At 70.9% G+C, this 45,661-nt stretch carries 39 protein-coding genes, 1 tRNA gene and 2 pseudogenes; 20 read left to right on the forward strand and 22 right to left on the reverse strand.

The window, feature by feature from the left end; all coding sequences use genetic code 11:
- Both ON36_RS35750 and leuA read right to left on the reverse strand, forming a co-directional pair.
- Positions 1-206: pseudogene (locus ON36_RS35750) on the reverse strand (hypothetical protein); the annotation flags it as partial.
- A gap of 197 nt (positions 207-403) precedes the next feature.
- Complete coding sequence (gene leuA, locus ON36_RS01455) at positions 404-2,203, reverse strand: 2-isopropylmalate synthase (protein ID WP_043646867.1); 1,800 nt, start codon at positions 2,201-2,203, stop codon at positions 404-406.
- 357 nt (positions 2,204-2,560) lie between these two features.
- Here leuA and ON36_RS01460 point away from each other — a divergent pair, with 357 nt between their 5' ends.
- The 3 genes from ON36_RS01460 to ON36_RS01470 all read left to right on the forward strand — a co-directional run bounded on the left by ON36_RS01460 (position 2,561) and on the right by ON36_RS01470 (position 5,988).
- Complete coding sequence (locus tag ON36_RS01460; RefSeq protein WP_043646868.1) at positions 2,561-3,328, forward strand: sulfite exporter TauE/SafE family protein; 768 nt, start codon at positions 2,561-2,563, stop codon at positions 3,326-3,328.
- 132 nt (positions 3,329-3,460) lie between these two features.
- Positions 3,461-5,080, forward strand: a complete 1,620-nt coding sequence (locus ON36_RS01465) for a GMC oxidoreductase (RefSeq protein ID WP_043646869.1) — start codon at positions 3,461-3,463, stop codon at positions 5,078-5,080.
- A gap of 68 nt (positions 5,081-5,148) precedes the next feature.
- Positions 5,149-5,988: an ion transporter gene (locus ON36_RS01470; RefSeq protein ID WP_052313532.1), complete on the forward strand. Its 840-nt coding sequence runs from the start codon at positions 5,149-5,151 to the stop codon at positions 5,986-5,988.
- A gap of 1 nt (position 5,989) precedes the next feature.
- Here ON36_RS01470 and ON36_RS01475 read toward each other — a convergent pair whose 3' ends face one another.
- From ON36_RS01475 to ON36_RS01485, 3 genes are all read right to left on the reverse strand, one after another.
- Positions 5,990-7,198 (reverse strand): low temperature requirement protein A, encoded by a 1,209-nt coding sequence (locus ON36_RS01475; protein ID WP_043646870.1) that lies wholly within the window; start codon positions 7,196-7,198, stop codon positions 5,990-5,992.
- Between the two features lie 47 nt (positions 7,199-7,245).
- Positions 7,246-7,704, reverse strand: a complete 459-nt coding sequence (locus ON36_RS01480; RefSeq protein ID WP_043646871.1) for an SRPBCC family protein — start codon at positions 7,702-7,704, stop codon at positions 7,246-7,248.
- A 141-nt stretch (positions 7,705-7,845) separates the two neighbouring features.
- Entirely contained in the window at positions 7,846-8,421 is a 576-nt protein-coding gene (locus tag ON36_RS01485; protein ID WP_043646872.1) for a TetR/AcrR family transcriptional regulator, read from the reverse strand.
- Positions 8,422-8,498: 77 nt separating this feature from the next.
- Here ON36_RS01485 and ON36_RS01490 point away from each other — a divergent pair, with 77 nt between their 5' ends.
- From ON36_RS01490 to ON36_RS01500, 3 genes are all read left to right on the forward strand, one after another.
- Positions 8,499-9,071: a dihydrofolate reductase family protein gene (locus tag ON36_RS01490; RefSeq protein WP_043646873.1), complete on the forward strand. Its 573-nt coding sequence runs from the start codon at positions 8,499-8,501 to the stop codon at positions 9,069-9,071.
- 137 nt (positions 9,072-9,208) lie between these two features.
- Complete coding sequence (locus ON36_RS01495; RefSeq protein ID WP_043646874.1) at positions 9,209-10,474, forward strand: aspartate kinase; 1,266 nt, start codon at positions 9,209-9,211, stop codon at positions 10,472-10,474.
- Between the two features lie 4 nt (positions 10,475-10,478).
- The gene (locus tag ON36_RS01500) at positions 10,479-11,513 is read left to right on the forward strand and encodes an aspartate-semialdehyde dehydrogenase (protein WP_043646875.1); all 1,035 of its coding nucleotides are present in this window, start codon (positions 10,479-10,481) and stop codon (positions 11,511-11,513) included.
- A gap of 57 nt (positions 11,514-11,570) precedes the next feature.
- Here the strand turns inward: ON36_RS01500 and ON36_RS01505 are convergent, their stop codons facing one another.
- A complete protein-coding gene (locus ON36_RS01505) occupies positions 11,571-12,863 on the reverse strand; it encodes a serine hydrolase domain-containing protein (RefSeq protein ID WP_245557820.1) in 1,293 nt (430 codons plus the stop codon).
- Positions 12,864-13,030: 167 nt separating this feature from the next.
- On the reverse strand, positions 13,031-14,296 hold the full coding sequence (locus tag ON36_RS01510) for an APC family permease (protein WP_052313533.1): 1,266 nt from the start codon (positions 14,294-14,296) through the stop codon (positions 13,031-13,033).
- 356 nt (positions 14,297-14,652) lie between these two features.
- Between ON36_RS01510 and ON36_RS01515 the strand changes: the two genes are divergently transcribed.
- Both ON36_RS01515 and ON36_RS01520 read left to right on the forward strand, forming a co-directional pair.
- A complete protein-coding gene (locus tag ON36_RS01515) occupies positions 14,653-15,894 on the forward strand; it encodes an AAA family ATPase (RefSeq protein ID WP_043646940.1) in 1,242 nt (413 codons plus the stop codon).
- 7 nt (positions 15,895-15,901) lie between these two features.
- Positions 15,902-17,209, forward strand: coding sequence for a tetratricopeptide repeat protein (locus tag ON36_RS01520; protein WP_043646879.1), 1,308 nt, complete (start codon positions 15,902-15,904; stop codon positions 17,207-17,209).
- Between the two features lie 393 nt (positions 17,210-17,602).
- On the opposite strand, the gene atzF is transcribed toward ON36_RS01520, so the two are convergent.
- From atzF to ON36_RS01545, 5 genes are all read right to left on the reverse strand, one after another.
- Positions 17,603-19,327, reverse strand: coding sequence for an allophanate hydrolase (gene atzF / locus ON36_RS01525; protein ID WP_043646880.1), 1,725 nt, complete (start codon positions 19,325-19,327; stop codon positions 17,603-17,605).
- Between the two features lie 2 nt (positions 19,328-19,329).
- Positions 19,330-22,932, reverse strand: a complete 3,603-nt coding sequence (uca, locus tag ON36_RS01530; protein ID WP_043646885.1) for an urea carboxylase — start codon at positions 22,930-22,932, stop codon at positions 19,330-19,332.
- 18 nt (positions 22,933-22,950) lie between these two features.
- On the reverse strand, positions 22,951-23,655 hold the full coding sequence (locus ON36_RS01535) for a GntR family transcriptional regulator (protein ID WP_043646889.1): 705 nt from the start codon (positions 23,653-23,655) through the stop codon (positions 22,951-22,953).
- Positions 23,656-24,146: 491 nt separating this feature from the next.
- Positions 24,147-24,220 (reverse strand) — tRNA-Pro (locus ON36_RS01540).
- A 43-nt stretch (positions 24,221-24,263) separates the two neighbouring features.
- On the reverse strand, positions 24,264-25,223 hold the full coding sequence (locus tag ON36_RS01545) for a metallophosphoesterase (protein WP_043646892.1): 960 nt from the start codon (positions 25,221-25,223) through the stop codon (positions 24,264-24,266).
- Positions 25,224-25,348: 125 nt separating this feature from the next.
- Between ON36_RS01545 and ON36_RS01550 the strand changes: the two genes are divergently transcribed.
- The gene (locus ON36_RS01550; protein ID WP_043646893.1) at positions 25,349-25,813 is read left to right on the forward strand and encodes a GatB/YqeY domain-containing protein; all 465 of its coding nucleotides are present in this window, start codon (positions 25,349-25,351) and stop codon (positions 25,811-25,813) included.
- Between the two features lie 55 nt (positions 25,814-25,868).
- Here ON36_RS01550 and ON36_RS01555 read toward each other — a convergent pair whose 3' ends face one another.
- A complete protein-coding gene (locus ON36_RS01555) occupies positions 25,869-28,241 on the reverse strand; it encodes a penicillin-binding protein (protein WP_043646896.1) in 2,373 nt (790 codons plus the stop codon).
- A gap of 372 nt (positions 28,242-28,613) precedes the next feature.
- On the opposite strand from ON36_RS01555, the gene ON36_RS01560 reads away from it, so the two are divergent.
- The gene (locus tag ON36_RS01560; RefSeq protein ID WP_043646898.1) at positions 28,614-28,937 is read left to right on the forward strand and encodes a WhiB family transcriptional regulator; all 324 of its coding nucleotides are present in this window, start codon (positions 28,614-28,616) and stop codon (positions 28,935-28,937) included.
- A gap of 114 nt (positions 28,938-29,051) precedes the next feature.
- Here the strand turns inward: ON36_RS01560 and bagB are convergent, their stop codons facing one another.
- Positions 29,052-30,185, reverse strand: a complete 1,134-nt coding sequence (bagB, locus tag ON36_RS01565; RefSeq protein WP_043646901.1) for an ATPase BagB — start codon at positions 30,183-30,185, stop codon at positions 29,052-29,054.
- Positions 30,182-31,219, reverse strand: a complete 1,038-nt coding sequence (gene bagA / locus ON36_RS01570) for an ATPase BagA (protein ID WP_052313534.1) — start codon at positions 31,217-31,219, stop codon at positions 30,182-30,184. Before bagA ends, bagB begins: the two co-directional genes overlap by 4 nt.
- Before the next feature lie 91 nt (positions 31,220-31,310).
- Here bagA and sp36 point away from each other — a divergent pair, with 91 nt between their 5' ends.
- The 3 genes from sp36 to ON36_RS01580 are packed head-to-tail and all read left to right on the forward strand — an operon-like array spanning position 31,311 to position 32,744.
- Positions 31,311-31,472 carry a Sp36 family protein gene (gene sp36 / locus ON36_RS34090; RefSeq protein WP_085999550.1) on the forward strand — a complete coding sequence of 54 codons (162 nt, stop codon included), beginning with the start codon at positions 31,311-31,313 and terminating at the stop codon, positions 31,470-31,472.
- 3 nt (positions 31,473-31,475) lie between these two features.
- Complete coding sequence (locus ON36_RS01575; RefSeq protein ID WP_043646907.1) at positions 31,476-31,937, forward strand: RidA family protein; 462 nt, start codon at positions 31,476-31,478, stop codon at positions 31,935-31,937.
- Positions 31,938-31,946: 9 nt separating this feature from the next.
- Positions 31,947-32,744, forward strand: a complete 798-nt coding sequence (locus ON36_RS01580) for an MBL fold metallo-hydrolase (protein ID WP_043646911.1) — start codon at positions 31,947-31,949, stop codon at positions 32,742-32,744.
- 133 nt (positions 32,745-32,877) lie between these two features.
- Here the strand turns inward: ON36_RS01580 and ON36_RS01585 are convergent, their stop codons facing one another.
- A complete protein-coding gene (locus ON36_RS01585) occupies positions 32,878-33,552 on the reverse strand; it encodes a Crp/Fnr family transcriptional regulator (RefSeq protein ID WP_019044571.1) in 675 nt (224 codons plus the stop codon).
- 118 nt (positions 33,553-33,670) lie between these two features.
- A complete protein-coding gene (locus ON36_RS01590) occupies positions 33,671-33,898 on the reverse strand; it encodes a hypothetical protein (protein ID WP_083884836.1) in 228 nt (75 codons plus the stop codon).
- A 121-nt stretch (positions 33,899-34,019) separates the two neighbouring features.
- Here ON36_RS01590 and nth point away from each other — a divergent pair, with 121 nt between their 5' ends.
- The 4 genes from nth to ON36_RS01610 are packed head-to-tail and all read left to right on the forward strand — an operon-like array spanning position 34,020 to position 37,444.
- Positions 34,020-34,826 carry an endonuclease III gene (gene nth, locus ON36_RS01595; protein ID WP_083884837.1) on the forward strand — a complete coding sequence of 269 codons (807 nt, stop codon included), beginning with the start codon at positions 34,020-34,022 and terminating at the stop codon, positions 34,824-34,826.
- Complete coding sequence (locus ON36_RS01600; RefSeq protein ID WP_052313535.1) at positions 34,823-35,491, forward strand: TlpA family protein disulfide reductase; 669 nt, start codon at positions 34,823-34,825, stop codon at positions 35,489-35,491. Before nth ends, ON36_RS01600 begins: the two co-directional genes overlap by 4 nt.
- Positions 35,492-35,525: 34 nt before the next feature.
- Positions 35,526-36,254, forward strand: a complete 729-nt coding sequence (locus ON36_RS01605) for an NUDIX hydrolase (RefSeq protein ID WP_052313536.1) — start codon at positions 35,526-35,528, stop codon at positions 36,252-36,254.
- Complete coding sequence (locus ON36_RS01610) at positions 36,251-37,444, forward strand: MarP family serine protease (RefSeq protein ID WP_043646920.1); 1,194 nt, start codon at positions 36,251-36,253, stop codon at positions 37,442-37,444. The genes ON36_RS01605 and ON36_RS01610 overlap by 4 nt, the downstream gene beginning before the upstream one ends.
- A 21-nt stretch (positions 37,445-37,465) precedes the next feature.
- Here ON36_RS01610 and ON36_RS01615 read toward each other — a convergent pair whose 3' ends face one another.
- From ON36_RS01615 to acs, 4 genes are all read right to left on the reverse strand, one after another.
- Positions 37,466-38,428, reverse strand: a complete 963-nt coding sequence (locus ON36_RS01615) for an alpha/beta fold hydrolase (protein ID WP_043646923.1) — start codon at positions 38,426-38,428, stop codon at positions 37,466-37,468.
- 78 nt (positions 38,429-38,506) lie between these two features.
- Entirely contained in the window at positions 38,507-39,001 is a 495-nt protein-coding gene (locus tag ON36_RS01620; RefSeq protein ID WP_043646925.1) for a phage holin family protein, read from the reverse strand.
- A complete protein-coding gene (nhaA, locus tag ON36_RS01625; RefSeq protein ID WP_043646927.1) occupies positions 38,998-40,257 on the reverse strand; it encodes a Na+/H+ antiporter NhaA in 1,260 nt (419 codons plus the stop codon). Before nhaA ends, ON36_RS01620 begins: the two co-directional genes overlap by 4 nt.
- A gap of 172 nt (positions 40,258-40,429) precedes the next feature.
- A complete protein-coding gene (gene acs / locus ON36_RS01630; RefSeq protein WP_043646929.1) occupies positions 40,430-42,382 on the reverse strand; it encodes an acetate--CoA ligase in 1,953 nt (650 codons plus the stop codon).
- A 201-nt stretch (positions 42,383-42,583) separates the two neighbouring features.
- Here acs and ON36_RS01635 point away from each other — a divergent pair, with 201 nt between their 5' ends.
- Together ON36_RS01635 and ON36_RS01640 are read left to right on the forward strand one after the other, a co-directional pair.
- Positions 42,584-42,763: a hypothetical protein gene (locus ON36_RS01635; RefSeq protein WP_043646930.1), complete on the forward strand. Its 180-nt coding sequence runs from the start codon at positions 42,584-42,586 to the stop codon at positions 42,761-42,763.
- 45 nt (positions 42,764-42,808) lie between these two features.
- Positions 42,809-43,555, forward strand: a complete 747-nt coding sequence (locus ON36_RS01640; RefSeq protein WP_043646931.1) for a hypothetical protein — start codon at positions 42,809-42,811, stop codon at positions 43,553-43,555.
- Positions 43,556-43,970: 415 nt separating this feature from the next.
- Here the strand turns inward: ON36_RS01640 and ON36_RS01645 are convergent, their stop codons facing one another.
- A complete protein-coding gene (locus ON36_RS01645) occupies positions 43,971-44,750 on the reverse strand; it encodes an HAD-IB family hydrolase (RefSeq protein WP_052313537.1) in 780 nt (259 codons plus the stop codon).
- Between the two features lie 409 nt (positions 44,751-45,159).
- On the opposite strand from ON36_RS01645, the pseudogene ON36_RS01650 reads away from it, so the two are divergent.
- Positions 45,160-45,661, forward strand: a pseudogene (locus tag ON36_RS01650) (septum site-determining protein Ssd); the annotation flags it as partial.

Here is a 45,661-nt window from a genome sequence, read left to right on the forward strand (position 1 = left end):
CCCGGCGGCGGCGGGGGCAGGTCCGGCAGACCGGCCTGCGGCTCGGCGGCGGCCTCGGGCTGCGCCGGCTCGGCCGGGGCGCCGTCGGCGGAGGCGTCCTCCTCGGCCGTCTGGACAGCGGCGGCCCTGGACGGAACGTCGGCCGTGTCAGCCGACGGACTCTGCAGCCAGGGCGGAGAGGTCGGATTGTGGTCGTTGTTGGTCACAGTTCCCCCACTTGCTCGATCGCCCGAGCAGGAATGTCGGCGCTGAATGTGCACCAAAACGCTAGCACGGGGTAAACGCCCCCGCCGGGGCGGTCGGTACCGGCGCAGCGTAGCTACCCGCCGGTAGAACGGCCCCGGAAAGCGCGAAAGCCGGGCTCCTGGAACGGAACCCGGCCTCCTCGCGAGACGTGCTACCGCTACTGCCGCGCGGCCCGGTTCACCGCCGAGACGACCGCCCGCAGCGACGCGGTGGTGATGGAGGTGGCGATGCCGACGCCCCAGACGACCTTGTCGCCGATCGCGGCCTCGACATAGGCCGCCGCCTGCGCGTCGTCACCGGCCGACATCGCGTGCTCGGAGTAGTCCAGCACCCGGACGTCGAAGCCGACACCGGCGATGGCGTCGACGAAGGCGGCCAGCGGGCCGTTGCCCGACCCGGTCACCTCCTGCTCGACCCCGTCGACCTTCACCGTGGCCACGATCGTGTCCACGCCGCCGTCGGTCTCCGAGGCGGTGACCTTCTGGCGCATGCGCTCCAGCGGCAGGATCGGGTTCAGGTACTCGGTCGCGAAGACGTCCCACATCTCCTTGGGCGTCACCTCGCCGCCCTCGCCGTCGGTGATGGCCTGGATGGCCTGGGAGAACTCGATCTGCAGGCGGCGCGGCAGGGCCAGGCCGTGATCGGTCTTCATGATGTAGGCGACGCCGCCCTTGCCGGACTGCGAGTTCACCCGGATGACGGCCTCGTAGGTACGGCCGACGTCCTTCGGGTCGATCGGCAGGTACGGCACCTCCCACACGATGTCGGACACGTCGGCGTCCTGCGCGTCCGCCACGGCCTTCATCGCGTCCAGGCCCTTGTTGATGGCGTCCTGGTGGCTGCCGGAGAACGCCGTGTAGACCAGGTCGCCGCCGTAGGGGTGGCGCTCGTGCACCGACAGCTGGTTGCAGTACTCCACCGTGCGGCGGATCTCGTCGATGTCGGAGAAGTTGATCTGCGGGTCGATGCCACGGGAGAACATGTTCATGCCCAGGGTCACCAGGCAGACGTTGCCCGTGCGCTCGCCGTTGCCGAACAGGCAGCCCTCGATACGGTCCGCGCCGGCCTGGTAGCCCAGCTCGGCGGCCGCGACGGCGGTGCCCCGGTCGTTGTGCGGGTGCAGCGACAGCACGATGGAGTCGCGGCGGGCCAGGTTGCGGTGCATCCACTCGATCGAGTCGGCGTACACGTTCGGCGTGGCCATCTCGACGGTCGCGGGCAGGTTGATGATCAGGGGCTTCTCGGGCGTCGGCGCGATGATCGCCGACACCGCGTCACAGACCTCGCGGGCGTAGTCCAGCTCGGTGCCGGTGTAGGACTCCGGGCTGTACTCGTAGCGCCAGGCGGTGTCCGGGTAGCGCTTCTCGATCTCCAGGCACAGCGTCGCGGCGTCGGTGGCGATCTTCTTCACCGCGTCGCGCTCGGCGCGGAAGACCACCCGGCGCTGCAGGATCGAGGTCGAGTTGTAGAAGTGGACGATCACGTTCGGCGCGCCCGCGCACGCCTCGAAGGTGCGCTCGATCAGTTCGGCGCGGCACTGCGTCAGCACCTGGATGGTGACGTCGTCGGGGATGGCGCCGTCCTCGATGATCTCGCGGACGAAGTCGAAGTCGGTCTGGCTGGCGGCCGGGAAGCCGACCTCGATCTCCTTGTAACCCATGCGCACCAGCAGGTCGAACATGCGGCGCTTGCGGGCGGGGCTCATCGGGTCGATCAGGGCCTGGTTGCCGTCGCGCAGGTCGACGGCGCACCACGCCGGGGCCCGGTCGATGATCTTGTCCGGCCAGGTGCGGTCGGGCAGGGTGATCGGCTCGACCTCTTCGGCGTAGGGCCGGTACCGGAACGCCGGCATCGAGGAGTTCTTCTGGCGGTTCCACGCGGGCTGGTCGGCGGGGGCGGGCTTGCCGGGCGCCGAGATGGTGCGCGAGGCGGATACGAATGCGTCAGCCGAGGACATGCAATTTCTCCGTGGTGTGGGGTGGAATCCCGGATAGGGAGGGGGTCGACCGGCGCGTTGGAACCCCGCGACGGGAGCCGGTCCGATCAGACCCCGTCGCGGCGGCCGAGAAGAAGTGCCCGCTGCATGATGCCCTTCAGCTTACCGCGCGAGCTGCGGTCCTGGTGAGCGGGTCCGCGGAAATCCGCCGGGAGCCGGACCCCGAGGAGGGCGGCGAGCGTGCGAGCGTCGCGGCAGGCCCGCCGGAGACCGGCCGGGACCCTGCGGCGCGGCCGCGGGTATCGTCCGGGCTCCGGCGGGGCCACCCCCGGCCGCTACTCGAGCGCGTCAGCGCTCCGGCAAGCACAGGACGCATTCATGACTTGGTTGCAGCAACTGGCCATCCTGGCGGCGGGCGTCGCCGCGGGCGGCATCAACACCATCGTCGGGTCGGGCACGCTGATCACCTTCCCGGCGCTGCTCGCCTTCGGACTGCCGCCGGTCACGGCCAACGTCTCCAACACCATCGGCCTGGTGCCCGGCTCGGTCAGCGGCGTGATCGGCTACCGCAGGGAACTGGCCGGTCAGCGGGCCCGCCTGCTCCAGCTCGGCACCGCCTCGCTGCTCGGCGGCATCACCGGCGCCGTCCTGCTGCTGACCATGCCGCCGAGCGCCTTCAAGGCGATCGTGCCGGTGCTGATCATCGCCGCGCTCATCCTGGTCGTCGTGCAGCCGCGGCTGGCCGCGTGGGTGAAGAAGCGCCGGGAGGGCGACGACGCCGCGGGCCCCGTGCACGGCGGACCGGTGCTGCTGGTCGCCGTGTTCGGCACCGGCATCTACGGCGGCTACTTCGGCGCCGCGCAGGGCGTGCTGCTCCTCGGCCTGCTCGGGGTGTTCGTGCATGAGGACATCCAGCGGCTCAACGCCGTCAAGAACGTGCTCGCCCTCATCGTCAACGCCGTCTCGGCGGCCATCTTCATCGTGATCGCCGAGGTGAACTGGCAGGCGGTCGGGCTCATCGCCGCCGGCTCGATCATCGGCGGCCAGCTCGGCGCCCGGCTCGGCAGGCGGATGCCGCCGAACGTGCTGCGCGCGGTCATCGTCGTCGTCGGCACGATCGCGGTGATCAGGCTCCTGACGGCCTGACGCCGCGCCGCTGAACTGGACGTATGTCCGTGCGGCTTGTGATCCCCGACAAAAGCCGCTCCGACCCCGCGAAATGTTGGTTTCGGCAAGGTACTCTGCGCTCGGCCATTGCGTGATGAGGGAGGTGGCCAGGTGCACAGACGCGCCTTCTTCAAGGCGGCGGGGCTGGCGGCGTTCGCCGGCGCCGTGGGGACGACGCTGCAGCCACCCGTGCGCGCGCTGGCCAATCCGGCCGGGGAGGCGCTGTTCCGTGGCTGGGTTCCCGAGATCTTCGCGCCGATCCCGGACGCGCCGCAGCACTCGCCCGCGATCGTCATCGGATCCGGTTTCGGCGCCGCGGTCACCGCGCTGCGCCTGGCCGAGGCCGGTATCGCCAACACCGTGCTCGAGCGCGGCTCGCTCTGGCCGAACGACCCATGGCGGGAGATCTTCACCGGCGACGACCTGCCCGACGGCCGCGGCTTCTGGCACCGCACCAGCTTCACCGGCGTCACCAAGGTGCCCATGTCGTTCAACGCCTTCGGCGGCGTCCTCGACGTCACCGAGTTCGGCGGCATCGACGTCTGGCGCGCCGCGGCGGTCGGCGGCGGCTCGGTGATCTTCACCGGCGCGATGATCGCGCCGGAACGGGCGCTGTTCGACCACGTCTTCGGCGGTGTCGTCGACTACGGCGAGCTCGACCGGGTCTACTACCCGCGGGTGCGCCAGATGCTGCGCCTCGACCCCATGCCCGCCGACATCTACAACTCGGCGCCCTTCGCCCACTCCCGCGCCTGGGACGAGCAGGTCCGCGCGGCCGGTTACCAGCCCGTCGCCAACGACTCCATCTTCACCTGGGACGTGCTGCGCGCCGAGCTGGCGGGCACCAGCCGCGCCTCGGCCACCGCCGCGCGCAGCAACCTCGGCAACTCCAACGGCGCCAAGTTCGACCTGAACCAGAACTACCTGCGCTACGCGAGGGACACCGGCCGCACCCAGGTCTTCGCCGGGCACCGCGTCGACGCCATCGCCGCGGAGCGCGACGGCCGGTACGCGGTCACGGTCAGCAAGCTCGCGCCGACCGGTCAGGTGCTGTCCACCCGGACGCTGACCTGCGACAAGCTCTTCCTCGGCGCCGGTTCGGTCGGCACCTCCGAACTGCTGGTCCGCGCCAGGGCCACCGGCGCGCTGCCCAACCTCAACGAGCACGTCGGCGAGGGCTGGGGCACCAACGGCGACGTCGTGCTGGCCCGCGGCGCCAGTTCGCTGGCCGGTCTCGGCGGCCAGGGCGTGCCGAGCGCGAGCCGCATCGCCGACTCCTCGACCGTGCCGCTGACCCTGGAGAACTGGTACATCCCCGGGATCCCGTTCGAGACCGGCGCCCTCGCCTCGCTCGGCATGGTCCTCGACCCGACCCGGGCGAGCTTCGGTTACGACGCCGCGCGCAACACGGTCGGCCTGACCTGGCCCTCGGCCACCCAGGACGCCGTGGTCGCGGCCGCCCGCGCGGTGGATCACCGCATCGCCGAACGGGCAGGCGCGCTCGCCGAGTACGGCATGCTCGGCTACGACGCCAACGCCGCGTTCACCGCGCACCCGCTGGGCGGCGCGGTGCTCGGCAAGGCCACCGACGCCTACGGCGGGGTGCACGGACATCCCGGCCTCTACGTGATGGACGGCGCGGCGATCCCCGGCAGCACCGGCACGGTCAACCCGTCGCTGACCATCACCGCCCTGGCCGAACGCAACATCGAGCACATCCTGCGCGGCTGAACAACCCGGTCCGCGGCGGTTCACCGGTTACGCTCGGCGACAGCGGGTCCGGTGAAGGGAGAAACCAGGTGACCGACGCGGCGGCGGGCTTCCAACGGGCCGAATCGGTGCCGGACGTCCGGTCCAAGACGCCGTCACTGCGGCTCGACATCGTCATGCTGCTGCTGGCCATCGTGTCGGTCGTGCTGGTCGTCTGGATCACCTTCTTCCCGGTGTCGCAGTCGACCTATCACGCGATCGTCGTGGTGGACGCGGTGATCTGCGCGATCTTCGCCGTCGAGTTCCTGTGGCGCTGGCGCCGGGCCGGCTGGCCGTGGACGTTCCCGCTGCTCAACTGGTACGAGATCCTCGGCATGATCCCCGTGGCCAGCCCGTGGTTCCGCAGTTTCCGGCTGCTGCGCATCGTCGTCATCCTGCTGCGGCTCGGCCGCGTGGCCGACCGGGCCCTGGGTGAACGGGTCACCGCGACGGTGGTGAGCCGCTCGGTGAACACCATCGTCGACATCATCAAGCGGCCGATGACCATCGCCATCCTCGACGAGGTCTCCAAGGTGCTGCGCACCGGGCACTACACCCGCAACATCGCCGCGGCGCTGGAGGAGAACCACGCCGAGATCGACCAGATGATCGTCGACCTGATCAAGAACGATCCGCAGACCGGCAAGGTCCGCTACATCCCGTTCCACAACGAGATCGTGCGTCTCATCGCCGACACGGTCTACCGCATGCTCCAGCAGTTGCTGGCCGATCCGCGCACCGACGAGCTGGTCGCGGACATGCTGCGCGAGAACATCGACCAGATCGGCGAGGCCGTCCGGCACAAGGTCGAGGTCGCGCCGTCATTGAAGGGCCACACGCCGCACGAGCACCGCGTGGCCCATCACCTGACGAAACTCCCGCCGCGCTGAGTCAGTGCGCGCCGTGCCGGATCTCGTCGCGCGGGCGGGCGAGGCGCACGGTCTCCCACAGGATCAGCGCGGCCAGCACGGCGGTCAGCAGGATCAGCGAGACCAGGGCGGGTAGCGCGGCGGCGAGCGGCGTCAGCGCGATCAGGGCGACGATGGCGACGACCCGGGCGCCGGAGACGCTGCCGGTGGCGTAGTACTTCGCGACGACCACGCCGAACAGGAACAGCGCCGGGCCGCCGAACAGGGCGAACAGCGGGATGCCGTAGAGCGCGTCGGAGAGCGTGTGGTGGGAGGCGTCGCCGACGTAGTACAGCACCTTCTTCAACCCGAGCGAGAGCGCGATGACGCCGACGATCATCGGGAAGTGCCCGTAGGTGTAACTGAATTGGGCGATCCTGATCTGTCGCGCGCCGGTCGCGGCCTTGAACGCGTGCTCGACCGACAGCGCCGCGACATCGAAGTAGGCCCACCACAGCAGGCCCGACACGGCCAGCCCGAGCAGCGAGCCGACGGTGATCGGCCAGGAGATGGGCAGCCCCGCGACGCCGATGCCGATGGACACGATGGACTCGCCCAGCGCCACGATGACGATCAGCCCGTACCGTTCGGCGAAGTGGCCCGCCGAGTTGATCCGCCAGTCGGTGCCCGCGATCGAGGTCCACAGCATGTCGCCGCCGATCGCGGCGATCCACAACAGGATCTGCGTGGTGCCGTGCGTGGTCGCCGCGACGACCAGCAGCGCGGTGCCCACCGTGATCGACACCGAGGCCCAGCGCAGGGTCTGCCTGCGCAGTTGCGGGTCGTCGACGCTGATGATCCAGAACATCGCCAGATGCACCAGGCGCACGACCAGGTACGCGATCGCGAAGACGAGCGGCCCGAACCAGCCGCCCGGCAGGTCGTGGAACGCCTCGGGGATGGTCAGGGCGGCGATGAACGCGCCACCCATGGCGGCGAACATGCCGATGCGCAGGATGCCCTCGTCGGCGCGGGCGACGTTGCCCAGCCAGGAGTAGGCGATCCACAACCACCACATCAGGGCGATCACCAGGCCCGCCCGCAGCATGTTCTTCGCCGAGGTCTCCTCGGCGGCGAGGTCGGTGACCATGGTGAACGCGAAGACCAGGACCAGGTCGAAGAACAGTTCGAGCTGGGTCACCGTCGCGCCCTCGGAGGCCAGCTGGAAGCGGGCCCGGCGTGTTCCGATCATGCGCTCATCGTCGCATCCCGGCGCGGACGCCGCCGGGAGCGAGCGGATCAGAGCTCCTGCGCGTGCGGGGTGCTTGTGGTGCGGACGACGTAGTCGGCGAGTTCGGCCGCGGCCTCCTCGTGGATGCGGCGCAGCGTGCGGTTGAACAGCATGCCCGGAATGGGCAGCGGGAGCGACAGCTCGACGTGGTAGTGGACCTCGGTGCCGTCGGCACCGGGGAGCAGCTCGAACGACCCGCCGCCCTTGGAGCCGCGGCTGCTGTCGACGACCTCCCAGCCGACGTAGTTCTCCTCCCAGACGTACTCGAGGACCTGCTGGTCGGAGTTGCCCATGAAGTGGGCGGTCACGAACACCCGGCGCGGCCTGCCCGCGTCGTCACGTGCGCCGACCCGGGCGTCGCTGTAGGACGCGGACCATTCGGGGAGCAGATCGACCGCCAAGAGCACTTCCATGACCTGATCGGCCTCGGCGTCCACCATGAAACGGATGTCGGTTTTCGAGCGCACTTTTGTCTTACCTCCGAACCACCGCTCATCTTCGCGCCCGATTGTGCACAGCCGTAGGAGTGATCGTCAACACGCCTCGAATCTGAACAAATGACTGGTTTAGAGGTCGGTTCACTTGCTCGCGGCTTGCTATGAGCCGGATTACCTTGTGCCGATCGCGCGTTCGACCGCGACGTCGATCAGCGCCGCGCTCCGTTCGGCGGTGAAGATGTCGGGCAGGGTGAGGTGCTCGGTGATGAGCCAGTTGAGGGCGAGATAGAGGAGCAGCACCGTGTCCTCGTCGCCCGGCATGCCGCCGTCGAGGTGGTTGCGGATGTTGTCCTCGATGTCGGCCCTGACCCGGTCGGTGAGCACCCGGCGCAGCTCCGGCCGCCGCGTCGCCTCCAGCCGCAGTTCGAGCAGGGCCAGGTAGCCGGTCCGGAACGACTCGATCCGTCCGACGATCTCGTGCATGAGCGTCCGGACCGTCTCCGCCGAGCGCGGTCCCGTGGCCAGCACCTCCATCGTCGCGGCGGGTGGGGTGAGCAGCTCGTAGAAGCGGCTGCCGACCTGGGTAAGCAGGTCGTCGCGGTTGGCGAAGTAGTTCGAGGCCGTTCCGGCGGGCACCGCCGCCTCCTTGTCCACCGCCCGGAACGTGAGCCCGCGGGCCCCGTCGCGGGCGAGGACCTCGATCGCGCCGTCGAGCAGGGCGTTCCGGCGTTCGGGATTCGTGCGCATCGCTTGACACCACTCCATCTGTAGTACTACGGTTCAAATCACTACAGACAGAGTACTACGGCTTAGGCGGTATGAATATGCGAAACCTCGTCTACTACATCGGTGTCTCCCTCGACGGCTACATCGCGGGCCCCCGCGGCGAGGTCGACTTCTATCCGACCCCCGCCGACTACGTGGCGTGGATGTCGGAGGAGTTCGCCGACGCCATGCCGACCCACATCCGGGCCCATGTCGGCGTCGACCCCGACCTGCCCGCCCAGCGCTGGGACACGGTCCTGATGGGCCGCGGCACCTACATCCTTCCCGGCGAGCACGTCGAGAGCCCGTTCTCGCACATGAAGCAGTACGTCGTCTCGTCCTCCCTCGACCAGGCCGACCACCCCGCCGTCGAGGTCTTCGCCGGCGACCCGGTCGAGCTGGTCCGCGAGCTCAAGCGGCAGGACGGCAAGGACATCTGGCTCTGCGGCGGCGGAAACCTGGCCGGCCAGCTCATCGGCGAGATCGACACGATGATCCTCAAGAGCTACCCGGTCATCGCGGGGGCCGGTGTGCCGGTGTTCGGCGGCGTCTTCCAACCGACACAGTTCACTCCCGTGCGGCGCAAGGAATTCGACAGCGGTACGCAGGTCACCTGGTTCGAGCGGGCCTGATTCCGGTGGTTATCCACAGGTGACGAGCCTGTGTGTTTTTCCACAGGCGGGGTAGGTGGCGGGGAATCCGGCGGACCGCGGCCGGTACGCTTGGTCGCTGATAGCAGCTCGATTCCCGATCGTGAAGGACCATTGCCGTGGCTCTCGTTGTTCAGAAGTACGGAGGATCCTCGGTGGCCACCGCCGACCGGATCCGGCGCGTCGCTGAACGGATCGTGGAGACGAAGAAGCAGGGCCACGACGTGGTCGTGGTCTGCTCCGCCATGGGTGACACCACCGACGAGCTGCTCGATCTCGCCGAGCAGGTGGCCCCCGCGCCGCCCGCCCGCGAGATGGACATGCTCCTCACCTCCGGTGAGCGCATCTCCAACGCGCTCGTCGCCATGGCCATCCACTCCCTGGGCGCGGAAGCCCGTTCGTTCACCGGTTCCCAGGCCGGCGTGATCACCACCGGCGCGCACGGCAATGCCAAGATCATCGACGTCACCCCCGGCCGCCTGCGCGAAGCGCTCGACGAGGGCACCATCGTGCTCGTCGCCGGCTTTCAGGGCGTCAGCCAGGACAGCAAGGACGTCACCACCCTCGGCCGCGGCGGTTCCGACACGACCGCGGTCGCCCTGGCCGCCGCGCTGAAGGCCGACGTCTGCGAGATCTACACCGACGTCGACGGCATCTTCAGCGCCGACCCGCGCATCGTCGCCGACGCGCAGAAGCTCGACCAGATCTCCTACGAGGAGATGCTGGAGATGGCCGCGTGCGGGTCGAAGGTGCTGATGCTGCGGTGCGTGGAGTACGCGCGCCGCTACAACGTGCCCGTTCATGTGCGGTCGTCGTACACCGACAAGATCGGCACCACCGTTTTCGGATCGATGGAGGACATTCCCGTGGAGCAGGCGATTCTGACCGGCGTCGCGCACGACCGCAGCGAGGCCAAGGTGACCGTCGTCGGTCTGCCGGACGAGCCGGGCTACGCCGCCAAGGTGTTCCGCGCGGTCGCCGACGCCGAGATCAACATCGACATGGTGCTGCAGAACATCTCCAAGATCGACACCGGCAAGACCGACATCACCTTCACCCTGCCGAAGACCGACGGCGCCCGCGCGGTCGAGATGCTGAGCAAGCGGCAGGACGAGATCGGCTTCGCCCAGGTCCTCTACGACGACCACATCGGCAAGGTGTCCCTGGTCGGCGCCGGCATGAAGTCGCACCCCGGCGTCACCGCCACCTTCTGTGAGGCGTTGGCCGACGCGGGCGTCAACATCGATCTGATCTCCACCTCCGAGATCCGGATCTCGGTGCTGGTCAAGGACACCGAACTGGACGAGGCGGTGCGGGTGCTGCACCAGGCGTTCGATCTCGGCGGCGACGAGGTCGCCGTCGTCCACGCGGGAACGGGGCGATAAGACCATGGGTGTTCGTGTAGGAGTCGTCGGCGCGACCGGTCAGGTCGGCGCCGTCATGCGCAAGCTGCTCGAGGAGCGCGACTTCCCGGCCGACGAGGTGCGCTTCTTCGCCTCGGCGCGCTCGGCGGGCAAGACCCTGCCGTGGCGCGGCGGCGAGATCGTCGTGGAGGACACCGAGACCGCCGACCCGGCCGGCCTCGACATCGCGCTGTTCTCCGCGGGCGCGACCATGTCGCGCGTGCAGGCGCCGCGCTTCGCCGCCGCCGGTGTCACCGTGATCGACAACTCCTCGGCCTGGCGCAAGGATCCCGATGTGCCGCTGGTCGTCTCCGAGGTCAACCCGGAGGCGACCCGCCACCTGCCCAAGGGCATCATCGCGAACCCGAACTGCACGACCATGGCCGCGATGCCGGTGCTCAAGCCGCTGCACGACGTGGCGGGCCTGCAGCGCCTGATCGTCTCCAGCTACCAGGCCGTCTCGGGTTCGGGCCTGGCCGGTGTGGAGGAACTGGCCTCGCAGATCCGCGCGGTCGCGCCGGAGGCGGAGAAGCTGGTCCACGACGGTTCCGCGGTCACCTTCCCCGCGCCGAACAAGTACGTCGCCCCGATCGCGTTCGATGTCATCCCGCTCGCGGGCGGCCTGGTCGACGACGGCAGCGGCGAGACCGACGAGGATCAGAAGCTCCGCAACGAGAGCCGCAAGATCCTCGGCCTGCCCGACCTGCTGGTCTCCGGCACCTGCGTGCGGGTCCCGGTGTTCACCGGGCACTCGCTGTCGGTGAACGCGGAATTCGCCGAGCCGCTGTCGGTGAAGCAGGCGCAGGAACTGCTCGCCAAGGCGCCCGGCGTGAAGCTGGTCGACGTGCCGACCCCGCTGGCCGCCGCCGGCCAGGACGACTCGCTCGTCGGCCGGATCCGCCAGGACCCGGGCGTGCCCAGCGGCCGCGGGCTCGCGCTCTTCATCTCGGGTGACAACCTGCGGAAGGGCGCCGCGCTCAACACGATTCAGATCGCCGAGGTCCTGCTCGCCAACGGCTGAGCCGCGCACGCGAACGACGAGGGCCGGGTCGACCGACCCGGCCCTCGTCGTGTGTCGTCAGCGGATGCGCGGCGTGCGGGCGTCGTGGCCCACGCAGGCCAGCACGGCGCAGCCCGGCGGCAGATCGGCGAAGGGCGGCCGCAGCGGGATGTTCAGGCAGCTGAAGACATCGCAGTCCGGGTAGGCGCCGGGCCCGATCCCGAAGACCGCGAGCAGGATGTTGGCGTCGACCAGCTGCTTCGGATCGAATTCCAGCGTCGGCTCCACGTACGGCTCGGCGACCGGGACCGCCGTGTCGGTGAACGCGGTGAACAGCCGCCGGAAGAACTCGTGGGAGAGCTCCTCCGGGTGGGCCAGGATTCCGCTGGGCCCGTAGGCGGTGACGTTGCCGAACGCGCCGGTCCACACGACCATCAAGTCGAGGCTGGGCACGAAGAAGACGTTCTGCAGGCCGAGGCCGGACATGAAATAGGTGTCGGCGGGCATGAACTGCGGCGATTCCGCGCATCCGGCGCCGACCCAGAACAGGTAGCCGTAGCAGCTGTTGCGTTCCGAGGGCTGGCGCGCCTTCGCGAGGTAGCCGGCCGAGACGATCCGCTTGCCCGCCCACGCGCCCTGGTTGTGGACGAGCAGGCCGATCTTGGCCAGGTCCTCGGGCGGGATCATGAGGTGGGCGTAGCCGTAGGTGTGCCCGGCCCGGTCGCGCGCCCAGTAGTAGTCCTCGCGGGGGATGCCGAGCGGGTCGAACAGCTCGCGCTGGGCGAACTGCTGCAGCGGCTCGCCGATGGCGAGCTCGATGACGTAGGACAGCAGGTCGACATTGCGCTGGCTGTAGCTGAATTCGGTGCCGGGCGGGTTGACCAGCTCGACCGCGAGCGCCTGGACCGCGCTGTTCGGGTCGACCGGGATGACCGCGGTGATGCCCTCGCTCAGCGCCCCGACCTTCATGCCGGAGCTCTCCGTCAGCAGGTTCTCCACGGTGATCGCCCGGTGCTGGGCGTCGCCGAGTCCGGCGGGGAGGTAGCGGTCGATCGGGGCGCTGATGTCGAGCCGCCCCCGGTCGGACGCGATCCCGGCGAGCAGCGACACCACCGACTTGGTGACGCTCCAGACGTTCCACGCGGACTTGCCGGTCTCCGCGTTGCGCGCCCCCTCGCCGACCAGGCAGTTGTGCCGGAACACCTGCACATTGAGCCGGTTGCGGTCGTTGGCGAACTGGAGCGCGTCGGCCAGTTTCGCCCCGTCGAGCCCGACGTCCTCGGGCCTGGCCCTGGCGAGTTCACGGCCGGAGGTGACCTGGCAGGAGACCGGTCCGGCGGGGGCCGCGTGCGTGGGTGGCGCGAACAGCACGGACGCGAGGACGGCGAGTGACGACGAACATGCGAAAACACCCCTCATCAGCCCCATGAGGGGGAGGGTAGACGCCTTCGGCGTTCGTAGCCTGTATAGCGCGGCCGTGTCCGGAGATGCCCGGTGTGTCTACCGACCGGTAGCTTGCTTCGGACGGAAACAGCAGGTCATGGGTCCGATGTACCGCCCGGTCGGGTTCCGTCACCGCTCGCGCCGCCGCCGCACCCGTACCAGGCGGCGCCCAGCCCCAGCACCACCAGCCCGCCGAGGACCGACCCGAGGGGGAGCGAGCAGGCGACGACCGCGCACCCCACCGCGCCCAGGATCGGGATCCAGCGCGCGGGCGCGCCCTCCGCGCGGGTGAGCGTCCCCGCCGACACGTTCGCCACCAGGTAGTACACCAGCACCGCGAACGACGAGAAGCCGATCGCCCCGCGCAGGTCGACCGTCGCCGCCACCACCGCGACCACCGCGCCGACGGCGAGTTCGGCCCGATGCGGCACCTGGAAGCGTGGATGTATCGCGGCGAGCGCGCCGGGCAGATGCCGGTCGCGTGCCATCGCGAGCGTGGTCCGCGAGACCCCGAGGACCAGGGCGAGCAGCGAGCCCGCCGCCGCCAGCACCGCGCCGACCCGCACCACCGGGGCGAGCCAGGCCGCGCCCGCGGCCTCGACGACCCGCACCAGCGGATCCGGCGCGCCCGCCAGGCCGCCCGCGCCCAGCGTCAGCAGCGCGGCGGCGGCGACCAGGGCGTACACGACGAGGGCGATGCCGAGCGCGAGCAGGATGGCCCGCGGGATCGTCCGTTCGGGCGCGCGCACCTCCTCGCCGAGCGTGGCGATCCGCGCGTAGCCCGCGAACGCGAAGAACAGCAGCCCGGCGCCCTGGAGGACCCCGTACACCCCGACCGGGGCGCCGAGTCCGGTCGCCCCCGCGTGCGAGCCCGCGAACCCGGCGACGACCACCGCGCCGAGGACGGCCAGCACGACCACGACGATCACCCGGGTCGCCAGCGCCGACTTCTGCACGCCGACATAGTTGATCGCGGTCACCGCGACCACGGCCACGACCGCCACCTCGTGCGCGTGCGCGGGCCAGGCGTAGCTCCCGACGGTCAGCGCCATCGCCGCGCACGAGGCACTCTTCCCGACGACGAATCCCCAGCCCGCGAGGTACCCCCAGAACGCGCCGAGCCGTTCGCGCCCGTAGACATACGTGCCGCCGGACACCGGGTAGCGGGCCGCGAGCCGGGCGGAGGACACCGCGTTGCAGTAGGCGACCACGGCCGCCACCGCCAGCGCGACCGGCAGCCACGGCCCGGCGGCTCCCGCGGCGGGCGCGAGCGCCGCGAACACGCCCGCCCCGATCATCGAGCCGAGTCCGATCACCACCGAGTCCCGCAGCCCGAGCCGCCGCGCCAGCTCCGTTCCCATCCCCTCATCCTCGGGCACCCGCCGCGATACCGCGACCGGGCCCGGACACGCGAAACGCCGCCCGGTGATGAGGGAACCCGGCGGCGTTTCACGTACAGGTGCCGACGCCCCACAAGCGCCTCTCGGCGAGTGGTCGCTCGTAGCGACAAAGGGTGCGGCCCGGGGCTGTTCGGGCGCCGACAGTGGGTTCAACGGAGGGGCCGGTGCGGATGTTCCTTGTGGAAAAGTGACGCTCGTTACGTTCCCGGTCGGCCTGGGCGACGGCGAGCGGATGTCGGTAGCCCTGCGTAAACTCCCTCTGTTCGGCCGAACGAGATACGAGGGGGAAGGCCGTGAACGATCCGGTGCTCACCGAGATGCTGGGTGCGCTCGAACGGAGTCCGGAGGTGCTCGCGCTGCGGGTGCGGGTGATCGAGCTGCTCGCCGAGCGCGGGCGCCACGCCGACGCGCTCGCCCACTGCGCCACCGCGCTGGCCCAGGACCCGCAGCAGCCGCGGGTGCACGAGCTGCTCCAGCAGTGCACGTCCGCGCTGACCGGCGGCGGGGTGCCGGTCCGGCCCGTCCCGGAACCTACCGCCGCCGCGCCGGAGGCCGCACCCGCGCCGCCGCGTGCGCCGACCGGGTTCGACTGGGCCGCCGCGGAGGAGCAGGTCGGTGACATCGTCGAGCCCGCCTTCGTCGGCGAGGAGCCCGCCGCGTTCGCGCTGGAGTCCGATGTCGGCAGGCTGACCCGCCCGCACGTCACGCTGGCCGACGTCGGCGGCATGACCGAGGTCAAACGCCAGCTCGACCTGACCCTGCTCGGCCCGATGCGGAATCCGGAGCTGGCCAAGGCCTTCGGCACCTCCGCGCGCGGCGGCCTGCTGCTGTACGGGCCGCCCGGCTGCGGCAAGACCTTCCTCGCCTCGGCCGTCGCCGGGGAACTCGGGGCGAGCTTCTTCCCGATCGAGCTGTCCGACATCCTCGACATCTATCTCGGCTCAGGCGAACGCAATCTGCACGAGGTCTTCGAGATGGCCCGCCGCAACGCCCCGTGCGTATTGTTCCTCGACGAGGTGGATGCGCTCGGGCACAAACGCAGCCAGATGTCGGGCTCGTCCGGGATGCGCAATGTGGTCAATCAGTTGCTGTCGGAGATGGATTCCGCCGTTCACAGCAACGACGGCGTCTACATCCTCGGCGCGACCAACCATCCCTGGGACCTGGACGTGGCGTTGCGCCGCCCCGGCCGGTTCGACCGCATGATCCTGGTGTCGCTGCCCGACGCGCAGGCGCGCGCCGAGATCCTGCGGCACCACCTGCGCGACCGGCCCGTGGCAGGCATCGATCTGCCGAAACTGGTGCGCCGCACCGAGGAATTCTCCGGCGCCGACCTCGCGCACGTCTGCACGACGGCGACGCAGCTGGCGATGGCCGATTCGCTGTCGTCGGGGACGGTCCGGCCGATCGGGATGGCTGACCTCGAGCAGGCGCTCGGGCGGATTCGGCCGAGCGCCGGGCCCTGGTTCGAATCCGCTCGCAATGTCGTCGAATTCGCCAATGCCGACGGCCAATACGACGAGCTCGCGGCCTATATGCGCCGAAGGAAGACGCGCTGAGGGTCCCGTGAGCGACAAGTTCGACCGGGCCGTCACACTCCTGGAGCTCGGCCGGGTGGACGAGGCCCGCGCGACCCTCGCCGAGGTGCTCGCGGCGGACCCGGAACACCTCGGCGCCGCCCGCCGGATGGCCGACCTGGCCCTCACCGAGAAGGAGTACGCGGTCGCCGTCGACTGGTCGGGTCGGGCACTGCGCGCCGACCCCGAGGACGACTGGTCGCTGCGCATCCGCGCCCTGGCACTGCTCGGCCTCGGTCAGCACCCGGCCGCCCTGAACACCGCGCTGGCGGCGGTCCGCAGCGACCCCGACCGGGCCGACAACCACCGGGTGCTCGCGCACGTGCACTGGGTTCTCGGCCGTACGGATCTGGCGCTGGCCTGTCTGGGTGAGGCGTTGGCGCTGGAACCGGACGACGCTCTCGTGCACGCCTCCTACGGCAACATCCTGGCGTCCTCGGATCGCTCCGCCGCGAGGGCGGCGTTCCGTGAGGCGCTGCGCCTGGAACCGGACAACGCGCGCTGGGCGCTGTCGGCGGCGGCGCTCGAGGCGGACCGCCGGCGTATCGGCCCCGGCCTGGACGGCATGATCGCCGCGGCGGCGATGGATCCCGAGCTGGGCCCGGCGGCGCGGGGGGAAGCGGCGAGGCTGCTGGCCCGGTCGCTGTACCGGTCCGTCGCGCTGATGTGGCTGATCCTCGTGCTCGCCGGGATCGTCACCCTCGTCGGCGGGTCGGCTGATGGCGCCGAGCCGGCGGCGAGGCCGAGCGCGCGGCCGACGCCCACGCTGGTACGGCTGGGCGAACCGGCGCCGACCAGTGCGCGTGCCCCGCGCGCGCCCCACACCGTCTGGGTGCCGGGTCCCGACGGCGTCCGCACGTCGTTCGTGCTGCCCCTCGACATCTACGACAGCCCGTTCACGGTGCCGCGGACTCCTGCGCCCGCGCCGACGACCCGTGCGGCACCGACCACCCGAGCGATCTCGGAGACCGCCGCTTCGCCCGCGTCCCCGCGCCGGACACCCGCCGCGGTTCTCCTGACGGTTCGTGTGCTGGTGGTCGGTGGTGTGACCGCGATCCTCGCCGTCCTGGCGGTGCGGTATCTGGGTGGTTCCCGGAGCAGGCGCGCGTTGGTGCGCAGCGCGTACGCCGAGTACGCGGCGGTGCGAACGAGCGCCTGGGTGTTCGCCGCGATCGTGCTGTTCGGGCTCGTCGTCGGGGTCGCCTGGCCGCAGATGTTGTTGTGCCCGCTGCTCGCGCTGGCCGGGCTGATCCTCCTGGGCAGCAGGGCCGGCCGAACGCGGAGCAGCGGGGCCTGACCGGCTCAGAAGTTGCTGAACCAGTACAGCAAAGTGGCCAGTACCCAGACGATCACAGTGGTCATGGTCGCTCCCCAAATAGTCGGTGCTTCCATCATCGCGCGGAACGGGCCGAGTCTTACAAGTTCTTGTTAAGAGCCTCTCGAGAGCGGGGCCGCACAGTAGTTCTCGACACCGGGGCAACCCGGAGCCGATCGCTCTCGAGGGGTGAGGGATCGGCTCCGGCCGGTCGGTGCAGACCGAGGTCGATGGCTCTTCCGGACGCTGAAGAACTTTCTCTGCCGAGGGTAACCAGCTGCGCGGGACGCACCACGTCGCCCGGGGTGTCGATGAGGGTGCCCGGTCTCCGGGCCGGTCTACGAGGGGTGGCCGGCCCGGCGATCGGGGTGAGGGTCACCGGGATCGGAGGTAGTCGACCCAGCCGCCGTGTTCGGTGATGTCGGTGGCGGCGACGGCGGCGTCGTAGGTACAGGCGAAACCGGTCACGGTGCGGCCGTCGGCGAGTTCGACGGCGGTCAGCGCCATGGGGGCGGGGAGCTCGGCGAGGAAGGTGCCGAGCCCGGCGGGGGAGACGCGGAAGAGTTCGCCGCGGATGGGTGCGCCGAGTCCGTCGCCGTGGCGGACCAGGCCGGGCTTGGGGGGCACGGTGTCGAGGGCGGTGAGCCGGTAGGCGTCGGTCGTGGTGATCGCGCCGGCGAACCGGGCGCCGAGGGCCTCGAGCTGCCAGTGCAGCGGCTGGCCGCGCAGGTGGGCGCCGAACACGGCGAGGTCGACGCCGGTGCCGACGAGCGTAGGGGGCTCGTCGGCACCGGTGATCCGGGCGGCCAGGTCGACCGCGACCTGGTCGCCGAACGTGGGGACGACGACCGTGACGCCGAAGGGCAGCCCGTCCGCGGTGGGGGCGCCGGGGACGGCGACCGCCGCGAGATCGAGCAGGTTGCAGAAGTTGGTGTAGGTGCCCATCCGCCGGTTGATGCCGACGGGGTCCTCGGCCACCGCCGCCAGGGTGGGGTGTTCGGTGGTGGTCGGCAGGAGGAGGCCGTCGACATCGGCGAGCAGTGCGCGGGCGGCGGCGCGGGCACGGGCGAGGGTGTCCAGATCGGCGGCGAAGGCGTGCGCGGGCAGGTCGCGCGCGGCGGCGATGATGGCGGCGACGGTCGGGTCGAGACCGTCGGGAGCGGTGTCGAGGAAGGCGCCGACGGCGGCGTAGCGCTCGGCGACGAGGGCGCCGTCGTAGAGCAGCCGGGCGGCGGCGAGCAGCCCCGAGATGTCGAGTTCGGTGACGGTGACGCCGCGGTCCCGCAGACTGTCGATGGTGGCGGCGAAGGCCGCGCGGTACGGCTCGCTCAGCGCGGTGAGGTCCTCGGCGCGGGGCACGGCGACGGTCGGCCGGGCGGGGGCGGCGAGGCGGACGTCGGCGGGCCAGCTGCGGCTGCGCGGATCGGCCGCGTCGGGGCCCGCCATGACCCGGGTCGCGGCGACGGCGGTCGGCAGGTCGGCGGCGAAGATCGTCACCGCGTCGAAGTCGGCGCAGGCCGGGACCACGCCGTCGGTCGGCACGATGCCGAGGGTGGTCTTGACGCCGACGATGCCGTGCAGGGCGGCCGGCACCCGGCCCGAGCCCGCGGTGTCGGTGCCGATCGCGATGTCGGCGATCCCGAGCGCGACCGCCACGGCCGACCCCGAACTGGAACCGCCGGAGACCAATTCGGGCCGCAACGCGTTCCGCACCGGGCCGTACGGGCTGCGGGTGCCGACCAGGCCGGTGGCGAACTGGTCGAGGTTGGTCTTGCCGAGCACCAGCGCGCCCGCCTCGACCAGCCGCCGCACGGCGGTCGCGGATTCGGCGGGCGTGTAGGCGAACGTGGGGCAGGCGGCCGTGGTCGGCAGCCCCGCGACGTCGACGTTGTCCTTGACCGCGAGCAGCAGGCCTGCCAGCGGCAGGTCCGCGCCCTCGGCCAGGCGCGCCTCGAGCGCCGCGGCGTCGGCGGTGACCTCCTCCCGCGAGCGCAGCGTGATCCACACTTCGGGACGATCCACCTCGGCGATGCGCGCGTACGCGGCGGCGACCCGGGCGGTCGGCGCGGCCGTGGCGGTGTCGAGTAGTCCTGCGGTCATGGTCAGTTGGCTCCGATCACTGCGAGGGGGGTTCCGGGTTCCACCTTGGCGCCCGGGGCGGTGAGGACCCGCAGGACGGTGCCGCCGTCCGGGGTGGTCACCGGGAGTTCGAGTTTCATGGCCTCCAGCACGGCGACGGTGTCGCCGGCGCGGAGTCGCTGTCCTTCCTGTGCTTCCACGCGCCAGACGTTGCCGGTCATCGGCGCCGAGACGACGGCGGAGCCGTCCGGGAGGCCCGAGAGCGGATCGTCGGCGGGCGCGGCGGGTTCGGGTTCGGCCGCGGTCCGTTCGAATTCGCCCGCGGCCTGCCAGGCAGCGCGCTCGGCGGCGAAGGCGGCGGACTGCCTTCCCTCGAAGGCCGCGATGGATTCGGCGTTGTCCGCGAGCAGGGCGAGGTGATCGGCGAGGGCGAAGGTGCCCTCGGTGACCTGCGCGTCGAACCGGCCCGCGGCGGCCGCCGCGCGGTACTCGAGCAACTGCTCCGGCTCGACCGGCTCCCACACGATGCGGTCGAAGAAGCGGAACAGCCACGGGGTGCCCGCCTCGAACGGCGCGCGCTGGCGGTACCCGGACCAGATCGGGACGGTGCGCCCGATCAGCTGGTAGCCGCCGGGCGAGGCCATGCCGTACACGCACAGGTACTTGCCGCCGATGCCGACCGCGTCCGAGGGCGTCCAGGTGCGCGCGGGATTGTATTTCGTGGTGACCAGCCGGTGCCGGGGATCGAGCGGGACGGCCAGCGGCGCACCGAGATACACGTCGCCGAGCCCGAGGACGAGGTACTCGGCGGCGAACACCGTGTCGCGGACCTCCTCGACGCTGTCGAGTCCGTTGATCCGCCGGATGAACTCGGTGTTGGACGGCAGCCAGGGCGCGGTGTCGCGGACACCGCTGCGATAGCGGTCGATGGCCTCGGCGATCGACGGGTCGTCGAAGGACAGCGGCAGCCGGACGGTGCGGCTGGCGACGACCAGGTCGCCGGTGGCGGGCAGCGCGTCCTCCAGCTCGGCGAGCGTGCCGAGCAGGCGGTACTGCGGCAGCACCTCGGGGTCGAAGTGGATGTGCAGGGAGCGGACGCCGGGGGTGACGTCGACTATGCCGGGGAGGCCGGTGTCGCGCAGGGCCTCCGACAGCGCGTGTACGCGCATGCGCAGGCCGAGGTCGAGGACCATCGGGCCGTACTCGACGAGGACGTTGTCGTCGCCGCCGCGCAGGTAGCGCACCTCCGGCCGGTCGCCGTCGGCCTCGCGCAGCCGCAGGATGCCCCGGTCGCGCAGGGCCACACCGAGTTCGGGGACCGCGGCCGCGGCGCGGGCGGACGGCACCCGCCGCAGGCGTTCGGCGCCCTTCTCGTCGACGGGCACGAACCGGATGGTGTCGCCGGGGCGCAGCTGGCCGAGCTTCCAGCGCTGCGCCGACACCACCGTCAGCGGGCAGGCGAAACCGCCGAGGCTCGGGCCGTCGGGACCGAGCAGGATCGGGGTGTCACCGGAGACGTTGAGGGCGCCGACGCTGTAGGGGTTGTCGTGCAGGTTGGACGGATGCAGGCCCGCGTCGCCGCCGTCGGCGCGCGACCACGACGGCTTCGGGCCGTCGAGCCGGATGCCGGTGCGGTTGGCGTGCGCCCCGACCCGCCACTCGGCCGCGTAGAACTGGCGCATGTCGTCGTCGGTGAAGTAGGCGGGCGCGGTCTGCGGGCCCTCGCCGACCGCGATCTGCCAGGCGTGGGTGAACGTGGGCCGCGACGCGGCGGGGACCGGCGCGACGGGCGCGCCGGGGTCGGGGAGCAGGCCGAGGACGTCCCCGGCGAGCAGCGCCCGTCCGGTGACACCGCCGAAGCCGCCGAGGGTGAACGTGGCCGCGCTGCCGTGGTAGAGCGGGGCGTCGATCCCGCCCGCGACGGCGAGGTAGGTGCGCAGGCCCGCGTCCGCCGGGGCGCCGATGTCGAGGACCGCGCCCGCGGGCACCGTGACCGGCGTCCACTGGGGGATCTCGGCGCCGTCGAGGGTGACCGGGGTCGGGGCGCCGGTCACACAGATCGTGGCCGCCGCGCCGAAACTCAGCCGGGGCCCCTGGAGGGTGCATTCCAGGCCGGGCGTGCCGGGCGCGTTGCCGACGGCGACGTTGGCCAGGGTGAACGACAGGTCGTCCATCGGGCCCGAGGGCGGGATACCGACCTCCCACAGGCCGAGCCGGCCTGGATGGTCCTGCACCGTTGTCATCGTGCCCGGCCGCAGGACCTCGACGCGGCGGGCGGGGACGCCGATGCCCGCCAGGGTGGAGGTGCTGTGCCCGGCGTCGAGCACCACCGGATCGGCGGCGGCGGCGCGCAACTGGGCCAGGTTGGTCTGGACGCCGTAGACGGCGGTCTCGCCCAGGGCCGAACTCAGCGCCGCGAAGGCCGAGGCCCGGTCGGGTCCGGTGGTGATGACCTTGGCGAGCATCGGGTCGTAGTAGGGGGACACCTCGGTGCCGGTGGCGATCCAGCCGTCCACCCGGGCGTCCGTGGGGAGGCGGGCCTCGGTGACCAGGCCCGCGCTGGGGCGGTAGTCCTGGGCGGGGTCCTCCGCGTAGACCCGCGCCTCGACCGCGCTGCCGCGCTGCGCCGGGCCGGTGCTCGGCAGGTCGTCGAGCATGGTGGCGTCGCCGCCGGCCAGGCGCAGCATCCAGGCCACCAGGTCGACCCCGGTGATCGCCTCGGTCACCGGATGTTCCACCTGCAGCCGGGTGTTCATCTCCAGGAACGACGCCTCGCCCCGGTCGATGTCGTAGACGAACTCGACCGTGCCGGCCGAGCGATAGTCCACCGACTGCGCCAGCAACCGCGAGGTCGCCAGGAGTTCGGTGGTGAGCGCCTCGGTGAGGCCCGGCGCGGGGGCCTCCTCCAGCACCTTCTGGTTGCGCCGCTGCAGCGAGCAGTCCCGGGTGCCCAGGCTCACCACCCGGCCGCGCCCGTCGCCGAACAGCTGCACCTCGACGTGGCGCGCCCGCGACACGAACCGCTCCAGGAAGACCCCGCCCGCACCGAAATTCGCCGCGGCCAGCCGCTGCACGCGGGTGTAGGCCGCCCGCACCTCGTCGGGCCCGTGACACGCCTGCATGCCGATGCCGCCGCCGCCACCGACGGCCTTGAGCATGACCGGGAAGCCGACCCGCTCCGCCTCGGCGACGGCATGGTCGGCCGAATCCAGCAGCGCCGAACCGGGAATCAGGGGCACGCCGACCGCGCGGGCCGCCTCGCGCGCGGTGTGCTTGTCGCCGAAGATCTTCAGCTGCTCCGGGGTCGGGCCGACGAACGCCAGGCCCGCCTCGGCGACCGCCGTCGCGAAGACCGTGTTCTCGGAGAGGAACCCGTAGCCGGGGTGGATGGCGCCCGCGCCGGTGGCCAGCGCGGCCTCGATCACCCGGTCCGCGCGCAGATAGGACTCCGCGGCGGGGCCGGGACCGAGCAGCACGGCCGTGTCGGCCGCCTCGACGTGGGGCGCGGCGGCGTCGGCCTCCGAATACACCGCGACGGTCTTCAGGCCCAGCAGGCGGGCGGAACGGATGATCCGGCAGGCGATCTCGCCGCGATTGGCGATCAGCACCGTGTCGAAGGAACTCATGTCACTCCAGGTATTCGGTTATTCGGCCATCGACATGGCGGCGAGAGCGCGGGAGATGCGTTCGAGCACCACATCGAGGGACTCCCCTATGTGCGTGCGCAGCAGCTGATAGCCGTTGGCCAGCTCGCCTGCCAGCACGGCGTCGAGAATCGCCAGGTGCTCGGAGATGGTGGTCTCGATGCGGTTGTTGACCATGAAGTCGTACATGCGGACGTGGCGGATCCGGGAGTTCACCGACAGCAGCGCGCGGACCAGCTCGGCGTTGCCCGCCGCGGTCAGCAGGGCGACGTGGAACTCCTCGTCGACCACCACGAAGCCCGGCTCCTGCTCCGGCGGGTCGGCCTGCAGGGCCAGCCAGCGTTCCCGCTCGGCCAGCAGCAGCTCCCGATCGTGGGACAGCGCCGGGTTGTTCATCACCCGAGCCAGACCGCCGAGTTCGAGGGTCAGCCGGAGCTCGTAGAGGTCGCGGATTCGCGGCACACTGGGACGGACCGGGCTGAAGCCGTACTCCTCGCGCTGGAGCAGCCCGTCCGAGCAGAGCATGGTCAGCGCCTCGCGCACCGGGGTGCGGGAGATCCCGAACCGCGCCGACACCTTGGGTTCGGTCAGCCGTTCACCGAAGGTGATCGTCCCGTTGACCAGTTCGCTGCGCAGCGTCGCGTAGACCACCTCGCGCAGCGGCCTCCCCGCACCCGCATCCTGTGTCTCCACCTGTGTCGACATGCCTGTATACGCTATTGGCCTGCGGTTTCACCGGGATGACCCAAAGTTATGAACAGGTAAGGGAGAACTCACAACTCACCTCACCGCCGGTGCCGCGCGTCCGCGAGCGCTATTCAACACAGCGCAACGCGCCTGATCATCGGCCGACACAAAGCGGGCGCACGCTGGGACCGAGCCCCGGTGCCCGGTCGACACGATCACTCCGCGGCGCGGGCCACCTCGGCGCACGCGGAGGATGGTCCCGGGTCCCGGGCGCTCACCGACCAGCCCGCGAGGAGGACACCCGCAGTGCTTTCGACCATCGTCCTGCTGCTCCTCGTCAGCGCCCTGCTCACCATCACCGCCGCCGCGATCTGGTGGCCCAACCCCGCCGAGCCCCGGCCCCGGAGGCAGCGCGGCAGGTGACGCCCCGGGTCGCCGACGGACGCCGGAAAAGAAGAAGACCCCCTGACCGAAGTCAGGGGGTCTTCATCGTGTCTCAACCACACGAGTCGGGGTGACAGGATTTGAACCTGCGACCTCTTCGTCCCGAACGAAGCGCGCTACCAAGCTGCGCCACACCCCGTGAGGCGAACCTGAAGTAGCTTACAACGCGGTGGGCCGAAACGTTAAACCGGCTGGTCAGCGGGGTATTCTGCGAGGTCGCGGTCGGCGGCGGGGCGCTTGGGCGGCGCGCCGACGAGAGTCAGCAGCGTGGCCTCGGGACGGCAGCAGAACCGGTAGGGCGCCCACGGCGAGGTGCCGATGCCCGCGGAGACGTGCAGCTGGGTGTGCTCGCCCCACTTGGACGCGCCCTTCACCCGCGACTTGTCGATGCCGCAGTTGGTCACCAGGGCGCCGTAGCCGGGCACCACGAGCTGGCCGCCGTGGGTGTGACCGGCGAGGACGAGGTCGTAGCCGTCCTCGGCGAAGCGGTCGAGCACGCGGGGCTCGGGGGAGTGGGTCAGGCCGATGCTCAGCTGCGCGAGCTGATTGGGGGCGCCCGCGACGGTCTCGTAGCGGTCGCGCTGCAGATGCGGGTCGTCGACGCCCGCGGTGGCGATGCGGATGCCCGCGACCTCGAGGTCGCGGCGCACGTGGGTCAGGTCGAGCCAGCCGCGTTCGGTGAACGCCGCGCGCAGATCCTGCCACGGCAACGGATCGCCGTAGACCCGCTTGTGGTCTTTCTTGAAATACTTCAGCGGATTCTTCGGGACCGGCGCGAAATAGTCGTTGGAACCGAAGACGAAAAGTCCCGGACGCGCGAGCAGTCCGCCCAGCGCCTGCACCACGGCGGGCACGGCTTTCTGATGCGAGAGATTGTCACCGGTATTGACGACGAGATCGGGTTCGAGCCGGTCCAGCTCGCGCAGCCACTGCTGCTTGAGCTGCTGGCCCGGCATCATGTGCAGGTCGCTGACGTGCAGAATGCGCAGCGTGGACGAGCCGGGAGCGAGCACCGGCAGGGTGGCTTCGCGCAGCACGAACGCGTTCCGTTCGATCAGCGTGGCGTAGCCGATTCCGGCGGCGGCGGCGCCGGCGGCTCCCAACGCGGTTCGGCGGGCAGCGGTCGTCGAGAAGGCTGGCATTTGCCCAGCATAGGCGACCCCCTGCCGGAATGCCCGGTGTGTTTCCGCACAAGGTCACCGGAATTCGCGCCGACCGGTGAAAATGTGATGGGAGTTCGCGGCCGCGAGGGGCTACCGTGAGCCACATGCCGGAACTGAAATCGCAACTGCGTGCGGACATGACCGCCGCGATGAAAGCCAAGGACACGCTGCGGCTGTCGACCCTGCGGATGCTGCTGGCCGCGATCCAGACCGCCGAGGTCTCGGGTGCCGCGGCCAAGGAGCTCTCCGACGCCGAGGTCGTCTCCGTGCTGCAGAAGGAAGCCAAGAAGCGCAACGAGGCGGCCACGGTCTACGACCAGGCCGGGCGCGGCGAGCTCGCGGCCAACGAGCGCGCCGAGGAAGCGATCATCGACGAGTACCTGCCGACCCAGCTCACCGAGGCCGAGGTGGCCGACGTCGCCGACACCGCCATCGCCCAGGTCGCCGAGGAGATCGGCGAGCGGCCGGGCATGAAGCAGATGGGGCAGGTCATGAAGGCCGCGACGGCGATCGCCGCGGGCAAGGCCGACGGGTCGCGGCTCTCGGCCGCCGTCCGGGCGAGGCTGTGACCGGTCCCGGACAGCGAACGGGGCGCCCGGTGGTTCACCGGGCGCCCCGTGTCGTCTAGTTCGGGATCGGGATAGGGATCGGTGGCAGGCGCGGGATCTGCGGCAGACCCGGGACCACCGGCGCGGGAGCGGACGGCGACGGCGGCGCCGACGGCGTCGGCACCCGGACGGTGCCGTCGCTGATGTAGATCGTCACCACCGAGCCCGGGATGGCCGAGCCGTTCGGTGAGCTGCCCATGACGGTGCCCTTGGCCTGGGAGCCGGGCGCGGTCACCGCGGTCACCTGGAAGCCGTGCGAGGACAGCGTCGAGGTGGCCTCGCCCTGCGACATGCCTGCGACGTCGGGCACCTGCGAGTTGTTCGCGCCGCGCACGTACTTGTCGTCGACCGGGGGCAGCCCGGGCGGGCCGTAGCGGTCGAGGGCGGGTTTGATCGCGTTGAACCAGGTCCGGGCGGGCTCGTTACCGCCGTAGAGATTGCCGTCGCCGCAGTTGCGCAGCGGGAACGAGCAGATCTCGCCGGGGGTCGGGCTGTCGCCGTAGACGTAGGTCGCCGCGGCCAGGCTGTTGGTGAAGCCGAGGAAGGCCGAGGAGCGGTGCGACTCGGTGGTGCCGGTCTTACCCGACATCGGGGCGTTCCAGCCCGCCGCGCGCGCCGCGCCCGCGGCGGTGCCGCTGACGTCGTCCTTGCTCATGGCGTTGGCCAGGGTGTTGGCCAGGCCGCTCTCGACGACCTGCTCGCAGGCCTGCTGGGTCAGCGGGACCGGCTTGCCCTGACGGTCGACGACCTCCTTGATCGGCGAGGGCGGGCACCACTTGCCGCCGGAGGCGAGGGTAGCGGCCACGTTCGACAGCTCGAGCGCGTTGATCGGGAACGGGCCGAGGGTGAACGAGCCCATGTTGTTGTTCTTGACGTGGTCGGCCAGGCTGGCGTTGCCGTGGCCGGAGGTGCCGGGGGTGGTGTAGGAGCGCATGCCCAGCCGCACCGCCATGTCCACCGCCGCGGTCACGCCGACGTCCTGGATCATCTTCACGAACGTGGTGTTCGGCGAGGTCGCCAGCGCGTCGGTCACCGACATCGACCCCGGGTAGGCGCCCGCGTTCTTGACGCACCACGAGTCGGCCGGGCAGCCGGGCGAGTTGGAGTAACCCATGCCGCGGGCGGCGTAGGTGCCGGGGACGTCGAGGACCGCGCTGATGCCGAGGCCCTTCTCCATCGCGGCCGCCGTGGTGAACAGCTTGAAGATCGAGCCCGCGCCGTCGCCCGCCATCGAGTACGGCTGGGCCAGCAGGGTCTCGTTGGCGTCGCGGTTGAGGCCGTAGGTGCGGCTGGACGCCATGGCGAGGACCGCGTGCGAGTCCTGGCCGGGGGCGACCACCGACATGACCTGGGCGATGTTGTCCAGATTGGGGTCGGCCGCCTCGGTGACCGAGCGCTTCACCGATTCCTGCAGCGCCGGGTCGAGGGTCGTGCGGATCAGGTAGCCGCCCTTGTCGACCTGCTCGCGGCTGATGCCCGCGTTGGCCAGGTACTGCAGGGCGTAGTCGCAGAAGAAGCCCTTGTCGTTGGCGGCGATGCAGCCGCGCGGCAGGCCCTGCGGCTTGGGCAGGACGCCGAGCGGCTCGGACTTGGCCTTGCGGAACTCCTCGGCGCGGCTCGGGATGTTCTGGATCAGGGTGTCGAGCACGGTGTTGCGGCGCGCGGTGACGCCCTCGACGTTGGTGTAGGGGTTCAGCTTGGAGCTGGACTGCACCATGCCGGCCAGCATGGCCGCCTGGGTCATGTTCAGGTCGGCGGCGTCGACGCCGAAGTAGGTCTTGGCCGCGTCCTGGATGCCGTAGGAGCCGTTGCCGAACGGGACGAGGTTCAGGTACCGCGTGAGGATCTCGTCCTTGGTCAGCTCGCGGTCCAGCGTCAGCGCCATCCGGATCTCGCGGATCTTGCGGGCCGGGGTGGTCTCGATCGCGGCGCGGCGCTCGGCGTCGGTCTTGGCGACGACGAGCAGCTGGAAGTTCTTGACGTACTGCTGGTCCAGGGTCGAGGCGCCCTGCTGGACCTCGCCGCTGGAGGTGTTGGTCAGGAAGGCGCGCAGGGTGCCCTGCCAGTCGACGCCCTTGTGGTCGGCGAAGCGCTTGTCCTCGATGGACACGATCGCCAGCTTCATGTTGTTGGCGATGCGATCACTGGGTACCTCGAAGCGCCGCTGCTCGTAGAGCCAGGCGATCGGGGCGCCGTTGGCGTCGACCATGGTCGACACGGCCGGCACCGTACCCTCCACGAGTTCGGCGGAGACGTTGTCGACGGCGTCGGCGGCCCGGTTGGAGACGAACCCGAAACCACCGGCCAGCGGGAACAACAGCCCGGCGACGAGCACGGCGGCCAGCGCGCAGCTGCCGGCCAATCTCGCGAGCGTATGAGTGATCGGCACGAGTTCAGCGTAAAGGGTGGCGCGGACGGGGTCGCGATTGTGCTCGCCGGGCGGGGCGGATCCGGCGTGGCCGCGAGGTTGCCTGGGCGTGTCAAGAAAATCCGCCGCTCGGCGTGTCGGGGGCGGGCGCGCCGGATGAGCAGCACCGCTGCGGGTCCGTGTCCGGATTTGAAGGGACGGTCGTACCAAAAAATCGGGGGCCGGTCTTGCGCAAGCCCCATACCTTTACCTAGATTGAGAACTCAGTGTGATAGAGCTAACACTCAAAGTGGAATGTGGTGCAGACCGCAGCGGAGGTTGGGTTGCTGCGATCTGCGCTCGCGATTCTGGAGCGCCGTACAACGGTGTTCGGACAGCAAAGGGGCACATCAAATGCACATCACAACCCCGATCGCTCGACTTGATGTAGAGCAGGCCGAAGCGCGGATCGCCTGGGTCGCCCAGGCGCGATGCAAGGAAGTGGACCCTGACCAGCTGTTCGTCCGAGGCGCCGCGCAGCGCAAGGCTGCGACGATCTGCCGGCACTGCCCGGTGCTGATGCAGTGCGGCGCCGACGCTCTCGACAATCGCGTGGAGTTCGGCGTGTGGGGCGGCATGACCGAACGCCAGCGCCGCGCGCTCCTCAAGCAGCATCCCGAAGTCACCTCCTGGGCGGACTTCTTCCAGGCCCAGCGGCAGCACCAGGTCGCCATCTAGCCTGCCGATACCACAAACGGCGCCGAGACTGCGGAGAACGCGGAATCGGCGCCGTTGTGGGGTGTTACGTGTTCGTTATCTATAGCCGTTGGGTGTGAATCGGGCTCTGGATTCTCACCCGGCGGCGACCGAGACGCCGGTCAGCTGATCGCCGACGGCGCGCAGGGCCGCCAGGTCGGAGACCTCGAACGGCAGGGCGGTCACCTGCACCAGGGGTACCCGCGGGTGGGCGCCGGTGAACCTCTGGAGCAGGCGCTGCTCCCGCCGCGAGGTCGACACCCGGTCGGCGTGGATCCGCAGCACCGCGGCGGTCAGCGGATCCTTCCCGGCGATCTGGTCGGCGGCGGCCAGCGCGTGGTCGGCGGGCAGCGCGGCGAGCACCGGATGCGTCCGGTTCAGCACCAGTCCCGCCAACGGCATCTTCTCCGTGGACAACCGGTCGACGAAGAACGACGCCTCGCGCAGCGCGTCCGGCTCGGCGGCCGCGACGACCAGGAAGTGCGTGCCGGGCTGGGACAGCATCCGGAAGGTCCGCTGCGCCCGCTCCTGGAAGCCGCCGAAGAGCGATTCGAGCGACTGCAGGAACACCGAGGCGTCCTTGAGCATCTGGCCGCCGACGATCGTGGACACCCCACGCATCGCCAGGCTCATCGCGCCGGTCACCAGCCGGCCGACCCCGCGGCCGGGGGCCATGATCAGCCGGATCATCTTGCCGTCGAGGAACGTGCCGAGCCGCTTGGGCGCGTCGAGGAAGTCCAGCGCGTTGCGCGAGGGCGGGGTGTCGACCACGATCAGGTCCCACTCCTTGCGCGCGGCCAGCTGGCCCAGCTTCTCCATCGCCATGTACTCCTGCGTCCCGCCGAACGAGGAGGCCACGGTCTGATAGATGGGGTTGGCGAAGATCTGCTCCGCCTTCTCCGGCGTGGTGTGCTCGAGCACCATGTCGTCGAAGGTGCGGCGCATGTTCAGCATCATCGCGTGCAGCTCGCCGGGCACCCCGGGACCCAGGTCGACCCGCTGCGGCGCGTTGTCCAGGTCGGCGACGCCGAGCGACTGGGCGAGGCGGCGGGCCGGATCGATGGTCAGCACCACGACCTTGCGGCCGGACTCGGCCGCGCGCAGCGCGATCGCCGCGGCGGTGGTCGTCTTGCCGACGCCGCCGGAACCGCAGCAGACCACGACACGGGCGGTCGGGTCGGCGATGATGCCGGAGAGGTCGAGGGCGGGGGTCCGCGGCTGCTCGGTCATCGCACTCCCTGCGCGGATAGCTTCTCGGCCAGTTCGTAGAGGCCGCCCAGATCCATCCCGTCGGACAGCGCGGGCAGGTACAGCTGGGGGACGTCGACGCGGGAGAGTTCCTCGGCGCTCTCGTCCTGGGCGGCCAGCATCACCGCGTGGTCCATGGTCTCGCTGAGCAGGCCGGCCAGCTCGGCCGCCGAGACGTCGAGGCCCGCCTCGGCCAGGCCGCTCTCGATCATGGCCGGGTTCAGGTCACCGGCGACGGCCGCGGCCCGCTGCTCGGGCGTCAGCTGGCCGGTCGCCGCCCGGTTGACGATGACCGTGCCGACCCGCAGGTCCGCGGCGGTCAGCTCGGCGATGGCGTCGGCGGTCTCCTGCACCGGCAGCGCCTCGAGCAGCGTGACCAGGTGGATCATCGTCTGATCGGAGTGCAGCAGCGCGGAGACGCTCTCGGCCTGGCCCGCGATGGGGCCGCCCTTGGCGATCTCGGCCATCGCCTTGGTGACGTCGAGGAAGCTGCCGATCCGGCCGGTGGGCGGGGCGTCGACGACGATGTCGTCGTAGACCCGCGCGCCCTTGGCGTCGGTGCGGACCGCGCACTCCTTGATCTTGCCGGTGAGGATCACGTCCCGCAGGCCGGGCGCGATGGTGGTGACGAACTCGATCGCCCCCATCCGGCGCATGGCCCGCCCGGCGAAGCCGAGGTTGTAGAACATGTCCAGGTACTCCAGGAACGCGTGCTCGATGTCCATGGCCAGCGCCCAGACCTCGCCGCCACCGTCGGCGGTGGCGATGCGAGTCTCGGTCGGGGGCAGCGGCGGCAGGTCGAAGAGCTGCGCGATGGACTGACGGCTCTCGACCTCGACCAGCAGCACCCGGCGTCCGCCGGCGGCCAGCGCGAGGGCGAGGGCCGCCGAGACCGTGGACTTTCCGGTACCCCCCTTGCCGGACACGTAGTGCAAGCGCGCGGTGACGGCGCGCTCCGGCCACCCGGTAGCCGGCGCGTGCGCCGACGAATCCGGCTCTGCTGTTGGTACTCCCACGCCACCGAGCCTATAACCCGTACCGGAATGACCGTTCACGGATCACCGGAGCCGCTCCGAACGTCACATCCGGTGCCCCTAGACTTTGCCCATGAGCGAAGTCACCCAGTGGGAATACGCGACCGTGCCGCTTCTGACCCACGCCACCAAGCAGATCCTCGACCAGTGGGGCGCCGACGGCTGGGAACTGGTCACCGTGCTCCCCGGACCGACCGGTGAGCAGCACGTTGCCTACCTGAAGCGGCAGAAGTAAGCCATGGCGACCGAATGGAAGGACGCGCTCGACCGGCTCGGCCTGACCCTGCCGCCGGTCGCCGCGCCGGTCGCGGCCTACATCCCGGCCGTGCGGACCGGTTCGCTGGTCTACACCTCCGGTCAGCTGCCGTTCGTCGACGGTGAGCTGTCCGCGACCGGCAAGGTCGGCGCCGAGGTGAGCCTCGAGGAGGCGAAGGAGGCGGCGAAGCTGTGCGCGCTCAACGCGCTGGCCGCCGTGCACGACCTGGTCGGGCTCGACCAGGTGGTGCGGATCGTGAAGGTGGTCGGGTTCGTCAACTCGGCACCGGGGTTCACCGATCAGCCGCTGGTGATCAACGGCGCGTCGGAGTTCCTGGGCGAGGTGTTCGGCGAGGCGGGCGTGCACGCGCGGTCGGCCGTCGGCGTCTCCGAGCTGCCCAAGAACACCCCCGTCGAGGTGGAACTGATCGCCGAGGTCGGATAGGGGGCCGAGATGGCTCTGGAACACCCTGCCTACGGGCAGGTTCGCCCGGTCACGCCGACCGCGTCGGTGCTGCTGGCCGACAACCCGAATCAGATGACCCTCGACGGCACCAACACCTGGTTGCTGCGCGGCGCGGGCAGCGACGAGTTCGTGGTGGTCGACCCGGGCCCGAAGGACAGGCAGCACACGGCGGCCATCGTCGCGGCGACCGGTGGCCGCATCGCGCTGACGCTGATCACCCACCGGCACCACGACCACACCGGTGGTATCGATCACCTGGTGAAGTCCACCGGCACGCCGGTGCGATCGGTGGACCCGGAGTTCCTGCGCGGGGAGGTGGCAGCGCTGCGTGACGGCGAGGTGGTCGAGGCCGCGGGCCTGGGGATCACCGTCGTCGGGACGCCGGGCCACACCGGCGACTCGGTGAGCCTGGTGCTCGACGACGCCGTGCTCACCGGCGACACGGTCCTCGGCCGGGGCACCACGGTGCTCGACTCCACCGACGGCACCCTCGCCGACTATCTCGCCTCGCTCGAGCGGCTGCTCGAGGTCGGGGCGGGCAAGGCACTGCTGCCCGCGCACGGTCCCGAGCACGCCGACCTGGAACCGGTGGTGCGCTACTACCTCCGGCACCGGCACGAGCGGCTCGATCAGGTGCGCGCCGCGCTGGCCGAACTCGGCGAGAACGCGGGCGCGCTCGCGGTGGTCCGCAAGGTCTACGCCGACGTGGACAAGCGGCTGTGGCCCGCCGCGCGCAGCTCGGTGCAGGCGCAACTGGAGTATCTGCGCGCCGAGCGCGGGGCCTGAACCCGCGGTTCCGGGGCGTGGCACGGCGACGCCCCGGAACCGGCCGGGAATCCGCGAGCACGGACGAGGCCCTCATTTCCTCGATGCTCGGCAGATCCCCGGCCGGGGCCGGGGCGTTTCGCTGTGCGCGTGATCAGCGGGCGCGACGTGCCAGACGCTCGGAGTCCGAGATCAGCACGCTCTTGCCCTCCAGGCGCAGCCAGCCGCGGTGCGCGAAGTCGGCGAGCGCCTTGTTGACCGTCTCGCGGGAGGCGCCGACCAGCTGGGCGATCTCCTCCTGGGTCAGGTCGTGGGTGACGCGCAGGGCGCCCGCCTCCTGAGTGCCGAAGCGCTGGGCCAGCTGCAGCAGCGCCTTGGCCACGCGACCGGGCACGTCGGTGAAGATCAGGTCGGCGAGGTTGTTGTTGGTGCGGCGCAGGCGACGCGCGAGCACCCGCAGCAGCTGCTCGGCGATCTCCGGGCGCTGATCGATCCACGCCTTGAGAGCGTCGCGATCCATGGTGACGGCGCGAACCTCGGTGACCGTGGTCGCGGTCGAGGTACGCGGGCCCGGGTCGAAGATGGAGAGCTCGCCGAACATGTCGGACGGGCCCATGATGGTCAGCAGGTTTTCGCGGCCGTCCGGCGAACGGCGGCCGATCTTCACCTTGCCCGAGGTGATGATGTAGAGCCGGTCACCCGGTTCGCCCTCGTTGAAGATGACATGGCCGCGCGGGAAGTCGACGGGCTGCAGCTGCTTGGCGAGCGCTGCCACCGCGGTGGGCTCGACGCCCTGGAAGATGCCTGCTCTGGCGAGGGCCTCGTCCACGAATGTGCTCCTTATGGGATATGGCTTGCGAACCTGGCCGAGCGAATCGACCAACAGCGCAGTCTACGCGGCAAGTCGTCGGCACAGTGACAGACACCACGTAAAGAGTGCATTGCGCTCAGCTTGCGCGTGCCACATCCAGATCGTTCTCGCGGGCCCGACGCGTACGCGTCTGGGCGGCCGCGGCGGGCAGTCCGAGCTTGGTCAACTCGTTGACCTCGGCGTTGCTGGCGTTGTCCAGGTACTTCTGAACCTCTTCGTCGGGTTCGAGAAGTTTGCGGAGCCGGTTCTCGACCCGCTCCATGCCCAGCGCGAACAGCATCAGCAGCACTGGGAAGAGCACCACAGCGAGTCCTTGCATGACAGGCAGTAAACACGGTCGAGGTCTCAGATGGAACACAGCGGGCGAACTGAGCGGCGAACGTTGCCGGACCGTTCCGTATGGTGGACGGGTGTCCGTAACCCCGATTCCCGCCTCCGCGACGGACGCCGGAGAGCCCGCCGACACGGGGGCGAAAGCGGCGCCACGCAGGCGTAAAGCCCGCGCCCGAGCGGCGGAAACGCACCTCGGCCTCGTCCGCCGGGCCCGCCGGATGAACCGCGCCCTTGCCGAGGCCTTTCCCGACGCGCACTGTGAGCTGGATTTCACCACGCCGCTGGAGCTGGCCGTCGCGACGATCCTGTCCGCGCAGTGCACGGACGTGCGGGTGAACATGACCACGCCCGCCCTGTTCGCGAAGTATCCCGACGCCCGCGCGTATGCCGAGGCCAACCGGGCGGAGCTGGAGGAATACATCCGGCCGACCGGTTTCTACCGCAACAAGACCTCGTCGCTGATCGGCCTCGGTCAGGCGCTCACCGAAAAATTCGACGGTGAATTGCCTCACACCATGGACGAATTGGTGAAATTACCCGGGATCGGGCGCAAGACTGCCAACGTCATTCTCGGCAACGCGTTCGGTGTCCCCGGCATCACGGTCGACACCCATTTCGGCAGGCTCGTGCGCCGGTGGGGCTGGACCGAGGAGGAAGACCCGGTCAAGGTGGAGCACGCGGTCGGCGAGCTGATCGAACGCAAGGAGTGGACGATGCTCTCGCATCGGGTGATCTTTCACGGTCGCCGGGTGTGTCACGCCCGTAAGCCGGCGTGCGGGGCGTGCGTGCTCGCCGCCGACTGCCCGTCCTTCGGCGCGGGCCCGACCGATCCGGCCGCGGCCGCCGATCTGGTCAAGGGGCCCGAGCGCGCGCATCTGCTCGAACTGGTCGGTCTGTGAGCGACCCCGCCCCGGGGGACGGCGTCTGGTGGACCCGTCCCGCGGTCCGCTGGGGCCTCGTCGCGCTCATCGCGATCCTGGCCGTCGCGGTGGCCCTGTGGCCGCGCGACGGTGACGACGCCGACGTCCCCGGGCCCACCGCCGCGCACCCGCCCGCCGCGATCTCCGACGCCCAGCGCGCCGCCGCCGGCCTCGCGCCCTGTCCGCGCCCCGCGCCCGGGGCGACCGGTTCGGGTCCGCTCGCCGGGCTGAGCCTCGGCTGCCTGGCCGACGGCGCGCCGGTCGACCTGGCCGCGGCGCTGGCGGGCAAGCCCGCCCTGGTCAACCTGTGGGCCTACTGGTGCGGACCCTGCGCGACCGAACTCCCGCATCTGCAGGAGTTCGCCGGGCGCGCGGGCCCGGACCTGACCGTGCTCACCGTCCACACCGATCCCGACGAGGCGAAGGGCCTGGCCCGGCTCGCCGGGCTCGGCGTCACCCTGCCGGGCGTGTCGGACCCGCAGGCGAAGGTGCGCACCGCGGTGGGCGCGCCCGCCGTGCTGCCGGTGACGGTGCTCGTGCGCGCCGACGGGTCGATCGCCTCGGTGGAGGTGCGCGCGTTCAGCGGGATCGACGACATCGCCGACACGGTGTCGCGCGAACTGGGTGTGCGGGTCGCGGTGTGAACGCGACCCACGGGTGCGGAACGAAGGAGACGGCGTGAGTGCCGATCTGGCAGTGGACTTCTCGCAGGTGCCGGCTTGGCTGCACGGGGCGTTGGACGTATCGAGCCCGTACGCGGGCGACACCCTGGCCAGTTCCCGCGCCCTGCGCCGGGCCATGACGATGACCGGCAAGCCGCGGCAGGCCGCGGTCCTCGTGCTCTTCGGCGGCGCGTTCGAGGGCGACCCGGCCGCGCCGGGCGGGCTCCCCGCCGACGCCGACGTCCTGCTGACCCAGCGCGCCTCGACGATGCGCCAGCACCGTGGCCAGGTCGCGTTCCCCGGCGGCGGGGTCGAGGAGGGCGACGACGTGCCGGTCGGCACCGCGCTGCGCGAGGCCGTCGAGGAGACCGGGCTCGACCCGGCCGGTGTGCAGCCGCTGGCCCTGCTGCCGACGCTGTTCGTGCCGCCGTCGAAGTTCGACGTGACCCCGGTGATCGCCTACTGGCGGGAGCCGAGCGCGGTCCGGGTCGTCGACGAGGGCGAGACCGAGCGGGTCGTGCGGGTCCGGCTATCCGAATTGCTGGATCCGGCACACAGATTCATGGTCCGTGGCAGTCTCGGCTACCAGAGCCCCGCGTTCCAGGTCGACGGCATGCTGGTGTGGGGCCTGACCGGCGGTATCCTCGCCGGCATCTGCAAATCCGCTGGGTGGGAACGAGAATGGGATCGGGACGACGTGCGTGATCTGGAGAGTTCGCTGGCTGCTGTGGGAATGACGCTGTGACCGCCTCGGTCTGGCTCGATGTCGCGGTCGTGCTGATCGCCCTGGTCGCCGCCTCCACCGGCTGGCGGCAGGGGGCCGTGGCCTCGGCCCTCGCCTTCCTCGGGGTGGCCCTCGGCGCGGTGGCGGGCATCCTCATCGCGCCGCACATCCTCAAACACCTCAGCGAGGGCCGCAGCCGCGTGCTGGGCGGCATCCTGCTGATCGTGCTGCTGGTGATCGTCGGCGAGGTCGCGGGCATGGTCCTCGGCCGGGCCGCGCGCAGCGGCATCCGGAACCCGTTCGCCCGCAGCGTCGACAGTCTCACCGGCGCGGTCCTGCAGGCGGTCACCGTGCTGGTCGCCGCCTGGTTGCTCGCCCTTCCGCTGGCCACCGCGTCGCAGCCGAGCATCGCCGCGGCTATCAACGGGTCCAAGGTGCTCGCCGACGTCAACGAGGTGGCGCCCGCCTGGCTGCGACGGGTCCCCAACGACTTCTCCAAGCTGCTCAACACCTCCGGGCTGCCGGACGTCATCGGGCCGTTCGGCCGGGCGCCGATCGCCGCCGTCGAACCGCCGGACCCGAGCGTGCTCGCCAGCCCGGTCGCGGCCTCGCTGCAGCCGAGCGTGCTGCGCATCCGTGGCCAGGCGCAGAGCTGCCAGCGGGCGCTGGAGGGCTCGGGCTTCGTGGTCGCCCCGGAGCGCGTGATGACCAACGCCCACGTCGTGGCGGGCACCAACCAGGTGTCTGTCGACACCGCGCGCGGCGCGCTGGACGCCACCGTCGTGCTGTTCGATCCGTCCAAGGACGTGGCCGTGCTCTCGGTCCCCGGCCTGACCGCCCCCGTCGTGCAGCAGGCGCCCGCCGCGGCCCGGCCGGGCGACAGCGCCATCGTGCTCGGCTACCCCGGCGGCGGGCCGTACACCGCCAGCGCCGCCCGCGTCCGCGAGACCCTGGACCTGACCGGGCCGACCATCCACCGCGACGGCACGGTCGAGCGTGAGGTGTACACGGTCCGCGGCCAGGTCCGGGCGGGCAACTCCGGCGGCCCGCTGGTCGATACCGACGGCCGCGTGCTCGGCGTGGTGTTCGGCGCCGCCGTCACCGACGACGACACCGGCTACGTGCTGACCCTCAACGAGGTGCGCCGCGAGCTCGACAGCGCGGAGGCCAGCTCGGTGCGGGTGGACACCGGCGCCTGCGTGCTGAGCTGACGAGAGCAGGCGGACGCGGCCTCAGGGCCGCGACTCGAGCGCGCAGGCGCTCAGGAAACCGCCGATGAGCTGGTTGACGTGGTCGGGGTTCTCCTGGTGGGCGTAGTGGCCCGCCCGGGGGACCCCGACCAGCTTCCGCCGGGGGGCGAGGGAGCGGCCCCGCTGGAAGGTCGCGGGCAACAGGTACGGGTCGTCCTCGCCGCGCAGGCCGAGCACCGGGATGTCGACGGGCTCGCGCATGGTCGCCATGAACCGCCTGCCGTCGGGCCGCCACTGGCTGCGGAAGGCCCAGCGCTGGTACTCCAGCGCGCAGTGCGCGGCGCCCGGGATCCGGATCGCGGTCGACATGCGGTCGGCGGCGTCGGCGAATTCCGGGCCGGCCGACCAGGCTTCGCCGCTGCGCGCCCGCAGCATCCGTGCCACCTCGGCGCCGTTGTCGCGGGTGAGCACGTGCTCGGGCCGGCGCGGCAGCTGGTAGGCGAGGAACGAGGGCAGCCAGGCCGCGCGCTGGGCGCGGTCCCGCAGCACCGCCTGCTTGAGCGCGGCCGGGTGCGGGGAGCTGATCACCACGATGGAGCGCACCAGCCGCGGGTGCAGCACGGCGGTGGTCCAGCAGACCAGCCCGCCCTCCGCGTGCCCGACCAGGGTGGCCTCGGTGTGCCCGAGCGCCCGGATCAGCCCGGCGACGTCGCCGGCCAGGGTCCACCCGTCGTAGCCGCGCGGCGGCTTGTCGGTGTCGCCGTAGCCGCGCAGGTCGACCGCGACCACCCGATGCCCGTGCGTGGCGGGCCCGGTGAGCTGGTGCCGCCAGGACCACCAGAAGTCGGCGAACCCGTGCAGCAGTAGCACCAGCGGCGCGTCGGGGCGGTCGGGTCCGTCGGCCTCGACGACGTGGAACCGGATCCCGTTGGCGTGCACGTCGCGGTGCGTCCAGGGCCCGTCATAACGGACGCTGGACGGATCCGGGAGCGAATTGGACGACACGCCGCAGAATCGTAGTCGACCCGGTGGCGTCGAGCGCGGCGCCGGACCGGGGCCCGATCGTCCCGGTCCGGCGCCGGCTCAGCGGTCGGCGCGCTTCTCCAGCGCGGGCTGCTCGGTGCCCTGCTGCAGGTGCAGCGCCTGCGGCAGCACCTCCTTGGCCTTGTTCAGCGACTCGATCGTCTTCTCCGGTGCCTTGAGTTTGCGCACCTTCAGGTAGCCGAGGAACCCGAACAACGCGGTCACCAGCACCATCAGCAGGAACACGATGAGGAACGCGGCCCAGCGGTACAGCCACACGTCGAGCAGCTCGGCGAGGAAGAAGAAGAAAAAGAAGGAGCTGAACAGCAGCACCGTCAGCGCGAGCACGAAGAACACGCTGCCCGTCAGGCCCTTGCGGACCTCGGCGGTCACCTCGGCCTTGGCCAGCGCCACCTCGGCGCGCACCAGGGTCGACATCTGCTCGGTCGCATCGCGAACCAACGTGCCGATGCTCGCCGATCCGGGCGGGTTGGCATCGGTCAGTGGGATGGATGTGACCGTGCGGCCGCCGATTCCGTCTTGGGGTGTGCTCACTTGGTCGACCCTTCTCCCTGTTCAGGCACTGCCTCGGCCTCGCTGTCTGGTTGTAGCTCACGGGCGTCCCGCCGTGCCTGATGGACACGCCCACGGCGCAACAGTAGCGCCGATCCGATCAGCGATGCGGCCATGGAGGTCACCAGGACTGCCGCCTTGGCCAATTCGACGGATCCGTCCGTGGCGTCGGCGAGTGCGAGTTCTGCCACGAGCAGGCTAACGGTGAACCCGATCGCGCCGAGCACCGACAGCGCGAACATGTCCCGGTTCTCGAGCCCGGCCGGCCGGGTCGCCCAGCCCATTCGGATGACTACCCAGCTCACGCCGAAAATACCCACCGTCTTACCGATCAGCAGTCCCGCGATGATCGCCAGCGACAACCGCTCGGTGAACAGGTCGCCGAACACCGCCGCGTCGAGCGGGACGCCGGAGGCGAAGAAGGCGAACAGCGGCACGCACAGCCCGGCCGAGATCGGTTGCACCACATGTTCGAGATGGGTCGCGGGCGCCTGGTCCTCGTCCGGGTCGAGCCGCACCCGGGTCAGCAGGCCGAGGGCCACGCCTGCCAGGGTCGGATGGATGCCCGCCTCGTGCAGCGCGTACCAGCACACCAGGCCGATCGGGATGTAGAGGAACGCGGTGTGGACGCGCAGCCGCTGGGCCAGTGCCCAGACACCGCAACAGGCCAGCGCGGCCAGCAGCCACAGCATCGACACCGAGGCGGTGAACAGGACGGCGATGAGCACGATCGCCAGCAGGTCGTCGACCACCGCCAGGCTGAGCAGGAAGACCCGCGCGCCTGCCGGGATCCGGGAGCCGGTCATCGCCAGCACGGCGAGGGCGAAGGCGATGTCGGTGGCGACCGGGATGGCCCAGCCCTTCTCCATGCCGGGCGTGCCCCAGCCGATCGCCGCGGCGATGAGCGCCGGGGTGACCACGCCGCCGACCGCGGCGATGATCGGCAGGGCGGCCCGTTTCGGGTCGGCGAGTTCGCCGACCACCAGCTCGCGTTTGAGCTCGAGGCCCGCGACGAAGAAGAAGATGGCCAGCAGACCGTCCTTGGTCCAGTCGGCCAGGGTGAGGTCGAGGTGCAGCGCCGGGATGGCGAGCTCGGTGTCGATGATGGTCTGGTAGGTCGCGCTCCAGGGCGAGTTGGCCCACAGCAGCGCCAGGGCGGCCGCGACGAGAAGCAGGGTGCCGCCGACGGTTTCGGTACGCAGATAGCGGGTCAGCTCGGACCGTGCTCGGGTGATCATGGGCTGGCCTTTCGGCAGGTGGACGACGGAGCGGACCTGCGCGGAGGTCGTGTCACGACCCCACTTCGCTGCCCACACGCCGACCAGACTTCCCGGCACACCTTGACGTGATCCTAACGGAAGGGGCCGGTGACGATGCTCGTCACCGGCCCCTCGCGGGTGTCGTCCCGGGTCAGCGCGACGCGCGGATCGCCTCGAAGACGCCGGGGTCGACCAGCGTCGAGGTGTCGCCGAGTTCGCGGCCCTCGGCGACGTCGCGCAGCAGCCTGCGCATGATCTTGCCGCTGCGGGTCTTGGGCAGCTCCGGCACGAGATGGATCTCGCGCGGCTTGGCGATCGGGCTGATCTCCTTGGCCACCTCGGCCTTGAGCTCGTTGACCAGGTCCGGCCCCGGCTCGCCCGCTCCGGCGGTGAGGATGACGAAGGCGACGATGCCCTGCCCGGTCGTCTCGTCGGAGGCGCCGACGACGGCGGCCTCGGCGACCGAGTGGTGCCCGACGAGCGCGGACTCGACCTCGGCGGTGGAGATGCGGTGGCCCGAGACGTTCATGACGTCGTCGACGCGGCCGAGCACCCACAGGTCGCCGTCGGCGTCGAGCTTGGCGCCGTCGCCCGCGAAGTACCAGCCCTGCTCGGCGTAGCGCTCCCAGTAGGTCGCGCGGTAGCGGTCCATGTCGCCCCAGATGCCGCGCAGCATCGACGGCCACGGCTTGTCCAGCACGAGGTAGCCGTTGGCCTCGGTCTCCCCGAGTTCCACCGGCTTGCCCTCCTCGTCGACCACCGTCGCCGAGATGCCGGGTAGGGCCGCCATGGCGGCGCCGGGCTTGGCGGCGGTGACGCCGGGCAGGGGCGAGATCATGATGGCGCCGGTTTCGGTCTGCCACCAGGTGTCGACGATGGGCGCGGAGTTCGCGCCGATGACGTCGCGGTACCAGCGCCAGGCTTCGGGGTTGATCGGCTCGCCGACGCTGCCGAGGACCCGGATGCTGGTCAGGTCGTGGGCGTCGGGGATCTCGCGGCCCCATTTCATGAAGGTGCGGATGAGGGTGGGGGCGGTGTAGTAGATGGTGACGCCGTATTTCTCGATGATCTCGAAGTGGCGGTGTTCGGTGGGGGAGTTGGGGGTGCCTTCGTAGACGATCTGGGTGGTGCGGTTGGCGAGGGGGCCGTAGACGATGTAGCTGTGGCCGGTGACCCAGCCGATGTCGGCGGTGCACCAGTAGATGTCGGTGCCGGGTTTGTGGTCGAAGACGTTGTGGTGGGTGTAGGCGGTCTGGGTGAGGTAGCCGCCGCTGGTGTGGAGGATGCCTTTGGGTTTCCCGGTGGTGCCGGAGGTGTAGAGGATGAAGAGGGGGTGTTCGGCGGGGAAGGGTCGGGCTTCGTGTTCGGGGGAGGCCTTGGCGACGGTCTCGTGCCACCACAGGTCGCGCTCGTCGGTCCAGGGCACCTCGATCCCGACCCGGCGCACGACCAGCACGTGCTCGACCGAGGAGGGCACGTCGCCGTTGGCGTAGAGCGCCTCGTCGACGGCCTCCTTGAGCGGGGCGGGCTTGCCGCGCCGCCACTGGCCGTCGGTGGTGACGATCAGGCGGGCCTCGGCGTCGTCGACGCGCTGGCGCAGCGCGCTGGGGGAGAAGCCCGCGAAGACCACCGAGTGCGTCAGGCCGAGCCGGGCCGAGGCCAGGATGGTCACGATGGCCTCGGGGATCATCGGCATGTAGACCGCGATCCGGTCGCCCGCCACCAGGCCGAGTTCGGTGAAATAGTTCGCCGCGCGCGAGACCTCGTCGAGCAGTTCGCGGTAGGTGATGGCCCTGGAGTCGCCGGGTTCACCCTCCCAGTACAGCGCGACCTGGTCGCCGTGCCCGTCGAGGACGTGCCGGTCCAGGCAGTTGTAGGCGACGTTGAGCTCGCCGTCGGCGAACCACTTGGCGACGGGCGCGTCGCTCCAGTCGAGGACCTGGGTGAACGGGGTGTGCCAGTGCAGCCGCCGGGCCTGCTCGGCCCAGAATCCCTCGCGGTCGGCGTCGGCTCTGGCGTAGAGCGAGGCGTCGGCATTCGCGGCGGCCGCGAACGCGGGGGCCGGGGGATACGAGTCCTGGTGTCCTGCAGCGGGTTCGGTCATGTCGTGGCTACCTCACATGCCTGAAGGGTGGTCGGTCGGAGGCGTAGGCCGCCTGTCACGACAGTAGCCAACTGTGATCCGGGTCGCGCAGGTCTTCGTCCCGGCCTGTGGACAACTCCGCCCGCCGGGCACGCCGCCGGTATCCTGGAGGCATCGAAACACCTGGCACGCTGCGGATTCTCCGAGGGGTGGGAGGCGGGTATGACCTTCGATCGGCTCGCGGCCGAACAACAGGCCGAGCTCGACGCTCGGCGCAGGCGGGCGCTGACCCCCGCCGCCAAACGGCTGGCCGAGGAACTCTGGCCGGACCGCAGCTGGCCCGGTGTCCGTGGCCTGCCGGTCCTCGTGGTGCGCCCGGCGCCCGGCGCCGACGCGGACTGACCCGCGCACCGGCGGCCCGCCCGACCGGCAGTAGCCTCGTATGTCGTGAGTGATCCGCTGCAGCCCCTGGTCGACCTGCCCGGCGTGCGTGAGGCCGCCGACGCCGCGCGTGACGCGCTCGCCGCGGTACACCGGCACAAGGCCAACCGCCGCGGCTGGCCGACGACGGCCGCCGAGGCCGCCGTCCGCGCCGCGCGATCCTCGGCCGCCATCGAGGGCGCGAGCACCGAACTGCCCGCCGACGGCAGGGTCAGCGACCCGGTGCTGGCGGGTTCGCTGCGAGTTGGCCAGGCCCTCGACGCGGAGGCGCTGACCAACCTCGTCGGTACGTGGCAGCGGGCACCCCTCCAGGCGCTGGCCCGCCTGCATCTGCTCGCCGCCGCCGACCTGGTGGCCGACGAACAGGAGCTCGGCAGGCCGCGCTCCGGCCCCGGCGTCGCCGAACGCCTCGACCTGCTGGTGCAGACCGTCCAGACCTCCAAGGCGCCCGCGCCGGTGATCGCGGCGGTCGTGCACGGCGAACTGCTCGCCCTGCGGCCTTTCGGCACGGCCGACGGCGTGGTGGCCCGCGGCGCCTCGCGGCTGGTTGCGGTGGCCAGCGGCCTCGATCCGCACAGCCTGGGTGTGCCCGAGGTGTTCTGGCTGCGCAGGCGGCAGGCCTACGCCGACGCGGCGGCGGGCTTCGCCCAGGGCACCGCCGAGGGGGTCGGCGGTTGGGTCATCTTCTGCAGCGGCGCGCTGGAAGACGGTGCGCGCGAGGCCACTTCGATCGCCGAGGCCGCCTCGCAGTAGCGATCGCGCGGACACATCGAAGCGGGCGGCGTTGCCGATTCCTCGGCCTCACCGCCCGCTAGCACGGACAACCCGGTTACCAAGCGTGCTCAGTGGGTTGTGTTCGGTGGCCTCGGCGGTCGTCCGGACCCCGTCGGTTCATCCTCGCAACCTGTGCGAGGCCATCGCCGACGACTATCCGGATTACGCAGGCCCACAACTCTTCTGCCCTTGCGCGGCGTGCTCCGCGTGGGTGCCTGGCGTCCGTGCTGGGAAGGGTGGGATGGGAAACGGATCCTTCTCTTCCGGCTTCCGTCTTGGCCTCCCGTCCTTCCGTGCCTCCATTTTTACACTGTGACTGCCTTCACATCAAGCGTTTCGGGACTATTACCGGATACCACCATTTTCGGCGTGTCACCCGGCGTTTCGTGCCTCGTCAGCGCCGCCGGCGCAGCAGTCGATAGCTGATCGCGCCCGCGACGAGCGCGCTGATCCCCACCGCCGCGGTGGCCGCCACGGTGGTCGTCGAGGGCGCCTGGAACCGCGACCACAGCGACACCGGGTTGGAGAAGATCAGGATGGGCCAGCCGCGCGCGGACGCCTCCTTGCGCAGGCCGCGGTCGGGGTTGACCGCGGTGGGGTGGCCGACCGCGTCGAGCATCGGCAGGTCGGTCACCGAGTCGGAGTACGCGTAGCAGCGGGACAGGTCGTAACCCTGTGCCGCGGCCAGCTTCTCGATCGCGGCGACCTTGCCCTCGGCGTAGCAGTAGAAGTCGATCTCGCCGGTGTACTTGCCGTCCTCGACCACCATCCGGGTGGCCTCCATATGGTCGGCCCCCAGCGCCTCGGCGATCGGCCCGACCATCTCCTCGCCGGAGGCGGACACGATGACCACGTCGTGCCCGCGGATCTTGTGATCGGCGATGAGATCGGCCGCCTCGGCGTAGATCAGCGGGTCGACCAGCTCGTGCAGTGTCTCGGCCACAATGGATTTCACCTGCTCGACGTCCCAGCCGGCCACCATGTTGGCCAGGTTGGCGCGCATCCGCTCCATCTGGTCGTGGTCGGCGCCGGAGAGCAGGAACAGGAAGTGGGCGTAGCTGCTCTCCAGCACCGCCCGGCGATTGAGCAGGCCCTGGGCGTAGAACGGCTTGCTGAAGACGAACGCGCTCGACTTGGCGATCACCGTCTTGTCGAGATCGAAGAACGCGGCGATGCGTCCGCCGGCCGGAGCGCCGGGTCGGGGAGCGGCGCCGGGAAGAGTCTGGTCGTTGTCGGCCGTCACGACTTCAGGATATGCACCCGGGTGCGCGGTCGCAGGGGAGGCCACGGGCACGGTTTGCCGAATCGACGCTCGATTCCCTGCTCATCCCTGTGATACGGCCCGCGTGGCACTTGCGCCCGCGGCGGGGAGTGGGTGTAGTATTGCTGGCACCTGGACATAGTCCAGGCGCGTTCAGCCCGACCCCCCGGGGCTGAACCCGACGGCCCCAGCCTCCTCCCCCCCGGCTGGGGCCGTCCTCTATTTCCGGCCGGGTGTTCGCCGGTTGTCCACAGGCGCGTAGTTGTCCACAACCGCCGCGCGCGGGGGCCCGGCGACGACGTCGCGGCGCCACGCTGAGTGCATGAACCTTCTCGCCGCATCCCCGGCCACGGCAGCGCCGCCCGCGCTGATGATCGTCCGTGACGAACGTCTGCGCGCCGAGGTCCGCCGGGTCGCCGCGGCCGCGGAACGCGAGCTCGACGAGCGCGCGCTCCCGGTCGGCAGGCACGGCTGGTCGAGCGCCGGTCTCGTCGTGCTCGACACCGAGGCCGCGGCGGCCGCCGCGGCGGCGGGCTATCCACGCAGGCCGGGTGTCGTGCTGGTCGGCGCGGGCGAACCGGGCCTTGCCCAATGGCAGGCCGCCACCGGCGTCGGCGCCGAACGCGTCATCGCCCTGCCGGGCGCCGCGGTCGACCTGGTCGCCACCTTCGCCGAGCACGCCGAGACCGGCAGCGGCGCCGGAGTGGTGGTCACCGTCGCCGGCGCGGGCGGCGGCGCGGGGGCCTCCACCCTCGCCGCCGCCATCGCGCTGCGGGCCGCGGCCCGGCGGTGCCGCGCCGACATCGTGCTGGTCGACGGCGCGC

This window comes from Nocardia thailandica NBRC 100428, assembly GCF_000308795.1.
Lineage (GTDB): Bacteria > Actinomycetota > Actinomycetes > Mycobacteriales > Mycobacteriaceae > Nocardia > Nocardia thailandica.

Coding starts and splice junctions, on each gene's coding strand:
- leuA (WP_043646867.1), bottom strand. CDS start 2,203: ATGTCCTCGGCTGACGCATTCGTATCCGCCTCGCGCACCATCTCGGCG.
- ON36_RS01460 (WP_043646868.1), top strand. CDS start 2,561: ATGACTTGGTTGCAGCAACTGGCCATCCTGGCGGCGGGCGTCGCCGCG.
- ON36_RS01475 (WP_043646870.1), bottom strand. CDS start 7,198: ATGATCGGAACACGCCGGGCCCGCTTCCAGCTGGCCTCCGAGGGCGCG.
- ON36_RS01485 (WP_043646872.1), bottom strand. CDS start 8,421: ATGCGCACGAATCCCGAACGCCGGAACGCCCTGCTCGACGGCGCGATC.
- ON36_RS01490 (WP_043646873.1), top strand. CDS start 8,499: ATGCGAAACCTCGTCTACTACATCGGTGTCTCCCTCGACGGCTACATC.
- ON36_RS01500 (WP_043646875.1), top strand. CDS start 10,479: ATGGGTGTTCGTGTAGGAGTCGTCGGCGCGACCGGTCAGGTCGGCGCC.
- ON36_RS01510 (WP_052313533.1), bottom strand. CDS start 14,296: ATGGGAACGGAGCTGGCGCGGCGGCTCGGGCTGCGGGACTCGGTGGTG.
- ON36_RS01515 (WP_043646940.1), top strand. CDS start 14,653: ATGCTGGGTGCGCTCGAACGGAGTCCGGAGGTGCTCGCGCTGCGGGTG.
- atzF (WP_043646880.1), bottom strand. CDS start 19,327: ATGACCGCAGGACTACTCGACACCGCCACGGCCGCGCCGACCGCCCGG.
- uca (WP_043646885.1), bottom strand. CDS start 22,932: ATGAGTTCCTTCGACACGGTGCTGATCGCCAATCGCGGCGAGATCGCC.
- ON36_RS01535 (WP_043646889.1), bottom strand. CDS start 23,655: ATGTCGACACAGGTGGAGACACAGGATGCGGGTGCGGGGAGGCCGCTG.
- ON36_RS01545 (WP_043646892.1), bottom strand. CDS start 25,223: ATGCCAGCCTTCTCGACGACCGCTGCCCGCCGAACCGCGTTGGGAGCC.
- ON36_RS01550 (WP_043646893.1), top strand. CDS start 25,349: ATGCCGGAACTGAAATCGCAACTGCGTGCGGACATGACCGCCGCGATG.
- ON36_RS01560 (WP_043646898.1), top strand. CDS start 28,614: ATGCACATCACAACCCCGATCGCTCGACTTGATGTAGAGCAGGCCGAA.
- bagB (WP_043646901.1), bottom strand. CDS start 30,185: ATGACCGAGCAGCCGCGGACCCCCGCCCTCGACCTCTCCGGCATCATC.
- sp36 (WP_085999550.1), top strand. CDS start 31,311: ATGAGCGAAGTCACCCAGTGGGAATACGCGACCGTGCCGCTTCTGACC.
- ON36_RS01575 (WP_043646907.1), top strand. CDS start 31,476: ATGGCGACCGAATGGAAGGACGCGCTCGACCGGCTCGGCCTGACCCTG.
- ON36_RS01580 (WP_043646911.1), top strand. CDS start 31,947: ATGGCTCTGGAACACCCTGCCTACGGGCAGGTTCGCCCGGTCACGCCG.
- nhaA (WP_043646927.1), bottom strand. CDS start 40,257: ATGATCACCCGAGCACGGTCCGAGCTGACCCGCTATCTGCGTACCGAA.
- acs (WP_043646929.1), bottom strand. CDS start 42,382: ATGACCGAACCCGCTGCAGGACACCAGGACTCGTATCCCCCGGCCCCC.
- ON36_RS01635 (WP_043646930.1), top strand. CDS start 42,584: ATGACCTTCGATCGGCTCGCGGCCGAACAACAGGCCGAGCTCGACGCT.